A 57,671-nucleotide genomic window follows, 5' to 3' on the forward strand; every position below is an offset into this window, starting at 1 on the left:
GCACAAAATCAAAGACGGTTAACGACTAATCCCCTAACAAGTTTGGATGGGTTGAGTTTCGAGCTAGATGAAGTATATGTGCCTTTGGGACTAATGGAACGAAAACACAGAGATAGGCGCAGTGAAGATGTTTCTCCCGTTCAAGGTTCGCAATTATATGAAGCAGAAGATAGGGTGGTTACTCAAACTTTTACACCCGATGAATTTTTGGAACAGGTTCTCAGGCAAAGGCGCAGCAAGCGGATTGCCATAGTTGGAGAACCAGGTGCAGGAAAAACCACCTTACTGCAAAGGATTGCGTTTTGGGTATTGGATAATACAGAAGATTTACCTGTTTGGGTCTCGCTCGCAGATTTACAGGGAAAGACTTTGGAACAGTATCTCGTTCAGGATTGGCTGCGGTCGGCGACTCGCAAGCTCTCTGTTTCCCAGGAAATACAAGAGGCATTTTGCGAACAGTTCAACCAAGGAAGAGTATGGTTACTGCTAGACGCAGTTGATGAAATGGCAATGGAATTCAGTCATGCTTTGACCAAAATTGCTAGTTTCTTAAAGGGGTGGGTAGCAGATGCGAGAGTTATACTGACTTGTCGGCTTAATGTTTGGGATGCGGGAAAAAATGCTTTAGAATCTTTTGATACTTATCGCAACCTAAATTTTACTTACGGGGATTCTCAAACACCAGACCAAGTAGGGGTCTTTATTTATCGATGGTTTCGCGACAATCCTGAATTGGGACAGAAATTAAGATCGGAATTAGATCAACCGGGGAAAGGGCGGATAAAAGATGCAGTCAAAAATCCGCTACGCTTGGCGCTCATGTGCCACAGCTGGGGATTGAGACGGGGAGGATTGCCCAATACTAAAGCTATGCTTTACGAGCAGTTTGTGGAAGCTATATATGAATGGAAACAAGATCGATTTCCCACAACTTCCACCCAGCGTCAAGAATTAAATAAGGCATTAGGAAAATTAGCGCTACAGGCTATGGCGCAAGAAAAAACTAAATTTCGGCTCAACCATCGCTTTGTTTGCCAAGTATTAGGTGCGCCCGATGAAGGGATGTTTCAGTTAGCACTACAACTGGGTTGGCTGAATCAAGTAGGAATATCAGAAACCCAAGGGGAAAAAGTTTATGCTTTCTACCACCCCACTTTTCAAGAATACTTTGCCGCACTTGCCGTTTGCGATTGGCATTTTTTTCTAAATTGGGAGAGTGGTGAGTGGGGAGAGGTGAGCGGTGAAAATACCCTACTCCCTACTTTCCGTATTTTTGAACCTGAATGGCGGCAAATTATTTTGTTATGGTTGGGAAGGGAGAGTATACCGCAAGCACATAAGGAAGAATTTATTCAAGCACTGACCCAATTTAAGGACGGTTGCGGTGGTTTTTTTAGCTATCAAGCTTATTTTCTGGCAGCACAAGGAATTGCTGAGTTTGCAGAGTGTTCTTTATGTCATAAAATTGTACGACAGCTGATTGAGTGGCGATTTGGTTATTACCATGTCGTTAAACAAAAGTGGTGGCGCTTTCCCTCTCCTATTTTGGAGGGCGCACGAATTGCATTGTTGAAGACAGACCGCAGATGCGCGATCGCATCTCTAGAAGAGTTTATCCAAACCAGCCAAAACGACTTTGACAAATGGAATGCTGCTTACAGTTTGGGAAAAGTTTTCGATCCGGGGAATCGAATTGCGATCGCAGCTTTAGAGCATATAGTAACATCCATCCAGCACGAAAATCTCTGCTGGCAAGCAGCAGATAGCTTGGGAAAAGTTGATCCAGGTAACCCAGTTGCGATCGCAGCACTGATACAAATTATTGATTCTACCCGAAAGGACTCTACTCGTCGGAAAGCTGCTTATAGCTTGGGCAAAATTGCTCCAGAAAATCCAATTGCTGTCTCTACACTTGAAAAAATTATCAATACAACAACTCATGATGCTTTAAGACAACAAGCAGAAGAGAATCTAAAAGTGCTTCGTGGGAAAAAAGAAATTTTGCATCAAGAATTTGGCAATTTAGAAGATAGAGAGGCACTTTTACACCACAATCAAATAGAACAGACTAGTGGTAATGCTAGAGTCATAACTTCTCTAGTGGAAGGAATAGCACTGACTACAGATGAAGATAGTAAAAGACGAAGAGCGTGCAGGTTAGCCAAAATCGATCCAGGTAACAGAATAGCATTTTATGCCTTAGTCAATCTTGTAAAAAACGCAAGTAGCGAACTGGTTCGCAAGCGGACAGCAGATAATTTTAAAAAAATTCTTCTTGACGAACAAATACCAGAATTAATAAGCTTATTAAAAAACTGTTTTTCTGATGAAGTCACAGAAAACGAATTAGAGGAATTTCGTCACTGTTATAAACTTATATGGTATTGCTCGGAAAAAATGAATTATGTAGAGTTTTTTAGAATATGGCACTGTATCAGTGACAGGCGAGCCATAGGTCACAATAAAGACCAGAGCAGTAGGGTTGGCAATGACAATCCTACAAACGAATAACAATTAATTATTTGCACAACTGACCGATCCCAATTCTATATGAGGTTGCGCTTAAATATGAGGTTGCGCTTAAAATTCTAATTACCCCTCTCCTAAGAAATTGCAAGGTTTCCTAGGAGAGGGGTACAGCACTTTTGAGGTATGTGAGGTACAAAAATTGCAGCGTGGCTTTTAAACATCGGAATTTGAATTAGATACTGTACCTCACATACTCCGAATCTGCTTTATACAGAAATGGTATGAGTATTCCTAATGTTGTAAAATTTTACTTTGTCTTGCAAATTGTATACTGCATAAAACGAATGCTACAGAAACTTTTTGTATCGGGGTTGTTTCTCATCTTAGTATCATTAACAGCTTGTTCTTCCAACACAACCGAAACTTCACAGACAACAACTGCGAAAGAAACAAAATCCCTAGTCACCGGAGCAATTCCCGATCAAGATCCAGAGAAACTTCAAAGGCAGTATACCAAATTAGCTTCTTATTTACAAAAAGAGCTTGGAGTTACCGTAGAATACAAGCCAGTCACTGATTATACAGCAGCCGTGACAGCATTTAAAGTTGGTGATTTAGACTTAGTGTGGTTTGGAGGATTAACTGGCGTTCAAGCAAGGCTGCAAGTTCCCGGTGCGGAAGCTATTGCTCAACGTGATGTAGATGAAAAATTCCATAGCGTATTTATTGCTAATAAAAAAATTGGGCTCAAACCCTTTAAAGATATCTCAGACCTCAAACAACTTAAAGGACGTACCTTTACTTTCGGTAGTGAATCATCCACATCAGGTCGTTTAATGCCACAATACTTTCTAGAACAAGCTGGTGTAAAACTCACAGACTTCAAAGGTGAAGCAGGTTTTTCTGGTGACCACGACAAAACACTTAAACTTGTCGAAGCAGGAAGTTTTCAGACAGGTGTATTGAACGAAAAAATTTGGCAAAAGCGTCTTGAAGCTAAAGAAATAGACTTAAGCAAAGTAGAAGTTATCTGGCGCACTCCAGAATATTACGATTATCACTGGGTGATTAACCCTCAAGTTAAAAAGCGCTATGGCGAAGATTTTGTCAAAAAAGTTCAAACCGCATTGTTTAAATTAGATCCCAAGATACCAGAGCAAAAAGAAATTCTCGATCTTTTACAAGCAGAAAAATTTATTCCTACAAAGAATGAAAATTATGCACAAATTGAACAAATTGGTCGCAAAATTGGCAAAATAAAATAATTTAGCCACCGTTCGCTGATGACCCGAGGTACACTCATGTTTGAACTGAAAAACGTGACAAAACAATTTGGAAATTTCCAGTCTCTCACAAATATCAACTTGAAAATTTACTCGGGCGAACGGCTTGCTCTTGTTGGTGCAAGCGGTGCTGGCAAAAGCACTTTAATCAGCTTGCTTAATGGTACACTGCAACCAACTCGGGGAGAAGTGTGGGTACTGGGTCGTAACTTAGTGAATTTGAGTCCCAAATCTCTTCGACAAGTGCAAAGGCAAATTGGTACTATTTACCAACAATTTCATTTAGTCGATAACTTACAAGTTATTCATAATATCAACGCGGGACATTTAGGACGTTGGTCATTCTTAAAAGCAGCGATTTCCCTAATTTACCCGTTGGAGGTACAAACAGCTTATCAAGCGCTAGCACAAGTGGGAATTCCTGAAAAGCTTTACGAACGTACAAGCCGATTGTCTGGCGGACAGCAACAACGGGTGGCTATAGCTCGCGTATTGGTGCAAGATCCTGCTGCTATCCTTGCGGATGAACCTATATCCAGTCTCGATCCAGAACGCGGTCGTGAAGTGATGGATTTGTTGTGTCAGTTGAGTAAAGAGTCAGGGAAAACTTTGGTAACTAGTTTGCATGCTATTGAATATGCTCGCAGTTATTTTCAACGCATCGTAGGTTTGCGAAAGGGGGAAATTTTGTTCGATCTTCCTGCTCGGGAGGTTTCTACAGGAGTTATTGAGGAATTATATAGGATTGAATCGCACTAGTGGTTCACCACATTGAATTTGAGGGTTGATTGAAAAACCGCAGAGGCGCAGAGGGCGCAGAGGAAGAGAAAAAGAGGATGAGCTTGAACATCGTTTTACCCATTAAAACTTATGTGGTGGACCACTAGCTGCAGAGGATGCGAAGAGAAATGGGTGAGGGACAAAGGAGAGGGGCGAGATAAGGGAAATAAGGGGGACAAGGGAGATAAGGGAGACGACTAACAACTAAACAAATGAAATTAAATTGGCAAAATTTCTGGTGGTTACTGTTTGTTGTTTTATTGGTTTGGTCTTTACATATTGCTGGGGTGTTTCAGCAAGATTTAATAAATACAGGAGGCTGGAATCTTGTTGTCCGCTTTTTCTTGGCGGCGTTTTCACCGGAATTGAATGGGGAATTTTTGTTGTTAACTTGGGATGCAACTCTGAAAACTTTTGCCTATGCTGTGTGTGGCACGTTTTTGAGTGTTTTCATTGGGTTTGTGGGCGGTATTTTATCGTGTGAGATTTGGTGGAAGTCAGTTTCGTTAAGAGGTTTTCCAGTTCCTTGGTTAGTTATACGGGCAATTTTAGCAATTCCCAGAGCGATTCACGAATTGGTTTGGGGTTTGTTTTTTCTGAATATTTTTGGTCTCGATCCACTGGTTGCTGTTTTGGCGATCGCAATTCCTTTTGGTGCTATCACTGCTAAGGTATTTTCTGAAATTTTTGATGAAACTCCTCGCGCTCCTTTATTAGCATTACTAAACAGTGGTGTTTCTCCTCTAAAGGCTTTTACTTACAGTTTGATTCCTCAAGCTTTCCCCAATCTACTTTCCTACAGTTTTTATCGTTTTGAGTGTTCGATTCGTTCTGCTGCGGTGTTGGGTATTATTGGTGCGGGGGGTTTGGGTTATCAAATTCTTCTCAGTCTCAAATCACTGCGTTACCAGCAAATGTGGACCTTGTTATTTGCTTTGCTGTTTTTAAGTGGTAGCACGGATTTTTTAAGTGGTTGGTTGCGTCAGCGTTTGGGTGTTCCGAGTCGTTTGGATTTAAATGTGCTGCATTTCAAGCAACGGCAAAAGCTGGTTCGAGAACGAGATCCGGTAGTTGCTTTTTCCTTAGTGGCTGCTCTTATTCTATTAATATTCTCTTTTTGGTATGTGAAAGCTGATTTTACAAAACTTTGGTCGCCCCGTACCGCACAACTCCTGTCAGAAGTTTTTCAGAATCTATTTCCTCCAGATATTTCTCTGCTCGATCGAATCTTGACCCTTTCAGCACAAACTTTGGCTATGTCCGTTTTAGCGATCGCAGGCGCAGGTTTGGGAGGTATATTACTTTCCTTTTTTGCAGTCAGGAAAATGGGGGTAAAATCTCTTCCTTCTGCTGTCGTCCCCTTAACTCGTTTCTTACTCCTTTTTGCTCGTGCTGTTCCCGAACCTGTGTGGGCTTTAATCCTTCTGTTTGTCATGTTTCCTGGAATTTTACCGGGTGCGATCGCTCTAGCTATCCACAACTTGGGTATCTTGGGGCGATTAATGGCAGAGGTAATAGAAAATTTAGATGATAGACCATTGCGATCGCTACAAGCTTTAGGTGCCAGTCATTCTCAAATCTTTCTCTATGCCACCATTCCCCTAACTTTTCCCCGCTTCCTTGCCTATATCCTCTATCGTTGGGAAGTTTGCGTTCGTGCTACAGTCATTGTTGGTTTTGTCGGTGCTGGTGGTTTGGGTCGTCTTTTAACAGAACAGCTTGGTAGCTTTGATTACAGGGGTTTGCTGACCACTTTAATTGTTCTGATAGTACTTACTTTTTTTGTAGATATAATAAGCACTCTGATGCGTCGATCTTTCAGGTAAGGGACTTTCAGAGAACAAATTATTCCAAAAAAACAAAAGACAGCCTTTAAAAAAAATGAGAATTATTATAATAAAAAAGAGAAAGGGTTTGCCTAAGACAACCACAAACCAAAATCGATTCCTACAACCAGAAGCGCAAGATACGCCCCGATACTGTGTACTGTGTAGAGCTTTTGTTGACTGTTTCCCCCCTTTTTAAGGGGGGTTAGGGGGGATCGAAACCGCAAAAATGCACTTTATAAGACTTGTGTACACAACCGCAGCCTTTTTTTAGGGGGGTTGGGGGTATCTAAAAAAACTGGAAATTGCGGTTGCACATTCAAAAATTACACAGCACTTAAGTAATCAGCCAGTGCTTCGGAACCACCAATTAATTTGCCATCAACAAACACTTGGGGAACTGTAGATGCACCTGTCACAGCTTGTAATGTACGAGCGGTTACATCTTTACCCAAAACGATTTCTTCATAATCAATGCCACGTCCGGATAGCATCTCTTTGGCGCGAGCACAATAAGGACAACCAACTCTTGTGAACAAGGAAACCAATTGAGGTTTTGCCGCTTGAGGGTTGATGTATCTCAGCATTGTCTCAGCATCAGATACTTTAAAGGGATCGCCTGGTTCTTCTGGCTCAATAAACATCTTTTCAATGATGCCATTTTTTACCAACATGGAATAGCGCCAAGACCTCTTCCCGAAGCCCAAGTCGGATTTATCGACTAGCATTCCCATACCTTCTGTAAATTCACCATTGCCATCAGCTACAAACCTGATGTTTTGAGCCTGTTGGTCTTTTGCCCATTCATTCATTACAAAAGCATCATTCACGGAAATGCAAATGATATCATCTACCCCATTTTCTTTAAAAACTCTTGCCAATTGGTTGTAACCGGGAACATGGGTTGAGGAGCAAGTTGGTGTAAATGCGCCTGGAAGGGAAAAGACGATGACAGTTTTACCTCCGAACAAGTCATTGGTAGTGAAATTTACCCAATTGTGATCTTGACGTAAACGGAATGTTACATTAGGAACTCTTTGTCCTTCTTTATTAGCTAACATGAGTAGAGCGGCTCCTTCGTAAATCTTCTGATAAATCATACTCATTATGAGTCCGACTTTTCAAGTAAAAATTTACTAATTAACGACAACCTTTAAACGGATTGATATAAAGTTGGTCTTGAGACTCTACCCCGACTTCAAACTTGCAATCAGAACGAGGATAGGCAATGCAAAGAAGCACGTAACCCATTGCTTCTTGTGCTGGCTTGAGAGCAACTGCTTGATACTGCTCAACCTCACCTTCAAGCAAACGTGCTGCACAAGTGATACAAGCTCCATATCGACACCCCACAGGTAATCGCAATCCTGCTGCTTCTGCTGCATCCAATATGTATCGATCGCCAGCCACCTCAAGAGTATAATTATTGCGGTTAACGAGTGTTATTTTATACGCATTCATGATTTATCCGCATAAATTACAAGTTCATCTGGATGTATCCGCCTGTATATGCGGTTCTTACACAAAGCACAATATTTTTTGCGCTTTTGGGTGCGATTTTATCAAATTTCTGTTAACCAGTTAAATATGATTGCTGGGAATTGTTATGGTACGCTTTAAATCTAGCAAAAAAATCGTTTTTATCATTTCTTCGGAAGATAAAACAGCGACATGACTGACGATGTCAGGGGTTGCTTTGCTGTAAATGTCCGATCTTGGAAGCGGGCGTATGGTTTCGGGTGGTAACTCGATTAAATCGGGTGGTTCGTGAACTAATACCCCACACAATTCTCCTTCTGAATCACGTGTAATTACCAAAAACGATTCGTTACCCGATAACTGAGGTAAGCTATCTAAATTTAAATGTTGCTGTAAATCTAAGAGTTTAATCGTGTGATTGCCTACTTGCACTAACCCCATTTGTATCAGTCTTGTACTGTGGAGAGACGAACAATTTATAACTTTTAGCACATCGTTAATAGACATTCCTAAAAAATAATCTGCTACTTTAAAAACAATAAATTTTTCTGTATTTGTTTCGCGTTCCACAATTATCCCCCTCCTGTTAATTTTTCTTTTCTAATACATCAGTCACTGTTGTTAACAGCATATGTTCTAAATAAGGCTTAGTAATATAAGCATTTGCTCCTAATTTAAAAGCAAGCAGTCTATGTTTGTCGCTACTTCGAGAAGTCAGCATAACAACCGGGATATCAGATAAATTAGGATCTTGCTGGCGGGTTTTTAGAAACTCAAACCCATTCATTCGAGGCATTTCGATATCGCAAAAGACTAACTGGATATCGGAATGGTAACGAATTTGCTCAATAGCTTCATAACCATCTTTAGCCTGAACAACTTGATAACCGGCTTTTTGCAAAGTTAACGATAGAGTTTGACGTACAGTGATGGAATCATCTACAAGCAAAATTGTTTTACATGGTTTTTTCTCAAAATTGCTTGCGTCTGCTAAAGCAGCACGCGTTTGGATTGGTAATTGCTGATGCTTCAGGTTTGGCATGAGAGGTACCGAACTGACAAAGTTGTTAGCGTTCTCTTGAGTTTGCTGTTCGGACAAATGATTGATTAATGCAGTTCCATCTAAGACCAGCGTAAGGCGACCGTCTGCTAGAATGCTACCTCCATAAACATAAGGAGGGGGTGCGATCGCACTTCCTAAAGGACGGATTGCCAATTCAAGCTCTCCAAAAAGTCGCTCTACTTCCAAACCTAAAAGTCGCTCCTGACAGCGAATCAGAATAACGGGCATCATTTTATTCTCTGTATCAGCAAAAGAATGTTTTGGCTGAGAGATGGGAAATTGAGAAATCGGTGAGGAATAATTTAAGGCTGTAGCGAGTTGGTAAATAGGGATAAGAGTTTCCGTATCCCCTTTACGCCATCGAAGGGCTTTACCGCCATCCCAGCATCTAACTTGCTCAACTTTAGGAATAATAATTTCCTCAATTGCGTTAGCAAATAAAGCGTAAATTTTCTCATCTGCTTGACAAACTAATAATTTATCAATTGTCAACTTTAGAGGAATTTGAAGTCTAAACATTGTACCGCGATGCGGTTCGGAATAGACGGAAACTGTACCTTGAATTGCTCGTAAATGAGTGCGAACAACATCAAGACCCATACCACGCCCGGAGAGATTGTTCACAGTTGAAGCTGTAGAGAACCCAGGTTCAAATAATAAATTAATAATTTCTTCGTGACTCAAGTTAATAGCATATTGCGGTGAAATCAATCCTTCTTCTACTGCTTTATTGCGAATCCTTTCAAAATCCAAGCCTTGTCCATCATCCTGAACTTCTACTATCAAATATCTCCCCTGATGGTAAGCCCGAATTTCAATGACACCTTTGTCTGGCTTACCCCATTCTTGACGGGTAGAAGGAGCTTCAATTCCGTGGTCAAAGGCATTGCGAACTAAGTGCAATAGAGGATCGTACAAACGTTCAACAACTGCTTTATCGACTAGAGTATCGCTCCCGTGAAACTCCAACGCAATCTGCTTTTTATGCACTATTTCTAATTGTTGCAGGATACGGGGAAATCGTTCAAAAAGATTTCCTAAAGGTAGCATTCGGGCTTCCATGAGGGAATCGTGACTACCGATCAGCAATCGACGCTGTTTTTCAAGAGTTTCTTGAGACTCGCGAGCAAACATTTCTACCGCTTCGGAGGCTTCTATTAGTTGTACGGTGTCTTCTAGAATTGATTGAATAAGTAAGTAAGGATTGGAGATTGACCGTTGGGAAGACAACCGCGATCGCGTTTGCGCTATAGGAGAGTGCAAATCCGAAGGGAGATTGGTTATTTGTACTTCTTTCTTATCCTCCTTGTCTCCCTTGTCCCCAATTCCCAGTTCCCAGTCTCCAGTTAATTCATAAAGTTGTTGTTGGTGTTTGACTAACCGAGAAGAAAGAACTCGAATCGCACTCCAGAGTTGTTCGTTTTGCAAAGACTGGCGATTTTGGTTGGTCAGTAATTCTCCAATGAAATAATTCAGTTGTTCTAAATGCTCAACGTTGACTCTGACAGTGTTAGAAAAAGAAGGTGTTGAGTGGGAAACTGAAGTAGCCTGTTCCAAAGTTGGGAACGTTGGCTGTGGTGTGTCGTATGAGTTGAGGATTGCGTCTGTTACACGAGTGCGCGGTGTCGTAAGTTGCTGTAAAGCCCGCGAGGGTTCACCACCTTGGGTACGATCGCCATTGAGTATTGATGTTCTAGCTTCCTGAAAGTTGACCAGAGCAATACGAGCAATAGTTATCGATTGATTGGGATAGTTATTTAAAGCACTCAGTACTGACTGAGCAATAGCTTGAAATCCCGGTAAATTTAATGATTCACCCAAACCGAAGAAAACCTCAGCCTGAGTTCTTAACAGAGAAAAAATTTGTTCGGGGTCGGCGCTAGCTATAGCTGCAGCCAGTTCATCTAATCGTTGGGTAACACCTAGTTCAAATATAGATTTTGTTAAATCGAAACCCAATTCTTCTGAGTTAGGAAGATCGGCTTCTAGGCTAAAAGAGTCTCCCATCTGTTCTTGCAATTGTGCAAAAATATCAGAAATGCGATCGAGAATCTCAGCCTCATTTAACAAGCTTCCCGTAAATTCTGCATTTAAGGAGAGATAAAGACATTCATAGCTCTCAAAAAGTAAAGCTTCAACTTCTGGTCCAATGCATAAATTAGGTTTACAGATAGCTCTAAAAATATCTTCTAAAGAGTGAGCTATCGTTGCGATCGTTCCTGAATTGATGCTAGCCGCTGCACCTTTTAAAGTATGAGTTGCTCGCATCAAATTATAAACTTTATTAATATCAAACCCTTCACGAAGACTGAGTAATTCTTGTTCTATTTCTTGTAGCAGTTCTTGAGCTTCTTGGAGAAAATATTGATAACTTTGCTCGTCAAATGTCATTGTTAATTTTAGATTTTAGATTTTAAATTTTAGATTTTGGATTGGTGGTTAGAGATCGATACGGTTCAGTTAACAATATCTCATCCTTGAAGATCCCCCCTTTTTAAGGAGGGCTAGGGGGGATCGAGTCTTATCTGAACCGTATTGGGTTAGAGATTGGGCATCGAAAAGCTTTAGCGACTAAGCACCAACCACCAACCACTAACCCTTAATTAATCAACCTTAAACCGATCGGCACTTGTCTGAAGATTTTGTGCCATGCTGAGAAGTTCTTTAAAAGAGGTAGAAATCTCTATAGAATTCTCTTGGGTTGTATTAGCAATAGCAGCTACTTTTGTCATGGTTTGCGTCACTGATTCAAACTGTTGTGTTTGTACTTGTGTTGCTTGAGTAATACCCTCCACAAGCTGGCTAATTTGGTTAGTTGCTGCAACAATTGCATTGAGATTTTGACGGGCTTCATGAACTTGCATGGTTCCGGAAGCAACTTGTTGAATGGCATGTTCCATCGCCATAGAAACTTCTGCCGTACCTTTTTGAATGTCTTCTACGAGTTGCTCGATCTCAGTTGCTGCATCAGCAGATTGACGTGCTAGAGTTCGGACTTCATCTGCAACAACAGCAAAACCACGTCCGTATTGCCCTGCTTTGGTGGCTTCAATGGCTGCGTTCAAAGCAAGCAGTTGGGTTTGCGTAGTAAAGTGACCGATCAAATTAACAACTTTGGAAACTTTTTGGGAAGATTCAGAGAAGCGTTTGAGGCGTTTGCTAGTTTCTGCAACTGTTTCCCGAATGTCAAGAATGCCATCGACAGTACGGTTCATAGCCGCATCCCCTAGCTGCACAATCTGATTGGTTTGTTGGGCGGCGGCTTCTACCTGTTGCGCGTTTATTGCTACGGCTTTGGTAGAGTTTGCCATTGTCTGCATTTGCTCTAAAGCATTGTTAAGAGACTGAAATTGTTGCTGTGCTTGGTTAGCTAAACCAACGATAGAAGCAACGCTTGCTTGAGATGTTTGAGCAACTTTTCTCGAAGAGGTCTGCACTTGCATGATAATTTTTCGCAGGCTTTGTAAGGTGTTGTTGTAAACATCGGCAATTGTACCGACTTCACCTTCTGTCACCGTTGCTCGAACGGTTAAATCTCCGCTCAGTGCTGGTTGTACTGCAGATAATAACTGAATGACTTCCATCTGCAATTGTTCTTTTGCTGCTTTTTCGCGTGCGCCTGCGTCTGAAAGTTGTTGTGCTGAAGAGCGCAGTTTCTCCAAGTAATCTGCTTGTTGTAAAGCAAGACCAATTTGTACTCCTACCTGAGCTAGCAAGTTAACATCGATGTGTTCCCATTGGCGAGGTTTGTCATTCTGATAAGCGCCTAAGAGCCCCCAAAGTCGGTCGCCTTTAAAAATGGGTGCAATCATGTAAGCCTTTGTTCCCCACTGTTCCAAAAGTTGGACGTGGCATTCTTGATGCCCTGCAGTATAAATGTCGTTGACACTGAAGGTTTCTTTGCGCCGATATCGACCGCCTTTTGTTTCTTGAAGGTATGTATCTTCTGTCCGGGCTAACTCAGTTCCGACAACTTTTGCCCAATCACTATGTACATCCTCAACTATGAATTCACCGCCCCACTCAGGATTAAAGCAGTAGATAGCAACTCTGCTAGTCTTTAACTGTCTCCGCAGTTCCTGAACAGCCATCTGCAAAAGGTTGTCTAGTGAAAAATTCTCTTGAATGAGAGCCAGTCCCAGCCTGTAAACGAGTTTGCTGTAAGCGCTTCCTTGTTCTACGGATTTGGCTAATCGTTGTGATTGTACGCGCAGTTCCTCAATATACTCCGCCTGTTGCAACGCGATTCCTAACTGCAATCCAATTTGCGTCAATATTTTGACTTCTATGTCTTCCCAGTACCTAGGTCCGCTGTGTTGAAAAGCTGAGAGCAATCCCCAAAGCTTCTGCCCTTGAAATATGGAAACAACCAAGCAAGATTTAACCCCAAAGTGCTCTAACGCTTCAACATGGCAATCTGTCAGCCCACTATTGTAAACATCATGTACAACAAAAGGTTCGTTGTTGCAGAACCTTCCGCCTTGATGTTCGTTTAAATAAGGGTCTTCCCAACCACTCCCTACTAATTTGGGCCATCCCCCAGATTCAGATTCAACAACAAAGTCACCAAAATAATCCGGTCGAAATTTATAAATGGTAACTCGCTCTAGATTGAGAAGTTTGCGGACTTCTTGAGATGCTGTCTTGAAAATCGTATCTATATCTGATGATTGGCGAATTTTGTCAATAACTTTGGCAGCAGATCTTTCTATTTCTGCAGTTTTGGTTATTTGGGCAGACTGTTCTTTAAGTTGTTTTAGGTATTCGGCTTGCTGTATGGCTACTCCCAGTTGATTGCTAATTTGGGTGAGAATTTTAACTTCCGATTCTTCCCATTGTCGGGGATTTGAGTTCTGATAAACTGCCAATAAACCCCAGAGCTTATTGCCTTTGACGATTGGAGTAATAATATAAGCTCTAGCTTGATACTGTTCTAAAACATCAATGTAACACGGTGAAAATCCAGCTTGATAAATATCGCTGACAACTCTAAAGTTTGCTGCTGTTGTAAATTGTCCTGCTTGAGTTTGTTGCAAGTAGGTGTCCGTAACTCTAGCATTACCACCTCCAAGGATTTTCGCACTGCACTCGCTGACATTTGCTCGCAGGAGTGGATTGTCTAACTGTTCTTGCAACAGAGGAGTCCAACCACTCGTCACTGATTCAGCGACGAACTCTCCACTCCAGTCATCGTCAAAGCGGTAGATAACTGCTCGTTCTGCTTTTAATAGAGTTCGGACTTCTTGAGTTGTCATTTTGAAAATGACATTTACGTCTAAAGGTTGGCGTATTCTCTCAATAACACGCGTTAGCGCTCGCTCTCTTTCCGCTATAAATTGCTCTAATTGTTGCTGGAGTTGTGCGGCTGCTTCAGCTTGCTTGAGGATAGTACTGAGACGACCGCTCACGAGTGACAGTAACGTGATTTCAGAATCTTGCCAGATCCGGGGAGTGGAGTTTTGATAAACACTCAGCAAACCCCAAAGTTGTTCGCCTTCAAAAATAGGGGCAATGATATAAGCTCTAGCTTGGTATTTTTCTAAAGTTTCGCGGTAGCAATCGGAGAAGGCTGCTGTAGAGATGTCATCAATCCGCTTGATTCCCTTGCCTCTAACAAAGCTTCCACCTTGTGTATCTTTGAGATAAGAATCAGTGGATCGGGTCGTAGGATTGCCCAACAACTTCACACTACAAAAATCGGAATCTACTATATTCGCTGATTGAAAATTGCTATTGTTCTCTTGCTCTTGCATTAAGGATACCCAGCCCGCCCCAACTGATTCAGCAATAAATTCACCACTCCAATCGGGGAAAAACCGGTAAACAACAACTCTGTCAGCTTTAAAAAATTGCCGCAGTTGCTGGGTAATGTTACCAAGTGTCGTGCTTGCATCAGAAGATGGCGGAATTTTTTGCAGGATTTGAGCCAAAACTTTTTCCTGCTTGGCTTCTTCATATCTCTGGGTTTTAAGCTCTATTGTTTGCAACTTCAACTTGAGTTCAGCAACGATGTGATGCAGCAAGTTTACTTCTGCTTCTTTCCACTTTCGCGCATGAGAACATTGCTGAACCACAAGTAGTCCCCAAACTTGCCCTTCCACTTGAAGTGGAAGGCTCAAACTAGTCTTGATTTGGAATTGTTTGAGAAGTTGGAGCTGATAAGCACTCAAAGCATTTTCATAGATGTTGTTAAGAGCGATGACCGAACGTTGTTTGCAATCTACCCGATCTTCTATCCCAAAGATAAGTGCTGGTAAATACTCTCCTAGAGATGGCGTGTAACTGGATGTCATTGATTCAGCAAGTACTATGCCCTGCTTGTCCGATTGAAATCGATAAATTAATGCACGATCGACTTGTAAAAGTTTGCGAATCTCAGTTGCTGTAGTTCTTAACAATGTATCGGCATTTGCTGTCTGATACATCTGATTCAGAAGCTCAGACAACTTTTGTCGTTCATGCTTGCTGTTTTGCTCGGTGGCGATCGCTAAATCAGTATCAAACTGGGTTTGTAATTCCTGAACCCATTTTTCTAATTGCAGAATTTTTTCACGAGCTTCTGGTTTAATAGAATGCCCTTCTTGCTGTAAATCTATCTTTATACCAGTTACCAAATCCAAAGCTTTGTGTAAATCCAAATCTCCTTTTATCTGGTTCTGATTCCCATCACCATTACTATAAATTGGTGCTTCTTCAAAAAAAGATTGTGAACTTAAACTTTGTTCGATTTGTTGAAAATCCTGCATGAAAATACCTTTAAACTATTCAAACTTCAAAAATTCTGTTGGGTGGACATTGCCCCACGATCCATATGAACGGGTCATCCAACCCTACACCTGACGATGTATTTGCCAGAGGTGACTCTGAATAATAGCTGTGACATCTAAAACGAGATTGTCACTAGGTAAAACACCCAAAACAAAAGGTAAAAACGAACGAGGAAACAAACCAGTTACCGCCTTTTGCAGTTGCTCCAAGTCATGTGACTCAACATCATTGACTCGCTCTACTACCAAACCTACAGCCTGTTGATTCACCTGAACGACTATTGCCATAGGTGTCGCTATTCTTGGTGCAGCATAGCTAATCAGATGATTGAGATCTATAAGCCAAAGCATTTCTCCTCGCCAATTACAAATACCTAAAATACAGTTTGGCATTTCAGGAATTGGTAAAATATCTACCGAGTTGACTTTTATCACTTCTGCAACTTGTTCTAAAGGTAGCAAGGCAGTGTTTTGTGATGTCAGAGAAAAGCGGAGCAATTTAGAAAGATTTCTTTCTGGAAGTAATGCTTCTAATCCTAATGGATCTAAATCGATTGCTGTTAATGACGAATTAATTTGCATATTCCATAATTCAATAATTGGCAATTATCAACGGCTTGGTTAATAATTACGAATTATAAATTTATTAGTCAAGTTTCTAATTGTTTGAATAAGTTGCTGTTGGTTTACTGGTTTGGATATATAAGCATTGGCTCCTAACATTGAGCCCCATAATTTGTCTGCTTCTGTGCCTTTAGTTGAACACATAACTACAGGAATATGCTGAGTATTGGAATTGGTTTTCAGTTCTCGACAAAGTTCAAACCCACTTTGACCTGGTAAAATAACATCCAAAATGACTAAATCTGGAGTTTCTGATTGCAGTTTAATTTGTGCCTCTTCACCACTTCTGGCACAGATGACCTTTATCTCAGCTTGTTTGAGATAAGAGGTTATGACCTGTGTTTCAGTCAAGCTATCTTCAACTAAAAGGACTGTCGTCATAAAAGTATTTTCCTAGCTACGCTGTCACAAATTAACTATGAATTATAAATTATGAAGTAGGTCACAAACTTTATCAATAAATTGATGAGTTAGTACTTGGCGGGGTTTTCCTGCTTAAAGAAACTGCCACGTATTTGTCTCATCTATTAACTGATTGGTCACCCTTTATCCTTCATCCTTGTTGTAGTTACTGAGTTTGGTAGATACTTCTGTAAAATTTTTAGCACTTTCTCTGTCACAATTGGTTTTGCTAAAAAGCCTGATGAACCAACCATTTTTGCTCTAACGCGGTCTACAATTCCATCATTGCTAGTAAGAATGATGACGGGTATGTGATTTAAAGCTGAGACACGACGAATTTGAGAGCAAATTTCATAACCGTTTGCAATTGGCATGACTAAATCTAAAAAAATCAGGCTGGGCTTATTCTCTAATAAGGTCGTTAATGCACTCACTGATTCCTGTATGTTAATACACCGATAACCAGATTTCGTCAGGATATATGCCATTTTTAAGCTGTCGCTTCGACTATCATCAATGTAAGCTATTAAGGGGCTTTCTTGTTCGGGTTTCAGCGTACTTACAAGCGGAGGAATCGATTCTCGTTGAGGAGTGTCAGAACTTTTATGGGAGTCAGTTGTAGGTTGAGAGGCTGGAAGTGTAATTATTTCTGTTGCGATCGCGAAATTCCCCTGCACATCTTGTTGGGGAATAGCAGTCACAGGTACTGAGACAATTGGTAATGGGCTAGATGCTTGTATTGGAGAATTACTATATGTATGATAGTTTTCTACTTGTAATTGTCTCTCTAGTTTGGGGAAGTGACTGGAAGCCTTTGTGGAAATGATGGGTTGAGATGACGAAGTTGAAGCTGGCTGGACATCATCAACAGAATTGAACGAGCGGGAAAATTTTTTATTTTGATAATTAGAATTTACAAGCTTTACCGGAACGGAGCGATCGTGAATAAATGATAGTTCAAGAATGCCTTGATTGACTAATTGCTGTACGTCATGAGCAACTGTTAAGACAGATTGTTGGAGTTGTGAAGCAAGATCCCAAATTGTGTTTTCTCCATTAACAAGCTGAATGATTCCAAAGTAATTTTTAGGAACTCTAAAATTTTCAAAGTTTGGCTGTTTCACAATTGGTGCAGAATCGGGGTTCAATTGCCCTAAATCCATGTTGCGCCACCTATTTCTTAGTTCAACAGCTGTATACAAGCATGGTTTGACATCTATTAAAGCAATTGGATGTAATTTTTTAGGTACCCAATGAGTGTGTAATTGGGAACGAGTGACAAGGTCAAATAAAACCTCATCAATCGTTTTGCCAACAATGCTTTTTGCTTGGGTTAAGGTCAACTGATTTTGTTCAAGACCTAACTTCAGCAGTTGATATTCCCAAAGTTCATCTTTTTGTAAAGTTATGTTATTGTCTTCAAATTTCCAACTAGGGCAATCTTGCGTAACGATTCTATACCAACGACGAACGCGATGGTTTTCTCTAGTGGCGTATAGCAAACGCCCGAGAAATAAATATAAATGCCATTTCTCATTCCCTGAAGAGAAGATGAGTTCTCCTGTGGCTCGTTGCTGGCTTAGAACAGCCAATCCTTTGGCAAGATTGGCAAAGCTTGGAAGTGCTGGTTGCATTGCGTGATTTCCTTAAGATATTCGTTGCCTGATTCGTATGGAAGTTGCACCCAGTTTTTCCAGATTTCTAGCCTTTGGTCTTGATTGCCAAACAGCAACTCTTATGCTCTTGTTATTTATACTAGTCTGATTTTTTATTCACTTTTATGTTATACCAGTAATACTACTATGTTATACCAGTAATATTACGGAAAATTAAAAATTTTACTTAAAATATTCTGTGAATAAATTTTAAATAAGAGTGAAACGAAACCTCACATCAACATAGAGCCATTTATCAAAGATTTTCAAGTTACTCTTTATAATTATTTACCTTTGATATTAAACTTTACAAATTCTCAGGCAACTATCAAAAGACAGATCTCATATCTTAAAAAACTTAATATAAAGTAATTCATAAGTAGAACATATAAATTGGATACGAAGCCATGCATCAACTATAAGGATATTAACCACAACAGGACTCTTGATTGCATGAAAGTAGAAAACCACCTTTTTCGATTTGAATAGTTGTGTGTTCGATACCGAAATTGTCATGGAGTTCGATTCTGATTCGGGTTAGAAAAGCATCGCCTGGACTTCCTGTTGGCATGACAAGATGAGCAGTCAATGCGACTTCTGTAGTACTGATTGCCCAAATATGTAAATCGTGAACTTCTACAACACCAGGGAGTTCTGTGAAATAAGTCTGAACTGCCAGCAAGTCAATTCCTTTTGGGACCGCATCAAGAGCTAAATCGATAGAATCGCGAAATAAGTGCCAAGTGCCAACAGCAATGACAATCACAATAATCAGTGTGATAACTGGGTCAAACCACAACCAACCTGTTGTCATAATGGCAAGACCACCCAGTACCACACCAAGAGAGACTAAAGCATCCGAAGCCATATGCAAAAATGCTGCTTTGATATTCAAATCTCTTTTTCTACCAGACACGAACATCAATGCTGTACCCGTGTTAATAGCAATTCCCACCATAGCTACGCCAATCACTACATGACCCTCAATTGGTACCGGGCTGTAGAACCGCTTAAAGGCTTCGAGAGCAATAGCACCCATTGCTAGCAGTAAAAAGCAAGCATTAGCCAGTGCTGCGAGTATGGAAGAACGGCGCAAACCATAAGTATAACGATGACGAAAACGACGCTGGGATAACCAGGAAGCTCCCCAAGCTAAAAGTAGCCCCAAAACATCGCTGAGATTGTGCCCTGCATCTGCAATCAAAGCCAAGGAATTATTGAAGAAGCCAAACAGGGCTTCAAGGCAGACAAATCCTAGATTGAGTGCAGTCGCGATCGCAAAAACACGATTGTAACTAGGTGGTTCGTGACTGTGACCGTGGTGTTGATGAGAAATAGGCATTTTTATATGACATTATTATTTACTATCCAAACATATGAATTTATATTCAAATGATGGCTTTCGTTTATTTAACAGCCATTTAACGTTTTCAAACAATGCCCTTACAGGGGATTTTGCATATAAATAAAATGCACTCAAAATTTTTATGAGTGCATTTAACACAAAATAGGAAGGCTTATAATCTTTTTACAAAATTCAATGTAAGCCATTTTTCGGGACTTTGCAGGCTGAAAAAGTCAGAAAAAGTCTGATTTTTCTTAAAGATTAGAGTAAAAACTCTGATTTTTGGTATTGGACATAATGAAGGCGTAACAAAGTAGACAACCCTTTTGCTGGATGAGTGGCACTCTCTCGACCGGAAGAAATGAGAAAAATGATTTTCAAGTGGGTAAGTTTAGTAAACTAACCTGATGCTTTTTAACTTAATTTCCAATAAAGATACTCAGTAACTCATGACTGGTTAATCAGCTCCACCGATATCAAAATAATCCAGTCTAACTTCACGCAGAATGTCTGATGCCTTCCAACCGCTAGAATTTGTGCTAGCAAACCTAGGGTAAGCTGGTTCTGCCAGCATATCTATAGGTTCTAGATCTAGTTCTTGCGGTTCTTCTGGTATGCTAAATTCTTCAGTTTGGGTCACAATTGATAGCAATTCAGAATCACTAGATTGGGGTGGAACTTTTGGCAGGGGTTTTGAGATTTTGATGATACTTTCCTTCACGAGGAGGTGTCTCCTATTACAGATATTTGACAAACAAGTCCCCTATTATACGCTTTTTTCACGGATTGGATCTCCTTTTGTGCCTGAATTTACAGAAGGGGGATTTCACCATTGACTTTTGCTATAGATATGCAATACGTGTCACTCAAGTTACCCACCATAAACTGAGGTTAGGGAACGAACCTGCGTGACACGCTTGTTAGTGTAAAACTCTTTGAAATTAATCTTTTTTCTCGTTACAAGGCTTCGCCTGATAACGAAATTAAGAACATAACCTGCGTACTATTAGCCATTAGCCATTAGCTATTAGCCATTAGCCCTAAACCGTCTTTGCCGATTGGTTAAACAATAAATCTCTTGACTTTTCAACATCAAGTGCCCGATCTTTGAATGTTTCTGCTTTTTCATAAGCACGAATTGTTGCAGGACGTTCTTTAATAGCTTCAAACCAGCGCTTGAGGTTGGGAAAATCATCAAGATTTTGGTTTTGACGTTCGTAAGGGACAATCCAGGGATAGCAGGCAATATCTGCAATAGAATATTCATCCGCAATAAATTCTTTATCTGTCAATTGCTTGTTCAGTACAGCATACAAGCGTCCTGTTTCGTTGACGTAGCGCTTAATTGCGTACTCAATCTTCTCTGGAGCATACTGACTGAAGTGGTGGTTTTGTCCCGCCATAGGACCTAGACCTCCCATCTGCCAAAACAACCACTGAAGGACCTCAACTCTACCGCGCAGATCGGCTGGGATCAACTTTCCAATTTTGTCTGCTAGATACAGCAAAATCGCACCAGACTCAAAAACCGAAATGGGACCATCTCCAGTTGCTGGTTCCTTATCGATAATTGCGGGGATGCGATTGTTAGGAGAGATGTTGAGAAAGTCTGGTTTGAATTGATCCCCGGCTCCTATATTGACAGGAACGATGGTATAGGGTAAACCAGTTTCCTCAAGAAACATCGTAATTTTATGCCCGTTGGGGGTTGTCCAGTAGTAAAGCTCAATCATGATTTAAGACATCCTTAAATTTTGGTGACTTTGCAATTGCTGCAAAAACTCTATGTTGAACTTGAAGCATATATGTAGGAAACTGGCTTTGGAGCAATCCTGCCAGTTCGCGATCGAATTCTTCAACTTTGTCTTTTTCTAAACTCGCTCCCACACCAGCACTCGCCCGAATTCTTCCCCGCCAATCCTCATGCGAATATGGCACAAATACGTCATATGAAAATGTTCGTATGTCTCGGAATCCACCTTCTCCTAAGTCTCGCAACCACAGTGGATATAAACCATTTCCACCCCCCATGTTCCAATCGGAATTATAAGCTTGTATTAGGTGTTCAGTCGCCTCCACTACATTGCCTTTTAACGGTACCCAATCAAAATGAGCGATCGCAATATACCCGTTTGCTTTCAGTATGCGAATCACTTCCTGAATAGCACGGGGGCGATCGAACCAATGCCAGCATTGTCCTGCTGTTACAACATCAGCGCTAGAATCTTCTAACCCAGTGTTCTCAGCAGATGCTTGGCGGTAATTTACCTTAACGTTGTTAGCGAGATCTAATTGCTTTGCTTGTTCGAGGAGAGATGTTGATGGATCGATACCAATGACATGACATCCTCTCATAGCAAAGTTACGTGCGAGCGTCCCCGTTCCTGTTCCAATGTCTACAACATTTTGTCCTGGCAAACCAATGCCGTATTCAGAAAGTTTGTTAAACAACGAACTGGGAAAACCCGCACGATATTTTGCGTAATCACTAGCAGTTGCACCGAAATCAATTTTCATAAAATTATCTAAAGGACAAAGGATGAAGTATCGAATTCCGACTTTTATCCTGTATACCTTTTCATCCTTTATCCTTTATCCTTCATACTTCACTAACCATTGTATGGGTTGCCCACTCTATCGACAAAAACATTGTAGGCGAATGGCAAGCGTCCGGGATCGCGACGGGGTTCTGCTGCATATCCAACAGGTACAAGCACTGCGATCGCAAAATCTCGATTGTCTGCGACACCAATGACTTCTTTCACTTTCTCTTCAATCCAACCATTCATAAAGCAGGTAGACAAGCCCAAACTTTCTGCAGCAAGCACCAAATGGGTAGAAGCAATTATGGCATCCTTAATAGCGTACTCTCGCCGCTTGTCTCCCAAACCTGCTTGAAACTGAGGGATAGAGCTTTTAAAGTACTCCACTGTCTTTTCATTCCAAGCACCTGTTTCAAGTGCTTTATTATAAATCGGTGTTAAATCTTGTTCTCCTGCACTCGCATCAGCTGCAAAGACAAAAGTCACGGGTGCTTCAATGACTTGCTTTTGATTCCAAGATGCAGCAGCAAGAGCCGCTTTTTGTGATTCATCTTGTACGATAATTATGCGCCAAGCTTGAATATTAAAGCTACTCGGTGCTGCTACAGTCAGTTCTACAAGTTGCTTGAGCAGTTCTGGTGATATGGGGTCTGGTTTGAAAGTTTTAATAGAACGACGCTGATAAATAGCGCTTGGTACATCCAGAGGTTTGGTTTTCAGGTCGAGTTCTTGAACCATTGGATTTATCCGTTATTTTTCTCACATTATAGATTTGTTAGAACACCAATTCCAAACTCGCAGTTCGTAATTACTTATTTAATTAAGAACTACGAATTACAAATTACGGGTTATTTTACTCCTGCCGGAGAGAAAGATTGGAGATCCAGTGTTGGATAATCTGTGTAACCTTTTGCCCCACCCGTATAAAACGTTGTTGGATTTGCTTGATTCAATGGTGCATTGAGAGCAAAGCGTTTGGGTAAATCTGGATTTGATATAAACAGCGTCCCAAAGGATACAAGATCCGCTTCTCCCTTGTCTACAACCGTTTTGGCTTTGTCAAGAGTATAAGCACCATTGACCATGAGGGTACCGTGAAAGCGTTCTCGAATATGACTCGTAGGTACTACTACGGCCCCATGTTTGATATCAGATTCTATTGCTTCAAAGATATGTAGATATGCTAAATCAAAATTGTTAAGAGCTTGGGCAGCATAACCAAATGTCTCAAGAGGATTGGAGTCACGCATATCATTAAAAGTGCCACTGGGCGAAAGGCGTACTCCTACCCGTTTTGAACCCCACACACTTATAACTGCTTCCGTTACTTCTAACAACAACCGAGCACGATTTTCCACAGAACCACCATATCTGTCTGTACGGTGATTCGTTCCATCCCGCAGAAACTGATCGAGCAAATAACCATTAGCCCCGTGAATTTCTACACCATCAAACCCAGCTGCTAGGGCATTTTCTGCTCCCTGGCGGAATTGTTCTACAATTTCTGGAATTTCTGATGTTTCCAATTCCCGAGGAATCACAAGAGGTTTCATACCCTCATAAGTGAGTATTTCGCCTCTAGCTGCGATGGCAGAAGGTGCTACAGGTGAGGCTCCATTGGGTTGTAAATCTGGGTGCGAGATTCTCCCTACATGCCATATTTGGAGAAAAATTCTGCCTCCGTGCTGATGTACCGCATCCGTCACCAACTTCCAACCTTCAACTTGTTCTTGTGAAAAAATTCCAGGTGCATAAATATAGCCCAAACCTTGTGGTGCAACATGAGTGGCTTCGGCAATAATCAAACCGGCTGTTGCTCGTTGGGCGTAATATGTAGCGTTCAGTTGGTGCGGTACGTTATTTTTAAGAGCGCGTTGTCTGGTTAAGGGAGCCATAACAATGCGATTGGGCAATTCTAAATTTCCTAGTTTGTAACGTGAGAATAAGTTCATATTGTTTGGTTGGTGGTTATGCGTCTCTACTGCAGGCGTGGGCATTTGCCCACCAATATTGAATGGCGGGTAATGTCCACGCTACTACCGTGCCCGCCTTGAAATGTTGGGTTGAGACTGTAGGGGGGCTCTTGTGCAGGGAGCAGGGGAGAAAGAAACTCATTAGCCGATTAGCTTTTACCCAACAAATTAGCCTAGATGCGCTAGTACGAAAATCAGCAATTTATAGAATGAGTTGGGAGTAAGCCTCAAACAACAGTCTTGAGAAGACCGCCATCTACCCGCAAAGCAGCACCATTTGTGGCAGCTGCCAATGGGCTAGACAGATAAATAACCATTGCTGCCACTTCTTCAATCGTGGCAAATCTTTTAATGAGGGAACTTGGACGAAGAGTTTGGAAAAAGTCGGTTTCAACTTCACTTGAGCTAATTCCTCTCTCTTTTGCCATATTTGCTATGAAGCCATCAACACCCTCGGAACGCGTTGGTCCTGCAAGAACACTGTTTACCGTGATCCCAGTTCCAACTGTCATTTCTGCTAAGCCTCTTGCCACAGATAATTGAGCCGTCTTAGTCATCCCATAATGAATCATCTCAACGGGAATATTAAGTGCCGATTCACTAGAGATAAAAATAATACGTCCCCAATTTTGCTCTAGCATTTTTGAGAAGTATTGACGGCTTAACCGAATTCCACTCAAAACATTAGCTTCAAAAATATCCAACCAATCTTCATCGGTAATCTCTGAAAATGGTTTGGGTTCGTAAATACCAAGGTTGTTAACTAAAATGTCTGTGCTTGAAACCTGTTGAAAGACTTTTTCGGCACCTTCTTTTTTTGCTAAATCCGCAGCTATTCCAGAAACTTTTGCTTCGGGGTTGCTGTGTTTAATTTTCTCAACGGCTTGTGAAACCCGTTGCTCTGACCTTCCGGTAATAATTACCGATGCACCTTCTTGTACTAGCCCTTGGGCAATTGCAAAACCAATACCCGCAGTCGATCCACTTACCAGCGCAGTTTTACCTTGTAACTTCAAGTCCATAGGGTGCTCCTGCCTATCAGTTAATATCAGCGATCGCTAACTAGTAACCAGCGATCGCTGAGTGAATAATTACGAATTATTTAACTGTATTACAGGTGCTGTGTTAAAGTCTTAGCCAAGCTTGTCTTTGGAACTGCACCTACTACCGTATCTACTTGGCGACCTCCCTTAAACACCATCAGTGTTGGAATGCTGCGAATTCCATAATGACTGGCAACAGTAGGATATTGGTCTGTGTTTAGCTTCACGACCTTTACCTGTCCTGTATATTCGGCAGCAATCTCATCGACTACGGGAGCGACCATGCGGCACGGACCGCACCATGGTGCCCAAAAGTCAACCAATACCGGGACTGAGCTCTCGAGGACTTCTTGCTTGAATGTGGACTCTGTCACGCTTGTAACGGATGACATATTTAGCCCTCCTCTATATTTCGATATTTCGATATTATCGAATAAAAGAAATAGTGTCAACTCTGTGACATAATAAAAATATGAAATTCTTGTATCATCCAGATAAAAAAAACATTTCGCTGCCTGGAGTGTTGTATGCTCTGGGCGATCCGGTACGGTTGGAAATTGTGCGACGCTTGGCAACCGAAGGCGAGCAATGCTGCGGTGACTTCGATTTTGCGATCGCTAAGTCAACGATGTCCAACCACTTTAAGATACTGAGAGAATCGGGTGTCATTTTGACTAGAAAAGAAGGCACCCAACACATTAATATCTTGCGACGAGAGGATTTAGAATTACTGTTTCCAGAGTTGCTCGATGTGGTGTTGCGATCGGCTAAGCCTCTACAGCTAACAGTGAGTAGGGGATTGAGCGTTGGGGACTGGGGATAGAAATTGCTCAATGATATAAGTAGGACGCTCGTGGGAATACTAGTTCAAGCAACTCGTAGTAGCATGAGCGTTAAAGACAGGTATGGTTGACACAACTCTTCAAATTCCGGGTTATTGCGTCACCAATCAAATCTACTGTAGCAGTAGAACGTTGGTTTACCGGGCAATTCGGGAAGACAACCAACAACCTGTTGTCATTAAATTGATGCGTCAAGAATATCCTCGCTTTAACGAACTCGTACACTTTCGCAATCAGTATACTATTGCCAAAAACCTCAAACTACCCGGTATCATTCAACTTTACAGTTTAGAAAACTACCAAAACGGGTACGCTTTGGTGATGGAAGACTTTGGAGCTATTTCCCTCAAAGAGTATATGTCTAGTCTAGAGACGAGAGGTGGTGTGTCTCTAGAACAATTTTTTCATATTGCCCTTCAGATTGCAGACGCTTTAGAAAAACTGCATTTCCAACGCCTCATTCATAAAGACATCAAACCCGCTAATATTCTCATTAATCCTCAAACCAAGCAAGTCAAACTGACCGACTTTAGCATTGCCTCTCTGCTGCCGAAAGAAACTCAAACCCTAAGCAATCCCAACGTTCTCGAAGGAACTCTTGCTTACTTGTCTCCCGAACAAACCGGACGCATGAACCGAGGGATTGACTACCGCAGTGATTTTTATTCCCTTGGTGTCACCTTGTTTGAATTCCTTACTGGAGAGATGCCCTTTAATACATCTGACGCAATGGAATTAATATACTGTCATATTGCAAAACTTCCACCTTTAGCACATAGTATCAATCCCAAAATTCCCCCAATTCTATCAAGCATTGTCAACAAACTTATGGCAAAGATGGCAGAAGATCGCTATCAAAGTGCTAGAGGATTAAAATACGATTTACAGACGTGCTTGCATACCTTAGAGACAACTGGGAGTCTTGCGAGCTTTCAGTTAGGAAAACGAGATATTCCTGACCGCTTTATTATTTCCGAGAAACTTTACGGACGACAAACAGAAGTAGAAACTTTACTAGCTGCTTTTAACCGTGTCAGTGCAGGTGCTACGGAGATAATGTTGGTAGCTGGTTGTTCTGGCATTGGGAAAACTGTTGTTGTCAATGAAGTCCACAAACCTATTGTGAGGCAAAAAGGTTATTTTATACAAGGAAAATTTGACCAATTTGGACGTAATATTCCCTTTCTAGGATTGGTACAAGCCTTTCGAGATTTGATGGTTCAACTGTTAAGTGAAAGCCCCGAGCAAATCAAACAGTGGAAAGCAAAAATTCTTGAAGCCTTGGGAGAACAAGGTAGGGTTATTATTGACGTGATTCCCGAAGTGGAATTGCTGATTGGCAAACAACCTCCGATTTCTCCACTTGAGCCTGGTGCAGCACAAAATCGATTTAACTTGGTGTTCCAAAACTTTATTCGCCTATTTACCAATACCAATCATCCGTTAGTGATGTTTCTGGATGATTTGCAATGGACAGACTTAGCTTCTTTAAAGCTAATTCAATTATTGATGGGCGAAAGTGAGACAAATACAAATTCTTTCTTATCTTCTCCAAATTCCGAGGAAAGCAAGGGGGGCTTGTTGTTGATTGGTTCCTACCGGGATAACGAAGTATCGAATACCCACCCATTGATGTTGATGTTAGAAGAAATTCGCAAAAATGGAGCGACAGTAAATACAATTACCCTATCACCCTTAAGTTTAACTAACTTGAATCTCTGGATTGCCGATACCCTGAGTTGTCCTGAAGAAGTTGCAAGCCCTCTGACACAACTAGTTCATACTAAAACTAAAGGAAATCCCTTCTTTAGCCATCAATTTTTGAGAGCTTTGTATGAATATGGGTTGATTAGTTGTAATTTTGATGTTGGTTATTGGCAATGCGATATTGCCCAAGCTACGGCGCTATCTCTGACTGATGATGTGATGGAGTTGATGGCACTTCAGTTACAAAAGTTACCGAAAAATACCCAAGAGACTTTAAAACTCGCTGCTTGCATTGGCAATCAATTTGATTTAGAGACTCTTGCTATTGTGCATGAGAAATCATCAGTAGAGACAGCTATGGATTTGTGGAAGGCTCTGCAAGAAGGATTTATCATTCCCAAAAATGAAAATTACAAGTTTTTCCTTAATGATGCTATTAGCAATGAACAATTAGCAATTAGCGATCGCCAATTACCACGCTATAAATTTCTCCACGATCGAGTACAGCAAGCAGCTTACTTTCTTATACCTGAAAATCAAAAACAATCAACTCACTTAAAAATTGGTCAACTTTTATTAAAAAAATTTTCTTTGTCAGAACGGGAAGAGAAAATTTTTGATATTGTAAATCAATTAAATGCTGGAATAGAATTAATAACCGATCGCTTGCAGCGTAAAGAACTAGCAGAGTTAAATTTGATTGCTGGACGTAAAGCCAAGTCTTCAACCGCTTATGCAATTACAATTAAATATTTAACAGTGGGAATAGAACTTTTAGGATGCGATCGCTGGGAAACCAACTATGAAATTACTTTAGCCCTATATGAAACCTTAGCAGAAGCAGCGTATCTCAACGGCGATATGGAGCAGATGGAGGAAAGCGTTGAAGTTGTGTTGATACAAGCAAAAACGCTGCTTGATAAGATGAAAGCCTATCATGTCAAAATTGAAGCTTATAAAACACAAAGTCAAGGAATTGAAGCAATTACCACGGGGATAGAAGTGCTAAAGTTATTGGGGATAGAATTGCCTCAAGGACTCGATCGAAAAGACATTGAAATAGAGTTGCAAGAAATACAGCTAGCTTTAACAAAGAAAAAAATTAAAGATTTAATTCATTTCCCTCAAATGACTGATTCGACAAAGCTAGCAGTGATGAATATATTATGGCGCTTGCTACCAGTTACATACGTTGCCAATCCTCTTCTGTTTACGTTAATTGTTTTGAAACAAGTTAATTTATCTCTTAAATATGGAAACTGTGTTTCGAGCACTGCTTCCTATGCAACTTACGGAATTATTTTATGGAGTCTCTCAGGAGATATTGATTCTAGTTATGAATTCGGTCAATTAGCTTTAAATTTACTAACCAAATTTAAAGATAGAGAAACTGAATGCATGACTGTTTTTGTTATTAATACTTGTATCATAGCTTGGAAAAATCACTTAAAATATACTTTAAGTTGTTTATTAAAAGCTTACTTCGTAGGTTTAGAAACTGGCGATCTAGAACAAGCTTCTTATTGTATATATATGCATTCAGAGCATTCTTTTTGGCTGGGGAAAAACCTGATAAATTTGGAACTAGAAATGGCAAATTACTATCAGGGAATTATTCAAATTAAGCAGGAAATAGCTCTTCATTGGCATGGAATTAATTGGCAAACTGTCTTGAATTTACTAGGGAAATCCCAAAACCCGTGTTGTTTAGAAGGTGAAGTTTACAATGAAAAAATTCTGCTACCCCTTCACCAGAAAATCGGTAACAGAATGACAATTTTTTACGTACATTTACAAAAACTATTTCTTTGTTACATATTCCTAAATTATCATCATGCTATACAAAATGCAACTTTAGCTGAAAAGTATTTAGATGTAGTTCCAGCTAAGTATAGTGTTGCTATTTTCTATTTTTACACTTCTTTAGCAATGTTAGCAATTTATAATGATGTCAATGAATTAGAGAAACAACAAATTTTAGAGAAGGTGTCCGATTATCAAAAAAAGATGAAAACATGGGCAGAGAGCGCTCCCATGAATTTTTTACATAAATATTATTTGATAGAGGCAGAGCAACATCGAGTTTTAACGCAGCGTGTGGAGGCAATGGAAATGTACGATCGCGCCATTTTCCTTGCTAAAGAACACGAGTATATTAATGAAGAAGCACTTGCTTACGAACTAGCCGCCAAATTCTACTTTTCTTGGGGCAAAGAACTGATTGCCAAAACCTATCTAGTGAATGCTTATTCTGCCTATAACCGATGGGGTGCAACAGCCAAACTTGAGGACTTAAAACAACGCTATCCCCAATTAAGTTCTATCTTACAAAAAGAAAAAGTTAGCCTCAATCCTCACGATACAATAGTTAACGTTATAACTCATTCTATTCCTAATTTAAGTGAAAGCATAACGAGTGTTTCTAGTAACAGCGTTTCAGACTCTCTGGACTTAGCAACTGCAATCAAAGCTTCTCAGCTTCTCTCTGGAGAGATCGAGTTGGAAAAATTGCTTTCAACATTAATGCGGGTGTTGCTTGAGAACGCGGGTGCAGAAACAGGTTGTTTAATTCTTTGCTATGAAGGGGATTTAGTTATTGAAGCACGAACAATTCCTGGTAACAGCACCGAACCATTACAAATTGTATGCTTACAATCAATTCCAGTACAGTCAAACGAAGAAATTCCTGTCAGATTAATCAACTATGTCTGGCGGACATCTGAAACCTTAGTGTTTAATAATGCGACTACTGAAACAACTTTTATTGCCGATCCTTACATTATTAAACGTCAACCTAGATCGGTATTGTGTCTCCCAATCCACAATCAAGGACAGTTGATTGGAATTCTTTATCTAGAAAATAATCTGATACCTGGGGCTTTTACAAACGAGAGATTAAAAGTCCTCAAAGTCCTTGCTACCCAAGCAGCTATTTCCTTGCAAAATGCTACGCTTTATAAAAATTTGGCTGTGGCAAACGAACGGTTAGAAGAATACAGCCATACTCTTGAGGAAAAGGTAGTAGAGAGAACCCAGGAACTCAATGAAAAAAATCAGCAATTGCAGCAAGCTTTGCAGGAATTGAAACGGACTCAATCCCAGTTGATTCAAACAGAAAAAATGTCTGGGTTGGGACAAACAGTGGCGGGAGTTGCCCATGAAATTAATAATCCGATTAACTTTATTTATGGCAATCTCGTTCATGCTGGTAACTATGTCAAAGATTTGCTAGATTTACTTGCTATGTATCAGCAAGAATATCCGAATCCTGTCTCCAAAATTGTGGAAAAAATAGAAGAGATGGACCTAAAATTTTTATCAGAAGACTTACCAAAGCTTCTCACTTCAATGAAAGTAGGTAGCGATCGCATCCGCAATATTGTGTTAAGCTTACGTAACTTTTCCCGCCTTGATGAAGCAGAGATGAAGCCTGTTAATATTCATGAAGGTATTGATAGTACATTGATGATTTTACAGTACCGACTGAAGGCAAAAAATGCAGATGCGATCGCAAAACTTACAAATAACTCTCCAGGTTTTGTTACCAAGCATCGCTCCGATATTGAAATTGTCAAAGAATACGGACAGTTACCTAAAGTTACCTGTTATGCAAGTCAACTCAATCAAGTTTTTATGAATATCCTGAATAATGCAATTGATGCATTAGAAGAGTCATTGGGAACAAACACTGAAAATAGGACAAAGCCCCAAATTTTTATCCGTACCGAGTTAGCCAATACCAATACCGTAAGAATTCGGTTTGTCGATAACGGTATTGGGATGACTGAGGAAGTGCAACAGAAAATCTTTGACCCATTTTTTACCACGAAACCAGTAGGAAGTGGTACGGGATTGGGCTTGTCCATTTGCTATCAGGTTGTTGTGGATAAACACAAGGGTCGATTAACCTGTCATTCTTCCCCAGGACAGGGTGCAGAGTTTATGATTGAGATACCAGTGGAGTAATCGTTACTGGCGTTAGGGGTAGAAAGCAGTTCGTTAAAACCTTGGTCAAAGTAGTACAAATATACTCAAAATTCTCGTGTATACGTCATGTTAACGTATTTGTGACACGATGTTGTCGTTTAAGAATACTGGTTATGGGTATGCAAGGTCTAGAACTTCAGAAAGTAATTCGAGTGGACAGGTATGAATTTGTTTCTAATAGTTTGCGCTACACTGTACAAAGTAGCACTAAAGAAGGAAGGTGATTCAAGAATGGCGACAAAAACTTACACAACGTTAGCTCCACAAGAATTGTGGAAATATTTAGAAGCGTATAGTAAGTTACAAAATGTCATTCGTGAAGACCTGAAAAACCGTCTATTGTCTGGAGATAAAGCAGCCAGCTTAGTCAAGGAATTTCAGCCAAAATATCATATCAATAAGCGTCAGATTAACTCTATACGTATTGAAGTTGAAGGTGCGATTGCTTCTGCAAAAGAATGCAAAGAGCGACACACCAAAATCCTTGAAGCACAGATTAAGTCGGCAAAAGAATACGTCAAGTCTCAAGAGAAAAGAGTTGCGGACTACCGCAAAGCCAAGAATTCTAAAAAGTCCAAGTCTTCTCATCTTAAAGATGCTTGTAGTCTCCGTTCAAAGCAGCATGGGTGTTCTACCCTGCTACAAGACGCAAAGTTTGGTATTCATCAAAAGAAACGTCGAATTCATCTATTAGAAAATAAACTTAAGCACGTTAAAGACAGCCCCTTAATTGTCAGGATTGGAGGCAACACCAATAACTTCACGTTAATAGGTTCAAAAGATGAGACTAATGGAAATCAAATATCTCAGCTTTCGTCTGAGGGGTTGCTAAAAATTCGTGTTCCGACTGCGCTAGAAGCTAGATTTGGGAAATATGTAATAGCTTCAGGAGTTAACTTCCCTTATGGGCAAGAAGATATTAATTATGCCATTAGCAACAGTGCCGTAAGTTTTAGGTTTTACTACAAGAAACAGAGATGGTATATTGCTGTGTCTGTTAACGTTCAAGATGTTCCCATTCAAAGCAGAAACAGATGGCAATCTGGCTGTATTGGAGTAGACCTAAACCCATCAGTTATTGGTTGGACGTATGTTGATGCTTACGGCAACTTAAAAGACAAGGGACAATTTCAGCTGAATTTACATAGTAAAACTACGACTCAAATAGAAACTATCCTGAGTGATGTTGCCGCTCAGCTAGTGTTGATTGCCGAATCTTTTGAAGTTCCTTTAGTATTGGAGAATTTAGATTTCTGTGCTAAGAAAAACCAGCTTCGGGAAAAAGGTAAACGTTATGCAAGGATGCTTTCTGGCTTCGCTTATGCAAAGTGGCAAGAAATTATTGAAAGACGTTGTGCCACCAGAGGCGTTGAACTAATAAAAGTCAATCCTGCTTACAGCAGTTTAATTGGAATAGCAAAATTTATGCGGCAGCATGGATTAAGTTCCGATACTGCCGCAGCAATGGCTCTAGCGCGTAGAGCTATGTTTTTCTCCGAGCGTGTTCCTCTCAGAACCGCCTATCTGAATTCAGCAGACCGTCGATATGATGGACTGCTCGATGCCAGAAAGCACGTCTGGGCGCACTGGAACATTCTCTCTCAAAAACTCAAGCAGTTGTGTCTACGGCGGCATGAGTTTTATCAAACCGGGATTAACAGTCCACTCGTGGTCATGCTATCTAATTTGGTTCCGACTGAATTTGATAGCAAGCCAAAAGGCACTTCGAGAACTAGGCGAAAATCCTAGCGGTAATCGTATCTTAACTGTTCGAGATACGTCCTGTCCAACTTGGGCTAGGTTTTAATGAACGGTTGGTCGAGCTTGTGTATTTTTGCGTATGCTCTAAACTCATCGATCTCCTTCATTCCTCGACTTCCTCCCAGCAATTATTTTTTCTGCAAATCTTGTAATATAAAGCAGTGCAATATCACTAGCTCTTCAATCCAGAGACTCCAATGACTTCACCAGCAGCATCTATAACCATGTGGACTCCCCTGCGCCAACCGATTTTTCGCGCTCTTTGGATTGCATCGGCAGTATCAAGCATTGGCACTTGGATGCATGACGTAGGAGCAGCATGGCTGATGACTTCTCTTGCTCCCAATTCACCTTTGCTAGTGGCACTGATGCAGGCAGCAGCTAGCTTGCCGTTTTTTTTGTTGGCTTTACCCGCAGGCGCGATCGCAGATGTTGTGGATCGCCGCAAAATGTTACTGTGGACCCAAAGCTGGATGCTAGCAGCCGCTACTTTGTTGGGCGTGCTAACAGTTGCTAAAATCACAACCCCTTGGGTACTTTTGTTACTTACCTTTGCCTTAAGTATTGGCAGTGCAATGAATATGCCTGTATGGCAGGCAATAACTCCAGAACTCGTACCTAAGGAGGAACTTTCCCAAGCTGTGACGCTTAGTGGTATAGTTGTTAACCTTTCACGCTCTGTCGGTCCGGCTTTAGCGGGGATAGTAATTGCAGCAGCAGGAACGGGCTTTGTTTTCTTGCTGAATGCAGTTTCTTTTGTTGGAGTCATACTTGTTATTTCTCAATGGCAGCGCACGCCTCAAAAAAGCGGCTTGCCAACAGAACGTTTTATAGGAGCAATGCAAGCGGGAATACGCTACATTCGCTATGCCCCCGTGTTTCAAGCTGTATTGTTTAGAACAGTTGCCTATATTTTCTTTGCAAGTGCTTTGTTTGCCTTACTCCCTTTACTCGGGCGTCAAGAGTTAAAGCTGGATGCGTTGGGATACGGTATTATTCTTGGCTTTTGGGGTATCGGGGGATTGGCAGGAGCTTTTCTTTTACCAAAATTGCGGCAGCAGTTTGCTATTGATAAATTGGTGGCAGTTTCGTCTGTATTAATGGGGGGAATGATGCTGGCGATCGCATTTTTCCGCAGCGTTCCTCTCGTTTGTATTGTGATGCTCCTTGTAGGAATTGCATCCTTAAGTGTTATGGTCAGTTTGAATGTATCTGCACAAACAGCAGTTCCTTCCTGGGTACGTGCAAGAGCATTATCCGTACAGTTGCTTGTGTTTCAGGGCTGTATGGTATTGGGCAGTCTTTTATGGGGTACATTAGCACAATATATTGGCATTTCAAATTCCCTAGCCATTGCTGCTTTAGGATTAATCCTGTCTGTTGCCTTAACAGTGAAATTTCGCCTTCATTGTGCTGAGAAATTGAACTTGCAGGCATCTTTGCATTGGGATGAGCCAACTCATGCCTTTGAACCCTGTCCAAATGATGGTCCGGTGTTAATCTCAATAGAGTATTGTATCGATCCTGCAAATGCTGAAGAGTTTGCTAAGGCAGTACAAGCACTTGGTAAGATCCGTTTGCGTGATGGTGCCATTCAGTGGGGGGTGTATCAAGATTTATCCCAGCCTTCGCGGTTTGTAGAAACCTCAATAGTTGAATCGTGGGCAGAACACAAACGGCAATTTGAGAGAGTCACAATGCAAGATAAGGTGACTGAGGAACGAGTTCTCGCTTTTCACATTGGTGAAGCACCGCCAAAGATCGCTCAGATGATTTACGCTAACTACACTGATGCTAGAGGTTTCCGACAACCTTGTTAATTAAAGATTGGCTGGAAAAAACCTCACCACTTTTGATATAAATTGCCTCTGACTGGTTAGCTTTACTCGCTAGTATAGTTATGTCAGTGCTAAGGCACTATACTATATGATAACGTAAAAAAACTTAACAATGGTAGAACGTCCAATTAAGAAATCAGAACGTCAGTCTAACACCAACACTGACAACAATTCGGAAGATTTAGATTCTACACCTCCTGTTGAATCAAATCCTAAAAGCATAAAACGCAATAGCGATCGCAGAGCAGATTCTTCAGAACGTCGCTCTTCGGGTAGAGGCAAAAAGTCATACGGTAATGAATCCAAGCCACCAGTTAACCCTGCTCTAGCACGCGGTCCGAAACCCGTCAAGGCAAAACCTAATGTCGTTGTAGAACCTGAAGTTGAAGCGGAATCTGTTTCTGAAGAGGCTCAAGACCAAGCAACAGCAAGTTAACAGGAAACCAACGCATATTGAGTGTGTAGAAAATTTTTAAATTTTCTACACATTATTTTCATCCCAATGTGGTACAATAGTACCAGTGCCATCACAACTCCCACCATCGTTGGTGGGTTTTTCTATTTCCATCATAGTACCTTTATAACTGCCACGCCCGAACTGGTGCAAACTCCTCATAGGTCGTTGCATTCAAAGATAGCACTGGTGTGTGGGACAAGGGAGACAAGGGAGACAAGGAAGAAAGTACGATGTGTGAACGCAACTTGGTATCAAATAGGGTTTTCTTCAGTTTCTCGAGCGTAACGCCCCATTAATTCCGCTTTATCAATGACAGACCCCTCAATTGCGTCTAACAGCTGTTCCTTATCAGCCCCCGGTGGTAAATCAAGCCATTTGTTGAGTGCAAAAAGTCTAAAAAAGTAGCGATGAGCACCATGTTGACTCGGCGGACACGGTCCTCCATAACCAAGTTCACCAAAACTGTTTTTCCCTTGCAAGCTTCCATGGGGGATTTTAGGTTGCTTACCACCAACATCTTCTGGAAAATCGCGGCTGTCGGGAGGAATATTGTAGACCAACCAATGAGTAAATGTTTCATTGGGTGCATCGGGGTCATCTACAATCAAAGCAAAACTTTTCGTTCCTTGAGGTGGATCTTCCCACTGCACGGGAGGTGAAATATTATCACCGTCGCAAGTGTATTTAAAGGGAATGGTATTACCAATAAAAAAGGCTGGGCTTCTTATTTCCATTTTGTTTTAAAACTTATTTTAATAAATAAATAAAACATACCAATTAGATATTTTTATTCTAAAAAAATTAGTCATTGGCTAATAAAAGAGTGTATGAGGCTCATGTTAGTAAAAAGAGAAAAAATATTTTAATTAAGTTATAAGAGCCTCATTCTCCATACCAGACCAAAATTATTGGTGATTACCACCAAACTCTATTACCATCTTCATCAACTCGTGCTTGTCGGATAACATCAGAAATTTCATCTGCATCTTTTACGTGGTGAAGAGCTTTCTTTTCACCATCTGGTTCATCAACAACAAAGTAAGTGGGAACTGTAATGTGGTCGCCCGTAATGTCTGGTGAATCTACAGCAACTTGTTGCGCTTTTTCTTCAACTGTTTGAGGTTTATCAGCAATGACATCACCTGGATTTGCAGTTAAATTTCTTTCTTTAGGTGTTGGCTCTTCTTGAGCATGCCAATCTTGGCTGACGGGTTGTCTGATTTCACGATCCGATCGCTCACTCATGATTTTGTCCTTTAGCTTCAAAACTTTACACTGACTAGAATTACTCTAGACAATTAAAATATCGAGGGGATCTTTCGACAGAAAGACTTTCTGGGTTAACCAGAGACTGGTAACCAATGACCGATGACCAACGACGGTTGACAAAAAAGAGGAAATATGTTATTTTTTTATGCCATAAGTAAAAAAATCAATTAAAATAGCAAACGTGAATATAACTCCATCCCGTAAAAAGCCGCGTGTCGTCTCATGGCAGGCGGTTTTCTCTTTGTGTATGTTCGTTTTTATGTACCTTCCCATACTGGTACTGGCTTTCTATAGCTTCAACCAATCTCCCTACAGTGCAACGTGGCAAGGTTTCACTTTGGATTGGTATCACAAACTTTTCCACGATGAGCGTATTTTGTCAGCTTTACAAAATAGTTTGATAGTTGCACTTACCGCCGTAGGTATTTCTGCTATATTAGGAACTTTGATGGCAGTGGGTTTGGGACGCTATCGGTTTCCTGGTAAAACACTCTATCGTGGGGTGGCTTATCTGCCTTTGATTATCCCTGATATTGCGATCGCAGTTGCCACTTTAGTCTTCCTTGCTGCCTTTGCAATTCCCCTCAGTATATGGACAATTGTGGCAGCTCATGTGGTATTTTGTCTTGCCTACATTAGTCTTGTTGTATCATCTCGACTAACCAACCTAGATCCCCATTTAGAAGAAGCAGCACTCGATTTAGGTGCAACACCCGTACAAGCCTTTATAAAAGTATTATTACCCCAACTGATGCCAGGTATTATTGCTGGTTGCTTGCTTGCTTTCATCCTAAGCTTAGATGATTTTCTCATCGCTAGCTTTACTGCAGGTAGCGGTTCTAACACTCTACCAATAGAAATCTTTGGCCGTATTAGAACGGGAGTTAAGCCAGATATCAATGCCCTCAGCGTAATTTTGATAGTCGTTTCTGCTTTGATTGCATTGGTAGCCGAATTAATTCGCGCTTCTAGCGATAAAAAATAAATTTCTTCATCTGTCACTGGTCGCTGTTAAATGTTCAGTGTTAACTGTTAAATTTTTTTGTGCTTATTATTATCGATCTAACAGAAATTTGTAAGCTTACATCTACGTCTTGTTGACTTGATATTGATAAATTCCTGATTTATAAATTTTTAACTGTATATAAACAAAGACAGAAAATTTTCTTTATCTGTATCATACCAAAGTGACAGTGATAACAGGTGGAAAACTTCTGTATGCAGAGATACGTATGTGTCTTCAACCTCGCTCAGTAAGAGCCAATCCCGGACAATATGCGATACATGGCTCACTATGCAAATTTGCCAAAATCCCCATTGCTCAAATCCCTTCAATCCTGATGGCAATAGATTTTGTAACAGTTGCGGACAAAGCAACTTTGGCAACTTCCTCAGGAACCGTTACCGTGTATTAAGACTGCTAGGCGAAGGCGGTTTTAGCAGAACCTATGCTACTGAAGATGCAGATAGGCTTGATGCACCATGCGTCATCAAGCAATTCTTCCCACAGGTACAGGGGACTTCGGAACGTACTAAAGCAGCAGAATTGTTCAAGCAAGAAGCAAAACGACTGTACGAACTCGGAGAAAATCACATCCAAATTCCTCGATTGCTTGCTTATTTTGAACAAGGTTCTAGTTTGTATCTCGTGCAAGAATTTATCCAAGGGAAAACTCTCTTACAAGAACTTCAGCAACAACCTTTTGGTGAAGAACAAATTCGAGAACTGTTACTAGATATACTACCAGTTCTCGAATTTATCCACGAACGGAACGTCATTCATCGGGATATCAAACCAGAAAATATCATCCGCCGACAATCAGATAAGAGACTCGTACTCATTGACTTTGGTGGTGCAAAACAGGTTACCCAAACTAGCCTATCCAGACAAGCCACAGTGCTTTATACAATTGGTTATGCACCTAGCGAACAAATGGCTGGGTTTGCCTGTCACGCCAGCGATTTGTACTCTTTAGGTGTAACTTGCGTCCGGCTTCTCACTCAGTGTTTACCAATACAAGATGCTTGCGGACAGATAGATGATACTCTTTACGATCCCTTAAATGGAGTGTGGCTGTGGCGAGAGCATTTACAAAATACAGATATTACTATTAGTGATGAATTAGGGCAAATTTTAGATAAATTACTGAGTCATTTGGCAAGAGATAGATATCAATCTGCTACAGAAGTTCTGCAAGATGTGAAAGCTCTAAAAGCACCTGCGAAACAATCAATTTTATTAACGCCACAACTCGTACAACTATCGCCTCAAGAAAAGCAATTTACAATGATTACCTCTGATTTAAAAGATTTTTCCGAGTTTTCCGAACTACAGACTTTTCAATTTGATGTGGTCACAGTTGATAAGGAAGGAAATAAGATTAAGAGCGATCGCAGAAGTTCAAAGTTTTACACAGAAGATTTAGGTCAAGAAATTATCATGCCCATGGTGGCAATCCCTAGTGGTAATTTTATGATGGGTTCTCCAGAGGATGAGGGAGATGCTGACGAACGCCCGCAACACGAAGTCAATATCAAACCTTTTTTTATGGGAAAATTTCCCGTCACTCAAGCACATTGGAAAGCTGTAGCCGCTTTGCCAAAAATTAAACAATCTTTAAATCCCAACCCGTCTAAATTCAAAGGAGCAAACCGACCTGTTGAAAATGTTTCTTGGCATGAAGCTATTGAATTCTGTGCTAGACTCACGGAAAAAACAGGACGGTTTTATCGTTTACCCAGTGAAGCTGAGTGGGAATATGCTTGTCGTGCTCGAACAATTACCCCCTACCACTTTGGTGAAACCCTCACGTCTGAAGTGGCAAACTGTAGCCCTAGTGATGCTGACGCTTCCAAACTCACAACCAAATCGCGCAAAGAAACAACAGTCGTAGGAAATTTCCAAGTGGCAAATGCCTTTGGATTGTACGATATGCACGGGCTTGTTTGGGAATGGTGTGCTGACGCTTGGCACAAAAATTATGAAGGCGCACCAACAGATGGAACGGCTTGGGAAGTTGGTGGAGATGAAAATCGTCGAGTCTTGCGGGGTGGTTCTTGGAGTTTTAGCCCCGAACTGTGTCGCAGCGCCAGTCGCAGTTGGAATGAACCGGATGGTGGACTGAGGATTTGCGGTTTTCGAGTTGTTGCAACTTGGTAATTTTGGATTTTGAATTTGTTTTCATAGTAGATCGCGATCGCACTGCAAGCAGCAAACAAATTTTAATACACACAACCGTTCCTCTATGCTACATTGTAGTATTGAGGGTTAGTTCTAACTGGAAGAACGCTTCAAACTTCATTGAAGAAGTTGTGGGTTCAATTCCCGCACCCTCCACCACGGACCTACGGTGGACACAGATCTCTAGAACAAAGCCAAAATCGTCGTAGATCCCCCTAAATCCCCCGATAAATTGGGGGAATTTAAGAGTTTTTCGCCCCCCTTGTTAAGGGGGGTTAGGGGGGATCGAAACCTCAAGAACGCACTTTAGAAGACTTGTGTACACCACCGGAGCCAACACTGACGGGGGTTGTAGCTCAATGGAAGAGCAGGAGTCTTCCAGACTCCAGGCTGGGGGTTCAAGTCCTCCCAATCTCCACATCAATAATATTGACTTAATCATGAACATTCCGCCAGAAGAAGTGGAAATTTGTCTCAAGGTTTTGCAGCAAATATCAGAAGAGCCAACCCTCATAGATTCCCACCTTCGCTTTAAAAGTTTGATTGCCAAAATCTACAAAAATGCTAAGAAAGAATCGCGCCGTGCTATTCAGCAACAGCAAAAGGAGGAAACTCAAAAGATAAAAGCAATGACAGCAATGGTGCAAAGCCAACGCCAAGAGCAACCAGTTGCAGTTTTGCCGAATTCTGGAGCTATCCAAAGCAAGCTTGTCAAGCCCAATCATTGCTACATTTGCAAGCAACCTTACACTGAAATTCATTCCTTCTATCATATGTTGTGTCCGGCTTGTGCTGAACTCAACTACCGCAAGCGCAGCCAACAGACGGATTTAACAAATCGCGTGGCGTTAGTCACGGGCGGTCGGATTAAAATCGGCTATCAAATAGCGTTACGAATGCTACGTGATGGTGCTAGAGTCATTATCACAACACGGTTCCCCCGTGACTGTGCTCGCCGCTTTAGTCTTGAACCGGATTTTACTCAATGGCGATCGCACCTCCAAATTCATGGGTTAGATTTACGGCAAATAGGGAGTGTGGAAGCATTTGTAGGCTATCTTCTTGACACTGAAAGAACGCTGGATATTATCATCAACAATGCGGCACAAACAATTAAGCGTCCGTTGGCATTTTATCAGCATCTTTTATCACAAGAAAATAATCCTCAAGAAATTTTATCTGGTGAAGCCAATGGTTTAATAACTTCTAAACCTGACTCTATTTTATTAGAAACTCAACCGCAATATCCGGGTCACTTACTCACAAGCAATCTATATTTTCCAGCCAATACATTTGATGCTGACGGACAGCAACTAGATACTCGCCCGGTCAATAGTTGGCTGCTCAAGCTAGATGAAGTCAGCACGGTAGAAATGCTAGAAGTCCATTTAGTGAACGTTGTTGCACCTTTTATTTTAAATAGCAAACTCAAGTCACTGTTAATAAAATCCCCGTTTCAAAGACGCTTTATTATTAATGTTTCAGCTATGGAGGGACAATTTAACCGCCTTCACAAAACAAAATATCATCCGCATACAAATATGGCAAAAGCTGCTTTAAATATGATGACTCGCACATCAGCACAAGATTATGCTCGGGATGGAATTTTTATGAACAGTGTAGACACTGGCTGGATTACTGATGAAAATCCTTATACAAAGAAAACCTATTTACAAGAAACTAGAGGTTTTTATACACCTTTGGATGTTGTTGATGGGATGGCAAGGATTTACGATCCCATTGTACAAGGAATAGAAAACTCTGAAGAGCCTTTGTTTGGTCATTTCCTAAAAGATTATGTCCCATACTCTTGGTAATTATAAAAAGGTTTTTATGAACGAACAGCATATTATTCACTGCCCGATTAATAGTGTAAGCGCTACATCACCTGATGTTCTAGCAAGAATTGCACCATTAATTGAGCATCTTAAATCAAATATGCCCGTTGCTGATACAAAAACTTTTCCATGTGGTACAGCAATACCAGATGGGCGGTTGGATTTGTGCAAACAAGGTCTTGGCATTACAGGATGTCAAATGGTAACGGATGCACTGATTGATAATAGTACAGTCATTAGTTTTCTCTTAGGTACGAATGGTATTGGCAATATTGGTGCTGCGAGTGTAGCGAAGTTGATCGAACAAAACGATCGCATAGAAATTGTGTACTTGGGTTGCAATCGGATTGACGAGACTGGTATTGCAAAACTCACTGCGGCTCTGACTTGCAATACATCTGTCACGGGACTTTGGCTGAAGCGAAATCCCATTGGCGATCGGGGGGCGTGTTATCTTGCCGAAATGCTGTGTCACAATCAAAGCATCCGTACCTTGGATCTCGTCAATACTCAACTGAGTTACGAAGGATTGGCTGCAATTGTTCATGTTCTCATCCATAAAAACCGTACAGTTGAGCGTTTGTATTTGGGAGGTAATGAAATTGATGCTAAAGGAGCAAAATTACTTGCGACTTTGCTCTCAAGCAATCCAAATATTAAAGCACTGCTACTGAATGTGAATCATTTGGGGGATTGCGGTGCGATCGCATTAGCTGAAGCTTTGCACCAAAATCAGACGCTTGTTGAACTGGGTGTTGCAAGTAACAGTATTGCGCCCAAGGGTGGAGTCCCCTTGATAGAAGCGATTCAAAAACATCCCTTATTAATAAATGTTGATTTTGGCTACAGCCCATCAACACGGGTGTTAGGTGCTGTAGGTAATTCATTAGGCGATATTGGAGCTCAAGCCATTGGTAAGCTTTTCAGACAAAATCAAACTTTACTCAAACTGAGTTTGCAAGGGAACCAGATGACTGAAAGCGGGAAACTTTTGCTTATTGCAGGATTGGAGCAGAATAAAACACTCCGCCAACTGCTACTTGATGGGCGACAGGATGCGCGGATAACAGCCCTACTTCAGCGCAATCAAAATTTTGATTCATCAAATACTCTAGCTGTTACCCGCGATGTTGCCTTAATTCGTAGCGTTTATCGGTAATAAATCTTAATCGCGAACGGTCAATTTTCCACTGTAGATTTTTTGCAGGGTATCCATTTTATTGTAACCCAAGTCTTTAGCTTTTTGTGTCATTTGATCTCTTAAATCTTTCATACCGTTATAGTGGTAAGCTATAGCTAGATTAGCTGCAATAACTGGTTCTTTTTTTTCTAAATCGTAAGCTTTCTTTGCATATTCTAGAGCTTGTTTATCCTTCTTTTGCTTGAGGGCTATTACTGACATACTAGTATATGCTTGAGCGTAATTAGGATTAATAGCTAGGGACTTTTGATAGTAAGACAGGGCTGCATCATAATTTTTTCTTTTTCTTTGCAAAACTCCCATTCCCGTCAATGCTTCAAATCGTTTGGGATTAAGTTTTAAGGCTTTGTTATAAGCAATTTCTGCATTTTTATCGTCATTTAAATTTCCATAAGCATTACCGAGAATAGTCCAAGCTAAATCATCATTTGGTTTTGCGTCTAGATAGACTTTAAGTTTAGAAACAGCTGTTTGGAAATCGCCCTGCTGATAAAATTTGCTAATATTTCGCAAGCTATCAGGAGTTGCTTTATTTGCAGGATTACTGGAAATTTGAAGAGGTAAATTGACTTTATAAGAATTAACTTTTGATAAGGCTAATGCTTTAGAAGCAGTCGAGAAATTACTTTGAAAACTAAATAATACGAGTAAAGTTGCGATCGGTAAAAGTTGATTTTTCATTATAAAACTCCAAACTGTCTCGTTAATTTCTTTTAAATTAGGAAATATAATACATATAATAACCAATACATTTTACTAATGTCATCCTAGTATTTTTACGGTTATTCCAGACGATACCCGAGCAATTTGTCAATTGCGTATACAGAGAATAATTACTGTTTTTTCACAAATTTGCCTCAAATTTTGTTATTCGTGCTGTGGTAATTACTATTTTTAATCTGTCACTCTAAAAGTAGTATTGTCCGGTTAAGCCAATATGTCTTTAAAGAAATGGTTAAGATTTCAAAATTTTTTAATTAAGTACAGTCTACTAATCGGCGGTTTTTTAACTATAATCTTTTGGTACAGTCTCAGTGCATCAGAATTCACATCTATATCTAAAGCTTGTGCTTGTGCTAATCCCTCGACAAGAATTCCACAAGACTTGAGAACTGTTGATGTGTTGATTCAAGAATATGCCAAGAGCCATGGAGGATTATTTCCTACCTATGATGAATTGAAAAGATTTTTAGGAATAGAGTTAGAACTCGATATTGCTCAGCAGTTAACATCGGAAGTAGACTTCCCAAGACGGAATTTTCAATTTATTCCTACCGCTCGAGATGATGGCAAAATAGGTTATGCAGTTGCTCACGACAAACGCCAATATGTGTTACTAGGAATTGGGAAAGTTTATAAATTGAAAAAAATTTACTTTTGGGGTTTGGAAGTCAAGAAAGAGTACATGGGTGATGAATTCACTGTATTTCATTCAAATAAAAAACCTTTGTAGGAATTCCTTCAATCTGGCAATCTTAACTGAGGGCGATCGCCAAAATTAGGCAATTGAACGGGATTTTGTACCAACTGTTCTAAAATCAGTTCTAAGGCTCGCTCTAACTGGGAGTCTTTACCCCTTACCCAATCCTGGGGAGTCATTTCTACTTCAATATCTGGATCTGTGCCATAATTCTCTACTTTCCAGCCAACATCTGCAAACCAAGAAGAATTTTCTGGCTGCGTCAAAATACTACCATCGACCAAAAAATGACGGGAGCGGATACCAATGACACCACCCCAAGTCCGCTTACCAACTAAAGTTCCCAACTTCATTAGTTTAAAGCTGTGACTGAAAATATCTCCATCCGATCCACAGTATTCATTGGCGATCGCCACAATTGGTCCCGCAACAGAATCATGGGGATATGGTTGTGGCTGATTCCAACGAGGGACTTTGTAGCCAATGCGCTGGCGCGACAACTTCTCTAATAAGAGTTGCGATACGTGTCCTCCAGAGTTATAGCGCACATCCACAATCAGTCCTTCATACTGTGCTTCCATAGAATAATAGCGGTGAAACTCAGCATAACCAGTCGGTCCCATATCCGGTATGTGGACATAGCCCACCTGATGATTTGTTTTTTCATGAACTATTTGACGGTTGTGCTCCACCCACTCCCGATAGCGAGCTTTGCTCTCGTCTTTTAGAGTTTTGACAGTAATAGTGCGATACTCTTCAGGAGAAGAAGAATCTGCAAACGTCAGAGAAACCTCACACTCAGCTTGGTGAACCAACATTTCTTGCAAAGGGCGATAGCTGGGTACAGCTTGCGCTTCGCGATCGCGACTCACTCGTTGTCCGTTCACTGCTAACAGTAAATCGCCTACTCGAACATTCGCACCAAGACGATTTAAGGGAGAATCTGCTTTATCATTCCATGAATCGCCACGAACAATGCGTTCTACCCGATAAGCATCTGCGTCCGTATCGTAAGAAAAATCTGCACCCAAAAACCCCAATCGGTAAACAGGAGACTTCCGGTAATCACCACCCATTTCATAGGCGTGGGATGTCCCCAGTTCTCCTTGCATTTCCCAGATTAAGTCTGAAAATTCAGAACGAGTTGAAACCTTATCTAGCAGGGGGCGATAGCGTAGCCAAACTCTTTCCCAATCCACACCAGACATATTTTCTACCCAAAAATGCTCTTTTTGCAAGCGCCACGCTTCTCGCATCATTTGTTGAAATTCTTGGGTGGGAACAACAGAAATTCGCACTCGTTTTAAGTCAAGCCACCCAGTTTTTCGACCCGGTTCATCTTCAAGCTTGTGATTGGTTTGAGGGTTAGCCGTGCAGACACGCAATCGATTTTTTGAACGGTAGATGATAGTTTCTTTATCTCTCGCAACGTTGAAACTACTTATCTCTTTAGCGACAGTCTCTTGTTTTTGTTTGTCAAAATCGTAAACTAGCAGCGATGCTTTTTCTTCTTTTTGATGAAACCAGCCCTCATCATTATCCAAGCTTCCTTGAATTGGGAAAGAACTAAACAAGACTTTTCCTTTTAAACCCCAAATTTTTTTGTAATTTCCTTCTGGGACGGGAAAAGCAACAATTCTATGGGTGATACCATCAAAATCTATTTCAAATTTTGGAGTTTTTTTATTCTCAGATGCAAGATTGTTTTTTGCTTCTCCATTTTCTTCGCGATCGCCATTTTCTCCAGAAGATTTCTCCGTTGAATTTTGAGATTGTTTTGTGAGTTGTTTGGGAACGGGTACAAACGGTGATGGTGTATCTTTTTTAAGAGAAATGAGGAATGGACGGACTGCGCGGGGAAAACCCAAGTCAAAGTAGAGGCGATCGTAAACTGGATTAAATTCTCGGTAGGAAAGAAAATAAAGGAATTTACCCTCTGGATCGAAAGAAGGACTAAAATCCCAGAAAACAGGTTCTGTCAAACAGTGAGTAGTGCCATCCTCAACAGAATATAGCTTAATTACCGATATTTTTGGTTTGATAGAAAAGCTGTAGGCAATCCATTTACCATCTGGCGACCAACAGAGCCCAGCAATCCGATTGTGGTTGCTGCGGTCAATGATACGGCTTTCTTGAGTATTCAAATTAACCAAAATCAATTCGAGCCGATGGTTAGAGAGAACCACCAAATCCTCTACTGGAGAAACGTCTATCGCAACAGCTTGACCTAAATCGACTCCATTCAAACGTTCCGGTTGTGCGTTCAGATTTGTGCTGTGAATTTCAATTGCTTCTACTCCTCCACTGTCAGAGATAGTCACAAATCGCTTCTTATCATTCAACCAACGCGTTAAACGATAGCGCACCCCATCTGGAAGACCAATTTGATTGACTGCACCTTCCCAGTTCCCAAACCAAAAACTTTTACCCCGACAGGTGATTAGGGTAGAGTGTCCCTCTGGGTGTAAGTTATATTCTTCCAAATAGTTTGCAGCATCTACAAATTTGCGATGTCTCTGAATTTGAGGGCTGTGGAAGTCAACCTCAATTTGATAATTTTCCTCTAAGGTTGGGTCGAAGCAAAAGAGTTCTGCACCTGCATGATAGACAATTCGTTTGCCATCTGTCGTTGCATTACGGACATAATATTCCCGACTGTAGGTATGGCGTTGTAAGTCTTCTCCATTCAGAGTACAGGAATAGAGGTTTCCAATCCCCTCATGGTCAGAAATAAAGTAAATCCGCTCCCCCACCCACATGGGAACACTCATGTTTCCCGGTAAATTGATAAGCTTTTGAAACGTTCCCGTTCCTGATGGATCGATCCAAAGGACTCCAGTTCTTCCTCCGCGATAGCGTTTCCAGTAAGCGATGTCACTCGTGTTTTTACCTAAAACAGCTCCACCATTTGCTCCATAGGAAATGTGGTGAGCCAATCCTACAGGAAGGCGTTCTGGCGTTCCTCCCTCTGGTGGAATGCGGTAAAGATTGTGTATTCGCCGAAAAGGTTGCGCTGCATTACTGGAAAAAAGAATAAACTTGCCATCCAAACTCCATCCAACAACTGCTGTCGCTGCTCCCAAAAATGTTAGCCGTTTGGCAATACCACCATCAGATGGCATTACATACACTTCCGAATGACCTTCTTCTCGTCCGACAAAAGCCAGTGAAGTTCCATCAGGAGAAAGAAAAGGGTGAGAGACTTCTCCCAGATTGGAAGTTAAGCGTACAGCATACCCACCCTGAAGTGGAACACTCCAAAGGTCATCTTCACACGCGAAAACAACATTGATACCGTGAATTGTTGGAAACCTGTAGTAGCCGGATTGTTTATTCATGATTTGGAATGTGCATCACTCAGCTAGTCTGGGCGAATTGTCTGCAAAGCTTCAAGATTCTTCATTTTGTTGATTAATAGCTTGTCGTACTACCTCAATATCTAGTTCAAGTACCCGTGCTATTTGTTCTACACTTAATCCTTCTTTTGATAGTTTTGGAACTGTTTCTAGCTGAGTTTCCTCCCTAACTTCTTGATAGAATCTGGTTTGCCGCCATTCTGTTAATCCAAACATTGCTTCCAACTCCTGTCGAGAATGATATTGAAAATTTATAAATTAGCATCCTCTCTACTAATTCTAAAAGCTGACTGCGGTTCGCGGCATCTGTTTGTTGCACTTGACTGATGAGGTTTCTTGCCATTTGTACTGCAACATCTTGAGGAGTAAAACATATGTATTATAAAGTAACGCGATCGCACTATTAGCGGTCGATGACAAGCACGCAATCTCGTTGTTGTGCGATGTTAGCTAAAACAATAGCAGGAGAACCAGGCAAACCTAATTGTTAACCTAGATTATCGGGCGTAGGTAATGGAGTATTTTTTAAAGCGCTTCCCATTCATCTTTACTGACTTGAGCTTGCTTTAATATTTTTGACAGCAAACTTTTGCTAATATCTCCTTCATGGGGATTAGGAATAATTAATCTCAGTTCATCCTTAATCATAAATTGATGCCTTTTACCTGAATATGGTCTCTCAAAACCAAGTTGTTTCAGGTAATAAATTAAATCGCGTCGATTAATCGCTTCAAAGGGTGGCATTATGCCACATCCTTATTAAAAGCAAGAGAAATTCCATCTAGCACAGGCATTGTATGCCCTAACCGCAATCCTAATACAATCCACTCTTCCAAAGAATCTTTCAATTCTTCTTGACAGGCTTCAAGTGTAGGAGCATTGGCGTATAATCCTTGCAGTTCAGGAACTTCTCCATAACAAGTGCCATCATCTAACATTTCATAGTTAGCACGCTTCAAGGCTGCTTCAATATACTCTGTCAGCATTTTTTATCCGAGCTGATTTTTGCTTTACTACCTCATTGTAACCTGAGTGTATTTCTTAGGAGAAAAAGTATGAAAACGAGGCAGCGTAAAGAGAGTAGCAACATATAGCATCCGAGTAGATGTCAATAAGTATTGATTAATGTGCCATTGTACAGAACGAGTGACGAATACGCTTTCAATTTACCAAAATTTCTTCGCTCCTCTCTCTTAAAGAATGACCATACATCACACTGACTCAACGTGCGCCAAAAATTTCTGAAAGTGCTGAGACAATATCTAGATAAAAGTTACCTTGTACTGCTCGGAACAACTCGAATTTAGAATCGGGCGAGCCAAAAAATGGTCTGAGAAACCATCCCAGCTGCATTCCCACAAACGCGTAAAGAAGCAACCACGATCGCAGTATAGTTGTCCGTGTTTTTTTGCCTACCTCATCTTGTTGGGAAAGTAATTGCATTCCCTCGTAAAGGAATTTGACCCCAAAAGAACCCGTGATCCCAAAAATGACAACATTTAAAAGTTTAAAAAATTGATATGAGTCAGGGGCTGTGATTAAAAAGAAAAGCGTCACCGGTGCGAAACTGAACAAAAGGACACTAATAACCGATACAGCAGTTAGCAGCACGACAAAATGCTGTATAAAGCTGCTACGAGAACCAAATAAAACATTAAAAAAGAATAAAGTTGGAAAACAAATGATGAGAGTGAGTAAATAAAATGCAGGTAACTTAATACTTCCAGAAATTGCTTGTATCCAGCTGTGAGATGAACCGATAATCGCGCCGTAAACAGCAAAAAAGATGGAACTTGAAACCAGTAGGGAGCTAATTTTGCTTTGCAGCCTAATTTCTTGTCGAATTTCTTCTAGAAAAGCTTGGCGATCGCGCAGTAAACTCAGAAGAACGGAAAAGTGTTGAATGCCTTGAAATTGTTTTTGAATCATATATTTGGTTAATGGTTAGTTGTTAGTGCTTAGCCCAGAGAAAGTAGGCGGGTTTGCCACGCCCTAGCAGTCAATCTGAAGGATTAGTGGTTAATGGTTCATACTACTAACGAAAACCCAACAAATAACCAATGGATTGCAGAACGCTTAAATAAAAATTTCCTTCTCTCTCTCTAAATAATTGAAAGGTAGAATCGGGTGTACCAAAAAAAGGTCTGAGAGTCCATCCTAACTGGCTTCCAACAAAAGCATAAAGAAATAACCAAGAACGTATAATTTTTTTACGGGTAGTGCTACCCTCACCGTCTTGTTCTAAAACTATGCTTGTTGCTTGATAGAGAGAAGAGATACCAATAAATCCTGTTAAAGCAAAGATAATGACATTTAACAAGATGAGAAATTGGTAGTTATTCGTTGTAATTAAAAAGAAGAGTGTGATGGGTGCAAAACTAAACAACAATACGCTCGTTACAGAAACAGCTGTCAATACTAAAGCAAAATGCTGACCAAAAGTGCGTTTTGAACCAAAAATGATGTTAGAAAAGAAAAGTGTAGGCAGACAAATGAGTAATGTTATCAAATAGAGGGCTGGTAGTTTAATAGCTGAAGAAAAAGCTTGCATCCAACTGTGGTAAGCACCAATGATTCCACCATAGATTGCAAGGAACAGAGAGCTACAAACAAGCAAGGATATAATTTTATGTGGCAATCTCACCCCCAGGCGAATATCCTCTAGAAATGCTTGTCGTTCTCGCAGTAAGCCAATAAGTACCGCAAAGTATTTAACGCCTTGAGATTCTCGCTCTATCATATTATTGTCATACCTGGAATTAGAGGAAATTGTTAATAGCTAATAGCTAATAGCTAATTGTTAATAGCCATTAGCCATTAGCCATTAGCTATTTCAAAAATAATCATTGCCAGAACCGTATTTCCAAGCTTCAGCTAAGCGATGCCAATAGTATTTGGAAACATTGGGTAAAGTTTTCATCCATGGTTGTAACATTTCACTTAGCAAAAACAAAACAGCGTAAACCCCTAAATTTCCGTAATGTACTATCCAATTGAGTAAAGTTCCCAATCCAACCTGTGGAATTACCTTGGCGACTAATCCAGGATGTGTCACACCCGTTTTGAGCAGAGTTTGTGTCAGTGCTGGAAACTGCACCACATCTTGCAAAAATGGTTTGAGAACCGATTCGCCTAACTGTTCCATCTGTTGAAAGACTGCAGACAGCAGTTGGTTAATTTGATTGGAATCAATTTTTTGATTAACTTCCACACTCATAGCCCTTTGGAAAAGCCAAGTGACAGCTAAACTGGGTTGGTATGGTTGCAGAAGTGAGAGTGCATTGGCGGATAGTTGATTGGTTTGCAGTGCTTCATGAATGCCTTGTGTCAGACGCTCTAGGTGACGTACCATTGCACCGAAACCCCCAAAACTTAGGGGAGACTGGTTACCACTGCTATCTCCAAGTGGTAGTATCCGGTTCCAAGGTGTCTTTAAAGGGCTTTGTTGGTAGGAGGGGAAAAAGCCAAACAGCGCTCGTTGAAATGCCAGTTGGTTTAACTCCACGCCTTGATATTCTGGCATTAAGCGCAGATAATCCTCAAAAAGCGCTTCTAAACCCATGCGTTGTGGATGTGCATCCATGTAAGTAAACATATAGGTGGTTCTGCCATCTTTTGCTGGGAAAGCTTCCCAAAAGTACTGGCACTGGTTGTGCAAGGGTGTGAAAGATAACAACAAGTCCCCCGTATGGTTTTCCGGAAAACCTCGAGCACAACTTCCCACTACCAAACACAGTGCATCTGGTTTTTGTCCTGCTCGTGCTTGTTCCACGATGGGGGAAAGATTCCCCATAGCGTCAATGAGCAACCTGGTTGTGAACTGGTTGTTGACTCTGATTCCGTCGGGATGAACAACTGCTTCTGTAAATGGCGTGTTTTCAAATAATTTTCCACCACAGGCAAGAAATTTCTGTTTTAAGGTTTCTAAGAGGTAAACTGGATCGACGCCAATATTTAGGACATCCCGTACCCAAACTTCCGTACCGTTATGGAAGCCGACTCGAGCAGGATTGTATTCTGTAGCGATCGCTTTCTCTAATTCTTCTGTCGTCAGTAAATTTAGTTCTAAAAAAACTTGTAGTTCTTTACGGGAAATGTTCCATTCTTGCTCTCTACCCCGCAACATTCTCCGTTCTATGAGCGCTACTCGCACTCCTCTTAAAGCTAAGGCGGAGCCAATTAAAATACCCAAGGTTCCACCGCAAATGATAACGTCCCAATCTACGGTACCTAAAGGTTGGGTTGTTTCCTTGACAACCATTGGTATTGGTGCATCCCCTTCTCTTATGGATGCTAAAATGCGATCGCTTTGACGCAGCCCTTCTAAAACATTACCTGGTAGTTGCGAGAGAATTCCTTCTGTTAGTGACATATCAGCCAATTCCATCACCGTAAATTACTCTATAGGAATCCTAAATTATTTATAATAAACTTAGCTCCCCGAGTTCTTGGAGAAGTCGGGGAGCTAGACACCGCAAATTTTTATAAAAAAAAATAACATTCCTATATTTATAGGATACTGAAGATTGGTGAAAGAATGGACTTCTCGAACGACTAATCTGGTTTTTGCCTCCCTTCAGCTTCCAAATGCTCAAAATTAGGATAATCAAAAATAGGAGACAGAATAGGAATATTACCTAGAACAGCTAAATCATCTTTAATTTGCCCTGTCAAAGCCGCCATTAAAATATTATGTTGGCGAATATTGGAGACAAGTTCTTCTATATTTCGGTTCTCCCAATAACCTCCTTCATCAGTCACATCGCAGGTAATTCCCAATTCACAAGCCGCATCGAGCATTTTCACAATCAGTAAATGACACTTGAGAAAATTCTCCAAACCACCATATTCAGGATTGCTAGCATATTGAGTTTTACAAAAACCCGTCCACATCCAATCATTAACATCTTTTATTTCCGAATGGGTAGCCAAGCCAAAAATAGGAGTTTCAGAGCCTTCTCCTGGAAGCGAATCAAAACCAATAATATAGGTAGAATTTTCCCAAGAAAAGCCATTCATAGCAATTTCTACTGGTTTTAATGCCCGAATTTTAATAAAACAGTAGGGGTCGTTGAAATCATCTTTATCAAAATAACAATCCTTTCCTGAAATTTCTACCAACTCATCAACAAACTTAAAAGGAAGTCGTAAAGCCAAGTTATGTAAAGCAACAATTTTTTCTCTTGCCTCGTTAACGCTGGCATTTTTTAAACTAAATTCATAATGAATTGTTAATCCCATTGTCCACTTAAATCTTCGTGAGGATATATAACAATCCTATCTGATTGGTGAAAAAATTTCAGTACTGTAGGATGGGCATACCTACATTATGTGTTGCTTTGGTTCTGGAATGGGACGACCTAGTTCCTTAGCTGTATCAATCCACTCCTGCATGATAATTTCTACATTTTCCAGTGCTTGTTGATATGTATAACCATCAACTGCACAACCAGGTAATTCTGGTACTTCCGCAATAAATGCTTAGTCTTCCTGGCTCCAATGTAGAATAACTTCATAGCGAAGCATCGTTTTACCTTCTAAATTGTACTTAAGAATAACTGCACGTACTTGCTTTACCTGATAAGCTTTAGCCTGTGAACCTTTAGGTTGGAGATTTAGAATTTCTTCAACACCTTCTTTGGTAAAGATATAGTAACTCCCGCGTCGTCGTTACCGCAAGCAATGTTATAACCTGCTTCACGTATATATAACGCTCATATTGAGAAAATCTCATTTGCAAGGAACCGCATTACGCAGTCTCCGATAAAAAGCTTAGTGACGTAAATGCACGACGTAACTGTACGAGTGGCGTTTTCAGTACTCCTACCGATCGCACTGTCAGTACATAAATTTGTCGATCGCTAAAAATTTACGGAATCTTTAAGAATATAAAGATACGCTAAAGAAAATTCAAAAAATAGCTTTTATATAAAAAAAAGTAATTATGGTAGTTAAAGATTATTTGCCCTAAAACTACGAAAATCGGTACCAAAGCAACTCGAAACAAACGTTGATTTGTAATTTCTTTTATGAAAATAGCATTCATTGTAGGTGAGTTTCCTGTATTATCAGAAACTTTTATCCTAAATCAAATTACCGGGTTAATTTCCCGAGGACATGAGGTACATATTTACGGTTCTCGTCCAGACGATCTGTCTAAAATGCATCCAGATGTGGAAAAGTATCAGCTGCTAGAAAGGACTCATTATGTACCTACAATTCCAACAAATTACTTATGGAGAGTACTGAAAGGAATTGGGTTAATAATCACTAATTTACACAAAAGTCCCTTGGTTTTGTTGCGATCGCTCAACTTTTTTAAATATGAGAAATACGCAATTTCTCTGCGGCTGTTATATTCAGTGATACCACTCCTTCAGTCCACGCATTACGATATTATTCACGGTCAATTTGGAATGCATGGTATCGAAGGTCAGATATTCCGAGATATTGGTGCTATAAAAGGTAAATTGATCGCGTCATTCCGAGGGTATGATATAAGCTATTATGTTCAGGAGTGCGGACAAGATGTTTATAATGAACTTTTTGTCAAAGGAGATTTTTTTCTTGCAAATTGTGAATTTTTCCGACAGAAAGCCATTACTCTGGGTTGCGATCGCGACAAAATAGTAGTTCTTCGTTCTGGAATAGACTGTAGTAGATTTCAGTTTAAAGTCCGACGTCCTCACCCAAATGACAAAATTCGGATTGTCACTGTTGGTCGTCTTGTGGAAAAGAAAGGTATAGAGTATGGTATCCGTGCTCTTGCCAAAGTGGCAAATGTTCATCCAGATGTTGAATACAATGTCATAGGTGATGGTTACTTAAAAGAAGAGTTACATTTGTTGATAGAAGAGTTGAAAATCACAGATAAAGTCAAACTTCTTGGCTGGAAAAACCAGCAAGAAATTATTGAGATTCTCGACAATTCTCATTTATTTATAGCTCCAAGTGTAACCGCTCAAAATGGCAATCAAGACGCACCAGTTAACACTTTAAAAGAGGCTATGGCAATGGGTTTACCAGTTATAGGTACTTTACATGGTGGTATTCCCGAACTCGTGCAAGATGGTGTTTCTGGGTTTCTCGTTCCAGAGCGAGATTCGGATACCATTGCTGAAAAGTTAATTTATTTAATCGAGTGTCCCGATATCTGGGAACAAATGGGTCGAGCTGGTCGTACTTGTGTAGAGGAAAACTACGATATTAATAAGTTGAACGAGAAGCTAGTTAACATTTACCAACTAGTAGCACTGACCCCTCCTCAACTCGGTCAGAAGGAATTTTCAGCGGTCGTAGCAAATCGCAACTACATTAATCCGTAGTTACACTATAAGTGGTATGACTTAGAATCGGTGCTTCCAGTGTCGTTCTTAAATACACAGGCAGACAGTTGACATTAGTAGAGGTCTTGGATATGAACTCATCAGAAGTAACAAACCCGCAAGTGACGATTGTTGTCGTTCCACGGGAACGCTTCAGTTACACCCGTGAGTCTCTAGAAAGCATCTACGCGTGTACGGAATATCCTTTTCAGTTGATTTATGTCGATGGTGGGTCCCCGTCTCACATCAAAAAATACTTAGCAGAGCAAGCCATTCAAAAGCAATTTCAACTGATTCGCACCGAATATTATCTTTCTCCAAACCATGCAAGAAATATTGGTTTGCGTCAGGTAAACAGCAAGTATGTTGTTTTTATTGATAACGATGTTGTCGTGACTCCTGGTTGGCTGAAGACTTTAGTGTCCTGCGCGGAAGAAACAGAAGCGACTGTAATCAGCCCTCTAATTTGTCAGGGAACTCCTTTGCATGAAGAAGTGCATTGTGCGGGTGGCGAATCTGGAGTTGTTCTAGAAACTAGGGGTGAAACCACAAGACGGCGGATAATTGAAAAAATTTACAAGCAAGGTCGTCAAGTTTCAGAAGTCCGTCCTCAATTGCAACAACAAAAAACCGGGCTAGCAGAATTCCACTGTATGATGGTACGCACTGAGATATTTCAGAAAATTGGATTTTTGGATGAAGCCCTGCTGAATACCAAAGAACACGTTGATTTGTGCATACAGGTGGCTGAAGCTGGCGGTACGGTTTACCTAGAACCTGATTCCCTTGTCACTTATGTACCGGGACCTCCACTGGATTGGACAGATTTGCATTACTACATGTTGCGTTGGAGCGATGAGTGGGAACTCACAAGCCTAAAACGCCTGCGCGACAAGTGGAACCTCACTGAAGATGAGTACTTTAAAAATAAGTACAAGCGCTTGGGATGGCGTCGCGATATGACAATTATCAGTTCCATCGCCCGAAAAGCACCCTTTGGTAGATTTGGGTCACGAGTGGTTGGGAGGATACTGTATGAAATGGATAAGGTTTTGAACAAGTATATTACTAGCCGCTATGCTCAAAGGTACTTGCAAGGTCAACAAAACTCTGTCTCTTCAAAAATTGTGAATGCGAGCGTAGCTTCAACACAAGGATGATATTTTAAGGAGATCGCTCTCAAAGAAAGTGTATGATGAACGTTATTCATCATACGCATACATCCATATATGCAGTAAGGTGAAGAACTTTGAAACAAAAAGAGAGCCAAAAATCGCGATTACCTGAAGTTATTTATACGCCTGAAAGTCAACTGCGGCGTCCAATCGATCTGTTAAAACAGATGTGGCGGGATTTGCTAGCTTCTCGCGAGCTTGCATGGCGGTTGATGGTAAGGGATATTACGGCTCAATACCGTCAATCATTTTTAGGTGTAGCTTGGGCATTTTTGCCGCCAATTGTCATGGCTGTTGGGTTTACTCTTGCAAATGATGCTAATGTCATTAATGTTGGTAAGACTGACATACCCTACCCAGCATATGTGATGTTCAGTACTGCACTATGGCAAACATTTGTAGAAGCATTAAACGGTCCGGTACAAGCCGTGACAGTCGCAAAACCAATGCTAGCCAGAGTGAATTTTCCTCGGGAGTCTCTCATTTTAGCAAAAGTAGGCGAAGTGTTTTTTAACTTTGCCATCAAGTTGATTTTAATAGTGGGATTGTACTTCTGGTTTCGTATTTCGATCGCTTGGACAGTTATCTTAGTCCCAGTTGCGTTGATTCATTTGGTCGTTCTGGGGACGTTCATTGGTGTTTTGTTGGCTCCATTGGGAATTTTGTATCAAGACGTTTCTAAAGGGTTAACTCTCATTACAGGGTTTTGGCTGTTTTTGACTCCCGTGGTTTATCCAGTTCCCAATGAAGGAACATTTGGGTTACTAGTCAAGCTAAATCCTGTCACTCCTCTATTAGTGACAGCACGAGAATTAGCAACAACAGGAGTTATCTCCAACCCTTTAGAATTTTGGGTTGTCAGTGTACTCTCCTTTGTGGGATTGTTACTCACTTGGGTGACTTTTCGACTTGCAATGCCTTTTGTTGTTGAGCGAGTGAGTTCTTAGGAATGACTAATTTAATAGAAAAACAAACTACGACTCATCCTGAAGAAACTGAAGTTGTTATTTCAGCTAAAAATGTTTCTAAAAAGTTTTGTAGAGACTTAAAAAACTCTTTGTT

Annotated in this window: 48 protein-coding genes and 1 tRNA gene (2 of these 49 running past the window's edge); 19 read left to right on the top strand and 30 right to left on the bottom strand. The window is 40.7% G+C overall.

The features are described from left to right. From AB0756_RS08370 to AB0756_RS08385, 4 genes are all read left to right on the top strand, one after another. Positions 1–2,511 carry the 3' portion of an NACHT domain-containing protein gene (locus AB0756_RS08370; protein WP_167844623.1) on the top strand. It extends 543 nt beyond the left edge of the window, so 2,511 of the gene's 3,054 nt are visible here — the last part of the coding sequence; its start codon lies beyond the left edge, outside the window; the stop codon is at positions 2,509–2,511. A gap of 302 nt (positions 2,512–2,813) precedes the next feature. Beyond that, entirely contained in the window at positions 2,814–3,734 is a 921-nt protein-coding gene (locus AB0756_RS08375) for a putative selenate ABC transporter substrate-binding protein (protein ID WP_038085072.1), read from the top strand. Between the two features lie 18 nt (positions 3,735–3,752). Then, entirely contained in the window at positions 3,753–4,511 is a 759-nt protein-coding gene (locus AB0756_RS08380; protein WP_038085071.1) for a phosphonate ABC transporter ATP-binding protein, read from the top strand. Positions 4,512–4,744: 233 nt separating this feature from the next. Then, on the top strand, positions 4,745–6,358 hold the full coding sequence (locus AB0756_RS08385; protein ID WP_038085069.1) for a PhnE/PtxC family ABC transporter permease: 1,614 nt from the start codon (positions 4,745–4,747) through the stop codon (positions 6,356–6,358). Between the two features lie 326 nt (positions 6,359–6,684). Here the strand turns inward: AB0756_RS08385 and AB0756_RS08390 are convergent, their stop codons facing one another. The 16 genes from AB0756_RS08390 to trxA form a co-directional block, all read right to left on the bottom strand. Next, the gene (locus tag AB0756_RS08390) at positions 6,685–7,419 is read right to left on the bottom strand and encodes a glutathione peroxidase (protein WP_038085076.1); all 735 of its coding nucleotides are present in this window, start codon (positions 7,417–7,419) and stop codon (positions 6,685–6,687) included. Between the two features lie 79 nt (positions 7,420–7,498). Beyond that, positions 7,499–7,819 (bottom strand): 2Fe-2S iron-sulfur cluster-binding protein, encoded by a 321-nt coding sequence (locus AB0756_RS08395; protein ID WP_038085067.1) that lies wholly within the window; start codon positions 7,817–7,819, stop codon positions 7,499–7,501. A gap of 120 nt (positions 7,820–7,939) precedes the next feature. Further along, positions 7,940–8,407: a chemotaxis protein CheW gene (locus AB0756_RS08400; protein ID WP_038085065.1), complete on the bottom strand. Its 468-nt coding sequence runs from the start codon at positions 8,405–8,407 to the stop codon at positions 7,940–7,942. A 16-nt stretch (positions 8,408–8,423) separates the two neighbouring features. After that, a complete protein-coding gene (locus AB0756_RS08405; protein ID WP_038085063.1) occupies positions 8,424–11,291 on the bottom strand; it encodes a hybrid sensor histidine kinase/response regulator in 2,868 nt (955 codons plus the stop codon). A 212-nt stretch (positions 11,292–11,503) separates the two neighbouring features. Beyond that, positions 11,504–15,646: a GAF domain-containing protein gene (locus AB0756_RS08410; RefSeq protein ID WP_050046424.1), complete on the bottom strand. Its 4,143-nt coding sequence runs from the start codon at positions 15,644–15,646 to the stop codon at positions 11,504–11,506. Positions 15,647–15,730: 84 nt separating this feature from the next. Then, positions 15,731–16,249: a chemotaxis protein CheW gene (locus AB0756_RS08415; RefSeq protein WP_038084325.1), complete on the bottom strand. Its 519-nt coding sequence runs from the start codon at positions 16,247–16,249 to the stop codon at positions 15,731–15,733. Between the two features lie 39 nt (positions 16,250–16,288). Continuing rightward, positions 16,289–16,672, bottom strand: coding sequence for a response regulator transcription factor (locus AB0756_RS08420; RefSeq protein WP_038084323.1), 384 nt, complete (start codon positions 16,670–16,672; stop codon positions 16,289–16,291). A 158-nt stretch (positions 16,673–16,830) separates the two neighbouring features. After that, a complete protein-coding gene (locus AB0756_RS08425) occupies positions 16,831–18,327 on the bottom strand; it encodes a response regulator (RefSeq protein WP_038084322.1) in 1,497 nt (498 codons plus the stop codon). 448 nt (positions 18,328–18,775) lie between these two features. Further along, positions 18,776–19,690 carry a cation diffusion facilitator family transporter gene (locus AB0756_RS08430; RefSeq protein ID WP_038084319.1) on the bottom strand — a complete coding sequence of 305 codons (915 nt, stop codon included), beginning with the start codon at positions 19,688–19,690 and terminating at the stop codon, positions 18,776–18,778. A 460-nt stretch (positions 19,691–20,150) separates the two neighbouring features. Continuing rightward, positions 20,151–20,414, bottom strand: a complete 264-nt coding sequence (locus tag AB0756_RS08435; RefSeq protein WP_038084317.1) for a hypothetical protein — start codon at positions 20,412–20,414, stop codon at positions 20,151–20,153. Between the two features lie 319 nt (positions 20,415–20,733). Further along, positions 20,734–21,426, bottom strand: a complete 693-nt coding sequence (locus AB0756_RS08440; RefSeq protein ID WP_038084314.1) for a glutathione binding-like protein — start codon at positions 21,424–21,426, stop codon at positions 20,734–20,736. Beyond that, on the bottom strand, positions 21,419–22,210 hold the full coding sequence (locus AB0756_RS08445) for a class I SAM-dependent methyltransferase (protein ID WP_038084312.1): 792 nt from the start codon (positions 22,208–22,210) through the stop codon (positions 21,419–21,421). The genes AB0756_RS08440 and AB0756_RS08445 overlap by 8 nt, the downstream gene beginning before the upstream one ends. A 92-nt stretch (positions 22,211–22,302) precedes the next feature. Continuing rightward, a complete protein-coding gene (locus AB0756_RS08450; protein ID WP_038084310.1) occupies positions 22,303–22,974 on the bottom strand; it encodes a nitroreductase family protein in 672 nt (223 codons plus the stop codon). Between the two features lie 110 nt (positions 22,975–23,084). Further along, a complete protein-coding gene (locus AB0756_RS08455; RefSeq protein WP_038084308.1) occupies positions 23,085–24,188 on the bottom strand; it encodes an alkene reductase in 1,104 nt (367 codons plus the stop codon). Positions 24,189–24,436: 248 nt separating this feature from the next. After that, complete coding sequence (locus AB0756_RS08460) at positions 24,437–25,231, bottom strand: SDR family NAD(P)-dependent oxidoreductase (RefSeq protein ID WP_038084306.1); 795 nt, start codon at positions 25,229–25,231, stop codon at positions 24,437–24,439. Positions 25,232–25,320: 89 nt separating this feature from the next. Then, positions 25,321–25,644 (bottom strand): thioredoxin, encoded by a 324-nt coding sequence (trxA, locus tag AB0756_RS08465; protein ID WP_038084304.1) that lies wholly within the window; start codon positions 25,642–25,644, stop codon positions 25,321–25,323. 80 nt (positions 25,645–25,724) lie between these two features. On the opposite strand from trxA, the gene AB0756_RS08470 reads away from it, so the two are divergent. From AB0756_RS08470 to AB0756_RS08490, 5 genes are all read left to right on the top strand, one after another. Beyond that, positions 25,725–26,075 (top strand): ArsR/SmtB family transcription factor, encoded by a 351-nt coding sequence (locus tag AB0756_RS08470; protein WP_038084302.1) that lies wholly within the window; start codon positions 25,725–25,727, stop codon positions 26,073–26,075. Between the two features lie 82 nt (positions 26,076–26,157). Beyond that, entirely contained in the window at positions 26,158–31,767 is a 5,610-nt protein-coding gene (locus tag AB0756_RS08475) for an ATP-binding sensor histidine kinase (protein ID WP_038084300.1), read from the top strand. Positions 31,768–32,019: 252 nt separating this feature from the next. After that, on the top strand, positions 32,020–33,537 hold the full coding sequence (locus tag AB0756_RS08480; protein ID WP_050046427.1) for an IS200/IS605 family accessory protein TnpB-related protein: 1,518 nt from the start codon (positions 32,020–32,022) through the stop codon (positions 33,535–33,537). 209 nt (positions 33,538–33,746) lie between these two features. Further along, a complete protein-coding gene (locus AB0756_RS08485) occupies positions 33,747–35,369 on the top strand; it encodes an MFS transporter (RefSeq protein ID WP_237265832.1) in 1,623 nt (540 codons plus the stop codon). A gap of 130 nt (positions 35,370–35,499) precedes the next feature. Continuing rightward, on the top strand, positions 35,500–35,823 hold the full coding sequence (locus AB0756_RS08490) for a hypothetical protein (RefSeq protein ID WP_038084295.1): 324 nt from the start codon (positions 35,500–35,502) through the stop codon (positions 35,821–35,823). Positions 35,824–35,868: 45 nt separating this feature from the next. Here AB0756_RS08490 and AB0756_RS08495 read toward each other — a convergent pair whose 3' ends face one another. From AB0756_RS08495 to AB0756_RS08505, 3 genes are all read right to left on the bottom strand, one after another. Next, positions 35,869–36,015: a hypothetical protein gene (locus AB0756_RS08495; protein ID WP_153021536.1), complete on the bottom strand. Its 147-nt coding sequence runs from the start codon at positions 36,013–36,015 to the stop codon at positions 35,869–35,871. Positions 36,016–36,095: 80 nt separating this feature from the next. Continuing rightward, positions 36,096–36,578, bottom strand: a complete 483-nt coding sequence (locus AB0756_RS08500; RefSeq protein ID WP_038084293.1) for a YbhB/YbcL family Raf kinase inhibitor-like protein — start codon at positions 36,576–36,578, stop codon at positions 36,096–36,098. A 181-nt stretch (positions 36,579–36,759) separates the two neighbouring features. Next, entirely contained in the window at positions 36,760–37,089 is a 330-nt protein-coding gene (locus AB0756_RS08505; protein ID WP_038084291.1) for a hypothetical protein, read from the bottom strand. Between the two features lie 271 nt (positions 37,090–37,360). Between AB0756_RS08505 and AB0756_RS08510 the strand changes: the two genes are divergently transcribed. The 5 genes from AB0756_RS08510 to AB0756_RS08530 all read left to right on the top strand — a co-directional run bounded on the left by AB0756_RS08510 (position 37,361) and on the right by AB0756_RS08530 (position 43,291). Then, positions 37,361–38,098: an ABC transporter permease gene (locus AB0756_RS08510; protein ID WP_408019786.1), complete on the top strand. Its 738-nt coding sequence runs from the start codon at positions 37,361–37,363 to the stop codon at positions 38,096–38,098. Between the two features lie 309 nt (positions 38,099–38,407). After that, the gene (locus tag AB0756_RS08515) at positions 38,408–40,273 is read left to right on the top strand and encodes a bifunctional serine/threonine-protein kinase/formylglycine-generating enzyme family protein (protein ID WP_038084289.1); all 1,866 of its coding nucleotides are present in this window, start codon (positions 38,408–38,410) and stop codon (positions 40,271–40,273) included. A gap of 366 nt (positions 40,274–40,639) precedes the next feature. Further along, positions 40,640–40,712, top strand: a tRNA-Gly gene (locus AB0756_RS08520). 22 nt (positions 40,713–40,734) lie between these two features. Continuing rightward, a complete protein-coding gene (locus AB0756_RS08525) occupies positions 40,735–42,111 on the top strand; it encodes an SDR family NAD(P)-dependent oxidoreductase (RefSeq protein ID WP_038084287.1) in 1,377 nt (458 codons plus the stop codon). A gap of 16 nt (positions 42,112–42,127) precedes the next feature. Next, a complete protein-coding gene (locus tag AB0756_RS08530; protein WP_038084284.1) occupies positions 42,128–43,291 on the top strand; it encodes a leucine-rich repeat domain-containing protein in 1,164 nt (387 codons plus the stop codon). Between the two features lie 6 nt (positions 43,292–43,297). Here the strand turns inward: AB0756_RS08530 and AB0756_RS08535 are convergent, their stop codons facing one another. After that, the gene (locus tag AB0756_RS08535) at positions 43,298–44,014 is read right to left on the bottom strand and encodes a tetratricopeptide repeat protein (protein WP_038084282.1); all 717 of its coding nucleotides are present in this window, start codon (positions 44,012–44,014) and stop codon (positions 43,298–43,300) included. A 256-nt stretch (positions 44,015–44,270) separates the two neighbouring features. Here AB0756_RS08535 and AB0756_RS08540 point away from each other — a divergent pair, with 256 nt between their 5' ends. Continuing rightward, a complete protein-coding gene (locus AB0756_RS08540; RefSeq protein WP_050046430.1) occupies positions 44,271–44,786 on the top strand; it encodes a hypothetical protein in 516 nt (171 codons plus the stop codon). An 8-nt stretch (positions 44,787–44,794) separates the two neighbouring features. Here the strand turns inward: AB0756_RS08540 and AB0756_RS08545 are convergent, their stop codons facing one another. The 10 genes from AB0756_RS08545 to AB0756_RS08590 all read right to left on the bottom strand — a co-directional run bounded on the left by AB0756_RS08545 (position 44,795) and on the right by AB0756_RS08590 (position 53,584). Further along, positions 44,795–48,091: a S41 family peptidase gene (locus tag AB0756_RS08545; RefSeq protein WP_050046431.1), complete on the bottom strand. Its 3,297-nt coding sequence runs from the start codon at positions 48,089–48,091 to the stop codon at positions 44,795–44,797. A 51-nt stretch (positions 48,092–48,142) separates the two neighbouring features. Continuing rightward, positions 48,143–48,325, bottom strand: a complete 183-nt coding sequence (locus AB0756_RS08550) for a helix-turn-helix domain-containing protein (protein ID WP_038084277.1) — start codon at positions 48,323–48,325, stop codon at positions 48,143–48,145. After that, complete coding sequence (locus tag AB0756_RS08555; protein WP_237265831.1) at positions 48,276–48,452, bottom strand: Rpn family recombination-promoting nuclease/putative transposase; 177 nt, start codon at positions 48,450–48,452, stop codon at positions 48,276–48,278. The genes AB0756_RS08550 and AB0756_RS08555 overlap by 50 nt, the downstream gene beginning before the upstream one ends. Positions 48,453–48,634: 182 nt before the next feature. Then, on the bottom strand, positions 48,635–48,853 hold the full coding sequence (locus AB0756_RS08560) for a type II toxin-antitoxin system HicA family toxin (RefSeq protein ID WP_038084275.1): 219 nt from the start codon (positions 48,851–48,853) through the stop codon (positions 48,635–48,637). Next, positions 48,853–49,095 (bottom strand): type II toxin-antitoxin system HicB family antitoxin, encoded by a 243-nt coding sequence (locus AB0756_RS08565; RefSeq protein ID WP_038084273.1) that lies wholly within the window; start codon positions 49,093–49,095, stop codon positions 48,853–48,855. The genes AB0756_RS08560 and AB0756_RS08565 overlap by 1 nt, the downstream gene beginning before the upstream one ends. Positions 49,096–49,330: 235 nt before the next feature. Continuing rightward, positions 49,331–50,038 (bottom strand): hypothetical protein, encoded by a 708-nt coding sequence (locus AB0756_RS08570; RefSeq protein WP_038084270.1) that lies wholly within the window; start codon positions 50,036–50,038, stop codon positions 49,331–49,333. A 106-nt stretch (positions 50,039–50,144) separates the two neighbouring features. Next, a complete protein-coding gene (locus tag AB0756_RS08575; protein ID WP_038084267.1) occupies positions 50,145–50,849 on the bottom strand; it encodes a hypothetical protein in 705 nt (234 codons plus the stop codon). Positions 50,850–50,942: 93 nt separating this feature from the next. After that, positions 50,943–52,481 (bottom strand): FAD-dependent oxidoreductase, encoded by a 1,539-nt coding sequence (locus AB0756_RS08580; protein ID WP_038084330.1) that lies wholly within the window; start codon positions 52,479–52,481, stop codon positions 50,943–50,945. 182 nt (positions 52,482–52,663) lie between these two features. After that, complete coding sequence (locus tag AB0756_RS08585; protein WP_038084265.1) at positions 52,664–53,350, bottom strand: hypothetical protein; 687 nt, start codon at positions 53,348–53,350, stop codon at positions 52,664–52,666. 81 nt (positions 53,351–53,431) lie between these two features. Then, positions 53,432–53,584, bottom strand: a complete 153-nt coding sequence (locus AB0756_RS08590) for a type II toxin-antitoxin system HicB family antitoxin (RefSeq protein ID WP_237266058.1) — start codon at positions 53,582–53,584, stop codon at positions 53,432–53,434. Positions 53,585–54,138: 554 nt separating this feature from the next. On the opposite strand from AB0756_RS08590, the gene AB0756_RS08595 reads away from it, so the two are divergent. From AB0756_RS08595 to AB0756_RS08610, 4 genes are all read left to right on the top strand, one after another. Then, positions 54,139–55,434 carry a glycosyltransferase gene (locus tag AB0756_RS08595; protein WP_038084263.1) on the top strand — a complete coding sequence of 432 codons (1,296 nt, stop codon included), beginning with the start codon at positions 54,139–54,141 and terminating at the stop codon, positions 55,432–55,434. A 92-nt stretch (positions 55,435–55,526) separates the two neighbouring features. Then, complete coding sequence (locus AB0756_RS08600; protein WP_038084260.1) at positions 55,527–56,594, top strand: glycosyltransferase family 2 protein; 1,068 nt, start codon at positions 55,527–55,529, stop codon at positions 56,592–56,594. Between the two features lie 89 nt (positions 56,595–56,683). Beyond that, complete coding sequence (locus AB0756_RS08605; RefSeq protein ID WP_038084258.1) at positions 56,684–57,556, top strand: ABC transporter permease; 873 nt, start codon at positions 56,684–56,686, stop codon at positions 57,554–57,556. A 2-nt stretch (positions 57,557–57,558) separates the two neighbouring features. Continuing rightward, positions 57,559–57,671: the 5' portion of an ABC transporter ATP-binding protein gene (locus AB0756_RS08610; RefSeq protein ID WP_038084254.1), read on the top strand. It continues 1,165 nt past the right edge of the window; the window shows 113 of its 1,278 coding nt (coding positions 1–113); it begins with the start codon at positions 57,559–57,561; its stop codon lies beyond the right edge, outside the window.

This window comes from Tolypothrix campylonemoides VB511288_2 (assembly GCF_045999855.1).
GTDB lineage: Bacteria > Cyanobacteriota > Cyanobacteriia > Cyanobacteriales > Nostocaceae > Scytonema > Scytonema bouteillei_A.

Excerpts from the sequence above, each read along its gene's own strand:
- AB0756_RS08375 (WP_038085072.1), top strand. The coding sequence starts at position 2,814 with ATGCTACAGAAACTTTTTGTATCGGGGTTGTTTCTCATCTTAGTATCA.
- AB0756_RS08380 (WP_038085071.1), top strand. The coding sequence starts at position 3,753 with ATGACCCGAGGTACACTCATGTTTGAACTGAAAAACGTGACAAAACAA.
- AB0756_RS08385 (WP_038085069.1), top strand. The coding sequence starts at position 4,745 with ATGAAATTAAATTGGCAAAATTTCTGGTGGTTACTGTTTGTTGTTTTA.
- AB0756_RS08390 (WP_038085076.1), bottom strand. The coding sequence starts at position 7,419 with ATGTTAGCTAATAAAGAAGGACAAAGAGTTCCTAATGTAACATTCCGT.
- AB0756_RS08395 (WP_038085067.1), bottom strand. The coding sequence starts at position 7,819 with ATGAATGCGTATAAAATAACACTCGTTAACCGCAATAATTATACTCTT.
- AB0756_RS08405 (WP_038085063.1), bottom strand. The coding sequence starts at position 11,291 with ATGACATTTGACGAGCAAAGTTATCAATATTTTCTCCAAGAAGCTCAA.
- AB0756_RS08410 (WP_050046424.1), bottom strand. The coding sequence starts at position 15,646 with ATGCAGGATTTTCAACAAATCGAACAAAGTTTAAGTTCACAATCTTTT.
- AB0756_RS08415 (WP_038084325.1), bottom strand. The coding sequence starts at position 16,249 with ATGCAAATTAATTCGTCATTAACAGCAATCGATTTAGATCCATTAGGA.
- AB0756_RS08420 (WP_038084323.1), bottom strand. The coding sequence starts at position 16,672 with ATGACGACAGTCCTTTTAGTTGAAGATAGCTTGACTGAAACACAGGTC.
- AB0756_RS08425 (WP_038084322.1), bottom strand. The coding sequence starts at position 18,327 with ATGCAACCAGCACTTCCAAGCTTTGCCAATCTTGCCAAAGGATTGGCT.
- AB0756_RS08430 (WP_038084319.1), bottom strand. The coding sequence starts at position 19,690 with ATGCCTATTTCTCATCAACACCACGGTCACAGTCACGAACCACCTAGT.
- AB0756_RS08440 (WP_038084314.1), bottom strand. The coding sequence starts at position 21,426 with ATGATTGAGCTTTACTACTGGACAACCCCCAACGGGCATAAAATTACG.
- AB0756_RS08445 (WP_038084312.1), bottom strand. The coding sequence starts at position 22,210 with ATGAAAATTGATTTCGGTGCAACTGCTAGTGATTACGCAAAATATCGT.
- AB0756_RS08450 (WP_038084310.1), bottom strand. The coding sequence starts at position 22,974 with ATGGTTCAAGAACTCGACCTGAAAACCAAACCTCTGGATGTACCAAGC.
- AB0756_RS08455 (WP_038084308.1), bottom strand. The coding sequence starts at position 24,188 with ATGAACTTATTCTCACGTTACAAACTAGGAAATTTAGAATTGCCCAAT.
- AB0756_RS08460 (WP_038084306.1), bottom strand. The coding sequence starts at position 25,231 with ATGGACTTGAAGTTACAAGGTAAAACTGCGCTGGTAAGTGGATCGACT.
- trxA (WP_038084304.1), bottom strand. The coding sequence starts at position 25,644 with ATGTCATCCGTTACAAGCGTGACAGAGTCCACATTCAAGCAAGAAGTC.
- AB0756_RS08470 (WP_038084302.1), top strand. The coding sequence starts at position 25,725 with ATGAAATTCTTGTATCATCCAGATAAAAAAAACATTTCGCTGCCTGGA.
- AB0756_RS08475 (WP_038084300.1), top strand. The coding sequence starts at position 26,158 with ATGGTTGACACAACTCTTCAAATTCCGGGTTATTGCGTCACCAATCAA.
- AB0756_RS08480 (WP_050046427.1), top strand. The coding sequence starts at position 32,020 with ATGGCGACAAAAACTTACACAACGTTAGCTCCACAAGAATTGTGGAAA.
- AB0756_RS08485 (WP_237265832.1), top strand. The coding sequence starts at position 33,747 with ATGACTTCACCAGCAGCATCTATAACCATGTGGACTCCCCTGCGCCAA.
- AB0756_RS08490 (WP_038084295.1), top strand. The coding sequence starts at position 35,500 with ATGGTAGAACGTCCAATTAAGAAATCAGAACGTCAGTCTAACACCAAC.
- AB0756_RS08495 (WP_153021536.1), bottom strand. The coding sequence starts at position 36,015 with ATGCAACGACCTATGAGGAGTTTGCACCAGTTCGGGCGTGGCAGTTAT.
- AB0756_RS08500 (WP_038084293.1), bottom strand. The coding sequence starts at position 36,578 with ATGGAAATAAGAAGCCCAGCCTTTTTTATTGGTAATACCATTCCCTTT.
- AB0756_RS08505 (WP_038084291.1), bottom strand. The coding sequence starts at position 37,089 with ATGAGTGAGCGATCGGATCGTGAAATCAGACAACCCGTCAGCCAAGAT.
- AB0756_RS08510 (WP_408019786.1), top strand. The coding sequence starts at position 37,361 with ATGTTCGTTTTTATGTACCTTCCCATACTGGTACTGGCTTTCTATAGC.
- AB0756_RS08515 (WP_038084289.1), top strand. The coding sequence starts at position 38,408 with ATGCAAATTTGCCAAAATCCCCATTGCTCAAATCCCTTCAATCCTGAT.
- AB0756_RS08525 (WP_038084287.1), top strand. The coding sequence starts at position 40,735 with ATGAACATTCCGCCAGAAGAAGTGGAAATTTGTCTCAAGGTTTTGCAG.
- AB0756_RS08530 (WP_038084284.1), top strand. The coding sequence starts at position 42,128 with ATGAACGAACAGCATATTATTCACTGCCCGATTAATAGTGTAAGCGCT.
- AB0756_RS08535 (WP_038084282.1), bottom strand. The coding sequence starts at position 44,014 with ATGAAAAATCAACTTTTACCGATCGCAACTTTACTCGTATTATTTAGT.
- AB0756_RS08540 (WP_050046430.1), top strand. The coding sequence starts at position 44,271 with ATGTCTTTAAAGAAATGGTTAAGATTTCAAAATTTTTTAATTAAGTAC.
- AB0756_RS08545 (WP_050046431.1), bottom strand. The coding sequence starts at position 48,091 with ATGAATAAACAATCCGGCTACTACAGGTTTCCAACAATTCACGGTATC.
- AB0756_RS08550 (WP_038084277.1), bottom strand. The coding sequence starts at position 48,325 with ATGTTTGGATTAACAGAATGGCGGCAAACCAGATTCTATCAAGAAGTT.
- AB0756_RS08555 (WP_237265831.1), bottom strand. The coding sequence starts at position 48,452 with ATGGCAAGAAACCTCATCAGTCAAGTGCAACAAACAGATGCCGCGAAC.
- AB0756_RS08560 (WP_038084275.1), bottom strand. The coding sequence starts at position 48,853 with ATGCCACCCTTTGAAGCGATTAATCGACGCGATTTAATTTATTACCTG.
- AB0756_RS08565 (WP_038084273.1), bottom strand. The coding sequence starts at position 49,095 with ATGCTGACAGAGTATATTGAAGCAGCCTTGAAGCGTGCTAACTATGAA.
- AB0756_RS08570 (WP_038084270.1), bottom strand. The coding sequence starts at position 50,038 with ATGATTCAAAAACAATTTCAAGGCATTCAACACTTTTCCGTTCTTCTG.
- AB0756_RS08575 (WP_038084267.1), bottom strand. The coding sequence starts at position 50,849 with ATGATAGAGCGAGAATCTCAAGGCGTTAAATACTTTGCGGTACTTATT.
- AB0756_RS08580 (WP_038084330.1), bottom strand. The coding sequence starts at position 52,481 with ATGTCACTAACAGAAGGAATTCTCTCGCAACTACCAGGTAATGTTTTA.
- AB0756_RS08585 (WP_038084265.1), bottom strand. The coding sequence starts at position 53,350 with ATGGGATTAACAATTCATTATGAATTTAGTTTAAAAAATGCCAGCGTT.
- AB0756_RS08595 (WP_038084263.1), top strand. The coding sequence starts at position 54,139 with ATGAAAATAGCATTCATTGTAGGTGAGTTTCCTGTATTATCAGAAACT.
- AB0756_RS08600 (WP_038084260.1), top strand. The coding sequence starts at position 55,527 with ATGAACTCATCAGAAGTAACAAACCCGCAAGTGACGATTGTTGTCGTT.